A 57,671-nucleotide genomic window follows, 5' to 3' on the forward strand; every position below is an offset into this window, starting at 1 on the left:
CGCGTGTCGAGGCCGAGCACCTCAATGAGACCCAGGCGGCCACGTGGCCCCTCGATACGCAGCACGTGTCGGGTGGGTCCGTCCGGCGAGGGATGCACCGCCAGGGCGAGCGGGGCGGCCGGGTCGGTGTATCCGGCGATGTAGGTGAGCAGCTGGTGTCGGTCTTCGGGAGAGACGTTCCTCTCCACGTATCCCTTGTACTTCGCGTCCACGACGAGGAAACGGGTCGCCGTAGGGATCCCGTTCCGCGAGGGGAAGGCCAGCAGAACATCGGGCCTGAACGACGGGGTCCGGCCTTTGGGCTGTCCATGCGTTCGGATGGTGCCTTCCCCGGGGTGTGCCGCTCGGCCGCCGAGCCCGGCCGCCGCGTCGACGGCCATCCGCCGGACGACGCTCTCCCACAGGACATCCAGGTTGAGCAGCAGGCTCTTCGCCGCGAAGCCGTACGGCAGCAACAGGTCGGTCACTCCGCCGCCGCCGAGCACCATGCGCGCCCAGGCGTGCGCGGCCCGGTAGTGGTTGTTGAGCCGGTTGTACTGTCCCCGAGCGAGCAGGGGCAGCGCGTCGAGCGGCTGTCGCGGGCTTGGGAACCGCGCCGCGGCGTCGAGCAGCCGCCGGATTTGTCGCGGGTCGCTGGACCGACGTGCGGCGACGGTCAGCGCGGCCCCGCACACCATGTTCTCCCACCCGCCCTCCTCGTACTCGAAGGTCTGGAGGTGAAGACGGTCGACCGCGCCATAGCATCGGGTGGCCTGCGCTTCCACGTCGAGCCGCCCCCGCAGGGCCGTGTCGGTGCGCTTCCGGCGTACGTAATCCCTGCGCAGGCCGCGGCGGAGCAGGAGACGGCATTCGTGTAGCAGAGCGGCGGGTACCAGTCCCGCGTATCCATCACTGCCGATGGGCCAGTTCCGCAGGGTCTCGTTCGGTTCGCGCTGGTTGTTGGAGTAACAGAGCCAGTCGATCAGGCGTTTCCCTTCTATAGGAAACTTGGGCTGAAGCACTAGCCGTATCCGGTCGAGCTGGAGCACTCCGACGGTGGAATTCGCCCTGAGCGCGTATCCCTTGCGGCCATCAGTGATGGTGACCACCTTGGCCGACCGGAGCTTGTCGAGGTCGGCTTCGGAGAGTCTGTCGTGTGCGACGGTGACAGACTCGTATTCCCTGAGGGTCACCTCGTGGCGGGCGGCGTTCCAGGGCATTTACCTACTCCCCGCCCGAGATGCCAGAGCCGTATTCACCAGCGGACGCCTCGCCCCCGGATTTGGCGGCAACGAATTCGTCGACCAGCATCGCGGGCAGATCCTGCGGGTTGGTCTGGACGATCCGACCGGTGCTGTCGTTCACCAGCGCACCCAGCACGTTCCTCAGAAGCTCCGGCTGCCCCAGGCAGTAGTCGACCACGAGCGGCACGATCTCGTGGTGGAACGCGTGTGAGAGCTGTTCCACGGTGACGATCGGCCGGTCGTCGGCGAGCAAGTACGCCTGGCCGAGCAAGTGGTCAGGTCCGAAGGCGGTGTCGAGTTTGGCGTTCAGGCCCTCCAGGAAGTCGGCCAAACCGAGTCCTCCGACTTCGCCGTCCAGAACGTCAAGGTCCGGCGACACGTCGAAGAAAGCGAACCTGCGTCGGATCGCGGCATCGATGTGCCCCACGCTGCGGTCGGCGGTGTTCATGGTGCCGATGATGAAGACGTTGGAAGGCACGGTCTGCTGTCGGCCGCTGGTGGGCAGGGTGACGGAGACAGAGTTCCGTTTGTCGAGTTCGAGCAGGGTGATCAACTCGCCGAGGATGCGCGGTAGATCGCCGCGGTTGATCTCGTCCACGATGATCAGGAAAGTGTCGTCGGGCGCCGCCTCGGCCGCCATGCAGACCCGGCGGAACAGCCCGTCCGTCATGACGAGATTGAGGCCGGCCCCGTCTGCCGACGTGGCCGGCTTGAATCCCTCGACGAAGTCTTCGTATCCGTAGGACGGGTGAAAGGTAACCATGGTGAGACGAGCCGCGTGTGAGTCCTGGGGAACTGCGGACAACTCGCGGAGCGCCGCCGCGCGTTCCTCTGGTGGGGACTCGATCCGATCTCCGTGCCCGGCCATGGCGAGCGCGACGCTGAGCGCCAGTCGCGTCTTGCCGGTGCCGGGCGGGCCCTGCAGCACGACCTGTCCCTTGTGCTCCAGCAGATCCCTTACCCCGCGCACGGAGGCGGGAAGTTCGGCGTCCGTCTCCGGCGCCGACTCGACGGCTGCGGTGAATCCGGCTTTGCGGCCGCCTCGGATCTCGCGCAGCAGCGTGGCGGGAACCCTGGCGAGGGTTTGCTGCCAGGCGTGCCGTGGCGAGTCGAAGAGCTGGGCGTAGGAGGTGTCCCAGTCCACTCCCACGACGTGCCGGTGTGTCTCGACATCAGGGTTGTAGGAGTACCCCTCGGCGACGGTGCCCAGCGCGAGTACCTCCGACTTGCCCCGGTTGGCGACGATCAGCTCGCCGCGTTCCAGGTCGCGGAAGGCGAGCAACTGCCGGGCGAGCCGCAGATTCCGGCCGGTGCTGTGCGGCCAGTACCGGTCAAGAGCGTTCTTGAGTTCCTGATCACTCTCGTACTGGCCGAGGCTGCCGATCTCGTCCCAGCCGATCCTGATGCGGCGGTTCGCGAGGCAGTCGTCCCAAAGGCTCGCGCGTTCCCCCGGTGCGATCTTCCAGACCGTCCGATCCCTCGGCCTCGGTGCGTGGAAGGCGTACAGGAAATCCACCACCTCGTGCGGGCGCCATCCCTCGAACTCCGGCGTCTCTCGCACGAGATGGAGCAGCTCACGATTGGCCTGCCAGGTACGGATCCTGGTGGCGTGCGGCTGATGTGGCCGGCCGCTCAGCAGCGCGGTGAAGTGGCGGACGTGGGAGGCGGAGAAGACCGGCAGATACGTGTCGGGAACGTAGGTCGCCAATGCCTTCGTGGTCAACGCCTGCCCGTAGGAGAGCGTTTCCAGCTCATCGATGCGCCCGTACGCTCCGCTGGCCGCCGCCGCGAAGGCGGTCACGAACTCGGCGCGTACCTTCGCCCAGGCCTCCTGTACGCCGAGTCCGCGCAGGGTGCTGGGCACGACTCGCCACTCACCTGTGCGGTGCCGGTACACGATGTGCTTCCCCGCACTGCCTCCACGGATGCTGCCGAGAGCGTTGGTGCCGTACTCCATCAGGCCGCAGAAGGTGTACCGCGGACCCCCCTGAGGCGTTGGTCCCAACGCATACCATTCGAGGGGAAGTTCACCCCAGGCATCGAGCGGGAACTCCTCCAGCACCCGAAGCCGTTCCTCCTCCGCACTGTCGGCGGCCCTCGCCGCTGCCTCCCGATCGAACTCGGCGATGCGCCGCGAGAGGCCGTCTCGGAATTCCCCACCCTCAGCCATGCGGGCATTCTGCCCCACCGCGCCCCCGCTGCTGCCGCAGCTCAAAGCGTCCGCGTCCGGGCTTGCTGTTCGGGAGGGAGAGGGACACGTCATCTCGATGGTGCGCGCGCCTTCGGGCTGAGGCGGTGAAGGCTCAGTAAGGGGGTGCCTCGGAGGCTCCCGGTTCTGAGTTCCGGGTTCTGAGAGCTTGGGAGCACGGGGCCCGTCACTCATGGAGCGGGCGACTCTGAAGGACGCCATGGTCAGTGCCGGGCGATTCCCTGGGGAGGCCGCGTTGATATGACAGCACACCGACCGTGAGGGGCAGCACGGGGGAGTCCGGAGAATCGATGCCCAGGTGACGGCCGCGCACAGTGAGAACAGCCGATCCGGTCCACGTCGGGTGCGTGGCGGCTGCCCGGCCCGGCCAGCGTCAAGGCCCAGGTCGCTGACCTGGGCCTTGACCGTGAGAGCGGGCGACGGGAGTCGCACCCGCGCTCCCGGCTTGGGAAGCACTGACCCCGTGCCGGCCCGCCGGCCCGCCGGCCCGTCGCCGACGGCGACAGTCCGGCGGGCCGCGGGGAACCGCCGTTGAGCGTGAACGGCCGCCCTGACAGGCCGGCGTCGGGCGCGGCTCACCGGGCCGCAGGGGCCCTCTCAGCCCGCCGAACCTCGCGCGGGTGTGTCCGCGGGTGTGTCACTCGAACTGTGCGAAGAACCTCCAGATCTCTCCCTTGGTCCAGGTGGCGACGCCGCTTTCGCCGGGGGAGCCGTCGACCGGGCCGGGGATGTGGTCCCCGTCGAACGCGGCCCACTGGACCGGGTACCCGGCACGGCAGTCCGAGTACGTGGTGGTGATGTGCGTTTGGCTGCCCGGCGCGGGTTCGCGCGGGCTCTGGGAAGTGCAGCCGTTGTTGCTGACGAACCTGTCGCGCAGGGACCGTCCTTGCGCGATGTTGAGGACGGAGTCGCTGATGCCGTGGATTCCGAAGTAGGCGACGGGCTGGTTGCCGCCGTCGCACCCGCTGATCTGGGCGCCGGAGATGACCGCGACGGCCCGGAAGTCGTTCGGCCGGGCGCAGGCGAGTGCGTAGCTCATGCCGCCGCCCCAGCTGAATCCCGTGGCGAAACGCTGCGCCGGGTCGACGCAGAGGCCGGACTCGATGCGCCGGATCATGTCGTCGACGAAGGCGACGTCCTCACCGCCCGCGTTGGCCCAGCCGTTGTCGAGGCCCTGGGGGGCGACCAGGATGGCGGTGTTGTCCGACTGTTCCTGCTGGCCGTAGTAGGACCAGGCGTTCCCGCTCGTTCCGCCGGAGGCGACGTCCTGGGCGGTTCCGCCTCGCCAGTGGAAGGCGAAGATCAGCCGGTAGGGGTGGTCGTTGTCGTAGTTGTCAGGGACTCTGAGGATGAAGCCGCGGCTCTTGCCGCCGCTCTGGATCGTGTGTGTGCCGCTCGTCAGCCCCGGGGCGCTGCCGCATCCTTCCTCGCTGCCGGACGACAGCTTGATCATTCGCCATTGCTGGTTGGTGCCGCCCCGGTCGGCGTACTGGATGACGCTGGCGCCGTCGGCGGTGGAGGCGTCCCGCACCTCTACCGCCTTGCCGCTGCCGCGGTTGATCAGCCGGACGTGGTCCGTGTCGGAGTCGGCCAGGCGGAACTGCTGGTTGGCCCCGTTGTGGTCGGCCCACTGCTGGACCGCGGCGCCGTCGGCGGTCGAGGCGTTGGCGATGTCGAGGACCTTGCCCGAATGCCGGGCCTTGAGCCGGTAGTAGCCGTCGCCGGCGTCCACGAACTGCCACTGCTGGTTGGTTCCGTCGTGGCGCGTCCACTGCTGGAGCGCGGCGCCGTCGGCGGTGGAGGTGCCCGCGACGTCCAGTGCCTTGTCGCTGTTGCGATTGACCAGGACGTACCAGGCGTCTGTGTCCACCGCCGCGGCCTCGGCGGACGTCGACAGCGCCTGGGCGGGCGTGGTGATCACCGAGGTGAGCAGGCCGGTCGCGAGGACCGCCGCCAGCACGGCGGCGAACCGGGACCACCATCGGGATCCGTGTGGGCGGGCGGAGCGAACCGCGGCGTAGATTCTCATCGCCTCACTCCCTGGTCAGCGACAGGCCCCATCAGGTGACGGTCCAGCGCTGGTTGCCGCCGTTCCAGCAGGAGTAGAGCTGGAGCGGGGCGCCGTTGCCGGAGCCCGCGGCGTCGAGGCAGAGGCCGGACTGGACGCCGACGATGGAGCCGTCGGAGTTCACGCGCCACTTCTGGTTGTCGCCGCCCCAGCAGCTGTAGATCTGGACTCTGGTGCCGTCGCTGGTGCCGCCGGCGTCCAGGCACTTGTTGCCGTAGACCCGGAACTCGCCGTCGGCGGTGTGTGTCCACTGCTGGTTGGTGCCGCCGTGGCAGTCCCACAGATGGACCTGGGTGCCGTCGGCGGTGCTGGAGTCGGGCACGTCCAGGCACCGCTCCGAATCGCCGCCCCTGATCTGCCCGCCCGGAATCGGCGTGGACGAGCCGCCGTTGAGCGCGTTGAGGACGGCGTCGTAGGCGGGCTTCTTGCTGCCGTCGTTGTTGAACAGCAGCGGCGTGTGCTGCGCTCGCCAGGAGTCGCTGTCGCGCACACCCCAGACGGTGACGCCGACGCAGCTCGCGACCGCCAGGCAGTCGTTGGTCACGTTGGCGAAGGTCGTGGGCGAGGCGCCCTGGATGTCGAGCTCGGTGACGGACACCTCGACGCCGAGCGCGGCGAAACTCTCCAGGGTGGTACGGAAGTTGCTGTTGTAGGGGTTGCCCTCGTTGAAGTGGGACTGGAAGCCGACGCAGTCGATCGGCACGCCGCGCTGCTTGAAGTCCCGGACCATGGCGTACATGGCCTGGGTCTTGGCCGCGTTCCAGTTCTCGACGTTGTAGTCGTTGTAGCAGAGCTTGGCGGCCGGGTCGGCGGCGCGCGCGGTGCGGAAGGCGACCTCGATCCAGTCGTTGCCGCTGCGCTGGAGGTTGGAGTCGCGCCGGGCGCCCGAACCGCCGTCGGCGAACGCCTCGTTCACGACGTCCCACTCGACGATCTTGCCGCGGTAGTGGGACATCACGCCGTTGATGTGGTCGATCATCGCCTGGCGCAGCTCGCCGCCGTTGAGGCTCTGCATCCAGCCGGGTTGCTGGGAGTGCCAGGCCAGGGTGTGGCCGCGCACCTGCTTGCCGTTCTGCACCGCCCAGTTGTAGACGCGGTCACCTGCGGTGAAGTTGAACTGCCCCCGCTGGGGTTGGGTGGCGTCGATCTTCATCTCGTTCTCGGCCGTCACCGAGTTGAACTCGCGGTTCGCGATATTCGTGTACACCGAGTCGCCCAACCTGCCCGAGGCGATGGCGACACCGAAGTAACGGTCGCTCTGCGCCGCCGCGGCGCCGAGCGTGCTCTCGGCGGCGTGTGCGCTCGGCGGGGTGACCAGTGCGCCGACCACCCCGAGGACGCCGACGACCAGCGCTACCAGCAGAACGCGGAACTTCCGGTGGGCGGTGGGTGGAGATATGGCATACGAGCCCATGACTGTGCCTCCAGAGTAGACGTCACGGAACGGTTGAGGTGCGGCGGAGGCGTCGTCCGCCTCCACGCGGCGGGCCGACGAGGCGGGCCGGAACCCGGGCATCACGGGATCACCGGACACCGTGGGCGCGTCGGACACCGTGGGCGCGCCGGAGGGCGGCGGACTCGGCGGGGCGATGAGCGATGCCGATGCCGGGGCGATGTGCGACGCCGACGCCGGGGCGTGGTGGACGACCACGGCCGCGCGCACCTGGCGCGGGACCGTGGCGTGGTTTCGACAGAGGCATGGGTTTCTCCATGGCGGCTCAACCGGCGGACCACCACGCGGCGTCGCCTGCCTCTCCGACGGTGCGAAGAGCCAGGACGCGCTGACGGGAACCTCACCGGATGGGAAAGAGGGGGCGCGGTGCTGTGGTGCGCGGCTCTGCCGTGCCCCACGAACCGCTCGGGGCAGGCTGTTCGAAGGGCGAACGGCAACTGTCTTCTCAGACAGCGAGATTGAGGCTTCGACGGTGGGTCGTCAATCCTCCTCGCGGAAAATATTCCGCGTCTCGACCGAAAACTTCCGGAAGGCTGGCGAGTTGGAAGGAGATCGCGGGACCGCCATCGCCTTCGCCGGTGGGGGGTGTTGGCGCGGGCCCCGACGAAAGGGGTGAAACAGCAGGTCGTCGAGGTTGAGTGGTTCCTGAGGCGGCAGGGGCGTGTGCCGGCCGGTCGCGCGAGGTCGAGCACCGGCCAGGGTCGGGCGTGCTCCCCCAAGCCCGCGGGGGAGGAGCTGTTTATGGACAGATAGGTGACAGGTCTTGACCGAGAGCCTCCACGTTCCTAGCTTGTGGCGCCAAGGAGTCCGTGAAGTTTCGTAAGTTTTCGACGCTTGATGCTTCCCGCCCCGGAGGTCTCCATGGCCAACACCCACCGGACGCCCAGTGGATCCGCTGGCGTGACGGCCCCCTGGCGGTAGCCGTCACCGCCGGTCGTCAGCTGGGACGGCTGAAGGCGGGAGTACCTCTCGTCTCCGTCCACGGCGAAGCGCTCCGGCCGAGTGCCCAGCGCAGCAACTCTTCGGCATACACGGCCGCTTTCGCACCTCCATCCCTGACTCCCGGGGCGGCCGTTCCGGTTCATCGGGGGAACCTCACCCCCGGCCCCAGAAAGGGATGCCTCTCATGTGGCTTCGCCGTCCATCCCCGCTTCGTCTGAGACGCCTGCTCGTCCTCCTCGCACCGTTACTGTTCGTGGCCACGTTCCTCGGTGCCCAGCCCGCCAGCGCGGCGACCATCGACCCCGACGCCTCGTATGTGCTGGTCAACCGCAACAGCGGCAAGGCCCTGGACGTCTACAACCAGGCGACCGGCGACGGCGCCCGCATCACCCAGTGGGCCAGGAACGACCAGGCCCAGCAGCAGTGGCAGTTCGTCGACTCCGGCAACGGCTACTACCGCATCAAGTCCCGCCACTCAGGCAAGGTCCTGGACGTCCACAACTGGTCCACCGAGAACGGCGGCTCGATCGTCCAGTGGGCCGACCTGAACGGCGCCAACCAGCAGTGGCGGCTGGCCGACAGCTCTGACGGCCACGTGAGGTTCATTTCGCGCCACAGCGGCAAGGCCCTCGAAGTGCAGGGCGCCTCCACCGCCGACAGCGCGAACATCGTCCAGTACGACGACTGGGACGGCGCCAACCAGCAGTGGCAGCTCGTCAAGGTCGGCGAGGGCAACAACCCCGGCCCGTGCGCTCTGCCATCGACCTACCGCTGGACGTCAACGGGCGTGCTGGCGGAGCCCAGGCCGGGGTGGGTCTCGCTCAAGGACTTCACCGTCGTCCCCTACAACGGCCAGCACCTCGTCTACGGGACGACGCACGACACGGGGACCAGCTGGGGTTCGATGAACTTCAACCTCTTCGGCGACTGGTCGCAGATGGCCTCGGCCGGCCAGAACGCGATGTCGGCTTCCACCGTCGCGCCCACGCTCTTCTACTTCGCGCCGAAGGACGTCTGGGTGCTCGCCTACCAGTGGGGCAGGGCCTCCTTCTCCTACCGGACCTCAAGCGACCCCACCAACCCGAACGGCTGGTCGGCCGAGCGGGAGCTCTTCACCGGAAGCATCTCCGACTCCCAGACCGGCCCCATCGACCAGACGCTCATCGCCGACGACACGCACATGTACCTGTTCTTCGCCGGCGACAACGGCAGGATCTACCGGGCCAGCATGCCGATCGGGAACTTCCCGGGCAGCTTCGGCTCGACCTCGACCGTGATCATGAGCGATACGACGAACAACCTGTTCGAAGCCCCGCAGGTCTACAAGCTTCAGGGCGAGAACCGCTACCTGATGATCGTCGAGGCGATCGGCGCGCAGGGCCGCTACTTCCGCTCGTTCACGGCCACCAGCCTGAACGGCTCGTGGACACCCCAGGCCGTGACCGAGAACAACCCCTTCGCCGGCAGGGCCAACAGCGGCGCCACCTGGACCAACGACATCAGCCACGGCGAGCTGCTGCGCACGAGCCCCGATCAGACCATGACCGTTGACCCCTGCAATCTGCAGCTCCTCTACCAGGGGCGCAGCCCCAACTCCGGCGGCGACTACCCTCTCCTCCCCTACCGCCCGGGCCTGCTGACACTGCGGCGCTGACGGCGTGACACGACCCCGGCTCCGGCTCCGGCACGGAGCCGACGTGGCGGGCTCGGCCTTCCGCCGAGCCCGCCGGGTCGTGCGGCAACGCGCGCGACCACGGGCGTGACCATGGGCGTGGCAACGTCAGGGCTCCCACGGCACCGGAGCGCGGGCCGCGCCACGCGCACCAGCCGGGGGGTTCCGCTCCAGCGTCTCGGCCTCGACCACCGCGGTGATGGGGAGGAGACCGCGGTGGGACGGGCGGATCGAGAAGAGCCCGGACTCCTGAGCCGCGTGCTGCTGATTCACCGAGACCCCGCCTCATGCGGTGATGCGTTTTCCCGAGCGGCCAGCCCCAGGTCGGTCTTCAGACCAGAGACAGCGACGCCTTGGGAATGCGGGACCTCATCGGAGCTGTCGAGAAGGGGATCCCCGCACTCTCATGCACGAAGGCCCAGGCTCGGGACACCGCCCCTGACCTGGTCCCTTCATTCACTGGGCGGGCGACGAGAATCGAACTCGCGCTCTGGGCTTGGGAATCATCGCGCCTCTGGCGGTTGCCGGGCCACTGATCTGCTGAAACGTCACACTCGGCGCCCTGTTCACCCCCCGCTGGGGAACCCCGTCGACTGCGGGTAACCGTTCTGACGGGCACGCGTCGGGCACGGCACCTGACGGGAGCTGGCAGTCCGCCGGCCCCGAGCGCAATACTCGGTGTCCTCGCCCCGCCTGGTGTTCGGAGCGGAGACAGGAAGCCTGTCGCGCTGCGGCCAGCTCCTCGCCGAGGCTGTGGGCGCGGCTTTCGGGTGGCGGCGGCTCGGCGTTGGCGTTCACCGGTTCCCCGGGACGCGAGTACGGCGCCGCTCCCGGTGAGCGGTGCGGTAGATCTTCAGCCGGCGGCACGGCGGCATGGCGGCACGGCGGTACGGCGACCCACGCCCACGCCGGCGCGTGGTGTGTCGGCGGCAGGGCGCGTCGTCGCGCGGCCACGCGGCACGGTGCCCCGGCGTGCCTCACCAGCTACCCGCGACCGGTCGCCTCTGCCGAACGGGAGAGGCGACCTCACCCCCGGGGCCCAGCGACCCCGCTCTGGCAGACCCGACAATTGAGCCATGGCTCCAACCCCCCACAGCTTCCTCACTGCCCCGGGTGAGCAGCGGCACGGGCGGTGGCGCGCGCTCTGGGAAACGACCGGATCCGGGCTGCTGATGCTGCTCACCTACTCGACGATGGAGGGCTTCACCCCGTCTCTGCCCGTCCTGCCCCTTCTCCTCCTCAGCGGCGCCATCCTCGTCCTCCTCGCTGTCCGCCGCCGCTATCCGGTCACCAGCCTCCTGGGCGCGTCCGCCTTCCTGGGCGCGCTGCCCGCGGCTGGACTGCCGGTCGCGGTGATCGCTCACACCACGGCCAGGCAACTGGCCTCCGCACGGCGCAGAACGTCCGTGCTCTTCGGCGCGACCGGTCTCCTCGTGGTCGTGGCCGCCGTTGTCGCACCGCTCTACGCGGCCGGCAGCCGCTCCTTCGGCTTCGGGCTCGGGCTCGTGCTCGCCGCCACGACGTTGCTGGTCCCCGGTCTCGTCGGCACCGCACGCGGGCAGCAGGACCGCCTGCTGCGGGCGCTGGGGGAGCGCGCAGCCGCCGCGGAGGAGGCCCGGCGGCTCGCGGAGAGCGAGTCCCGCACCCACGAGCGGTCCCGGATCGCCGCCGAGATGCACGACCTCGTCGGCCACCGGCTCAGCCTGATCTCCCTGCACTCCGGCGGCCTGGAAATGGCGTTGGGCAAGGAGTCACCCGAACTGCGCGACGAGGCCGCGTTGGTACGCAAGGCCACCGGGGACGCCATGCGCGAACTGCGCGAGGTACTGGGGGTCCTGGGCCCGCTGGGGCGGGACGACACCGGCACCGGCGCCCTCACCGACGCCACCGGCACCCGGGCCGACATCGAGGCGCTCGCCGAGGAGTCGCGACGGGTCGGCATCGCGGTCGCACTCACCTGGGACGGACCCGATCTCGACGTCCGCCCGGCCATGGTGCGTCGCGCGGTGCACCGCGTGGTGCGCGAATCCCTGACCAACGTGCACCGTTACGCCCCGGGATCCCACGTCACCGTGGCCGTCACCCACACCGACGACCGGGTGGGCCTCCTCGTGCGCAACGGGGCCCCGCCCTCGCCCCCGCCCGCGACGACCGGCCTCGGCACGGGGCGCGGCCTCACCGGTCTGCGGGAGCGGGTGTCCCTGCTCGGCGGCACGCTGGACGCGGGACCGACCGCGGCCGGAGGTTTCGTGGTGACGGCCGATATCCGGCCGGAACCCGACCCTGAGGCGGACCCCGCCGACACGGGCGAACCCGCGCCGGAACCGCTCCCCCAGCCGCCCCCGGCCCGGTCGTTCGACGGGTTCCAGCGCCGCGCGGCGAACGCGCTCACCGGCCTCCTCGGACTCGCGGGACTGGCCGTGCTGATGTTGCTCTCCCTGGCCCTGTTCCACTCGGCTCGCCCCGGAAGTCCCTATGTCCCGCCGGAGGATCCCCGGATCGGGATGTCCCGCGAGGAGGTCGAGGACGCCGTCGGGAGCGACAGCTCGGTGGTCCGCGCGGCGGCGACGGGGCGGGAACCGGCTCGCCCGGACGACGTGACGAGGTGCGTCTACCCCTCGTTGCCGGGCGAGCACATCGTTCCCCAGCATGTACGGGACGATCCCGAGATCGACGCCTGGACCTACGACGGCGCGGCGCACTACCTCATCACCCGGTACTGTTTCCGCGGTGACGAACTGGCCGCCATCGACCGCTTCACCGTGCCGATGGTGTCGCAGAAGCCCCCGTGGGAGGCCCTATGACGGAGCCGCCGGCTCACGACCAGCGCCCGATCCGCGTGCTCCTCGCGGACGACGAGGAGATGATCCGCCACGGCGTGCGGCTGATCCTGCGGCACGCCGAGTGCATCGAGGTGGTCGGTGAGGCCGCCAACGGCGAGGAAGCGGTGCGCCTCGCCGCCGAGACCCGTCCGGATGTCGCGCTGGTCGACATCCGGATGCCCGTACTCGACGGGCTCGCCGCGATCGAGCGGCTGGTCGCCCTCGACCCCCGCCCGCAGGTCGTCATGCTCACCACCTTCGGCGACGAGGAGAACGTGACACGCGCGCTGCGGTCCGGCGCCGCCGGCTTTCTCCTCAAGGACGAAGGTCCGCAGGAACTCGTCAGCGCTGTCCGGGCCGCCGCCGCGGGGGACTCGGTCCTCTCGCCCGGCGTCACCGGAGCGGTCATCACCCGCATGCTCAGGGGCGGAACCGGCACGCCGCGGACCGCGCGCGGGGTGCCGGACCCCGCGTCGAGCCCCGATGCCTCGCCGACGGCCGCGCGACTGCTGGGGAACCTCACCCAACGGGAGCGGGACGTCCTCGTCCTGTTGGGGCAGGGCCTGGCCAACCGGGAGATCGGGAGCCGCCTGGACATCGGCGCGGGCACGGTGAAGACCCATGTCAGTGCCATCCTGGAGAAGACGGGCTCGGAGAGCCGCGTCCAGGCCGCGGTGCTGGCGTACCAGACGGGGTTGGTCTCCTGAGCCGGGACGGTCGGGGCGCGCGATAGCCCCGGGGACGCTTCCCCGGCGTGTGCGGTGGGTGTGCTGAGCCGGGGTGGTCCGCGCCGACGCCGCCCTCCGACTCTCCCGACACCGACCATCCCGACCACGGGTCGGTCGACGGGTGTCGTGGCCTCGTCGGGAGGTGTCGCCCGCCGCTGACCGCCCCCCGCTGACCGGCCGCCGCAGACCGGCCACCCTGGCCCGGACCGGCCATTCTCCAGCCCGAGTTGAGAGGCGCTGGGCGAGCAGCCGCCGTTGACCGGGCCGCGCACGCCCGCGTCCCGGGCCACGGGCCACGGGCCACGGGCCGCCCACGGGTGGCCCGGCGCGGACGACGGCGGTGGCCTCCTCTGCCGGATGGCAGATCCACCGTCCGCAGCGAGGAGGAGGGACCGCCCGGTGCCTGCCTTTTCGGGGACCCGGTATCCACGCCCTGAGGCCCACGTTTCCGGGGCGCGGCGTCGTGAGGATGGAAGCAGCCCAACCGCTTCCGCACTCCTCAGGAGCCGACATGTACAGGCACCCAGCAGCCACCGGCCCCGTCCACACCGTCGCCGCGGCCGAGGCCACCCAGTTGAGCAAGGTCTACGGCGAGGGCGAAACCCGGGTCGTCGCCCTCGACGGCGTCTCGGTCGGTTTCGCGCGCGGCCGGTTCACCGCGATCATGGGCCCCTCCGGCTCGGGCAAGTCGACCCTGATGCACTGCATGGCCGGGCTCGACGCGATCACCACCGGTTCGGCGCGCATCGGTGACACGGAACTCTCCACTCTCGGCGACCGCCAGCTCACCAAACTCCGGCGTGAGAGCGTCGGTTTCGTCTTCCAGGCCTTCAACCTGCTGCCCACGCTGACCGCTCTGGAGAACATCACGCTGCCGATGACCATCGCGCGGCGCAGGCCGGACCGGCAGTGGCTCGACACGATCGTGGACACCGTGGGCCTCTCCGGGCGGCTCTCCCACCGTCCCGCGCAGCTCTCCGGCGGCCAGCAGCAGCGTGTGGCCGTCGCCCGGGCCCTCGCCTCCCGGCCCGAGATCATCTTCGCCGACGAACCGACCGGCAACCTGGACTCCCGCTCCGGAGCCGAGATCCTCGGCTTCCTGAGCGACTCCGTCCGGGAGTTGGGCCAGACCGTCGTGATGGTGACCCACGACCCGGTGGCCGCGGCCTACGCCGACCGAGTCGTCTTCCTCTCCGACGGCCGCCTCACCGACGAACTGCTGGGACCCACCGCGGAGAGCGTCCTGGACCGGATGGGCCTCTTCAAGGCCAAGGACCGCACCACCTGACGCCGGCCAGCCCCACGGACTCCCGCCGCGCGAGCGCGGCCCCGCCACACGATCCAGGACTGAGACACCATGCTGCGTACCGCTCTGCGCAACGTCTTCGCGCACAAAGCCCGACTGGCCATGACCACCCTCGCAGTCATGCTCGGCGTGGCCTTCGTCTCCGGCACCCTCGTCTTCGGCGACACGGTCGCCCAGGCCTTCCGCGATGCCTCCAGCCGGAACCTCCAGGGCGTCGCCGTGTCCGTGACGGCCGAGTACGTGCCGGGCGACGACCGTGACGAGGACGAGGAGGGCCGCAGAACCGCCCTCACCAGCGACCTCGCGGACGAGATCCGCGCCCTGCCCGGCGTCGCCTCCGTCCACCCCACGGTCAACGGCTCGGCCACCCTCGCCGACAAGGACGGCAACCCGCTGAACGTGGAGTACTCCTGGCAGAACCTGGCCACCAACTACGCCGCCGACGAGGCGGACGGCCAGGACAGCCGCTTCCCGATCACCGCCGGTCGCGGGCCCGCCGCCGAGGACGAGATCGCCCTGGCCGACCGCACCGCCGACGAGTCCGGTTACCGGATCGGCGACACGGTCCGCTTCGCCACCGACGGTCCCGCCCTGGAGAAGACCCTGGTCGGCACCGTCTCCACCGACGACCCGCGCGTGAACGCCGGCGGCTCCCTCGTCCTCTTCGACACCCCGACCGCCCAGCAGCTCTTCCTCCACGACGGGCAGTTCGACGAACTGCTGGTGAGCTCCACGCCCGGCACCGACGAGGAGACCCTGACCGCCGAGATCCGCGACCTGCTGCCCGCCGAGGGGGCAGAGGCCACCAGCGGCGCCCAGCTCGCGGAGGACCAGGCCCGGCAGATCACCGAGGCCACCCGGGCGATGACCCAGATGCTGCTGATCTTCGCCGGGATCGCGCTCTTCGTCGGCGTCTTCATCATCGCCAACACCTTCTCCATGCTGATCGCCCAGCGCAGCCGCGAGGTCGCCCTGATGCGCGCCGTCGGCGCCACCCGCCGGCAGGTCGTGCGCTCGGTCCTCGTCGAAGCCACCCTCCTCGGACTCGTCGCCTCCGTCGCCGGGTTCGCCATCGGCCTCGGCATCGCCACCGGTATGCGCCCGCTCCTCAACGCCGGCGGCGCCGGTCTGCCCGACGGCTCTCTGGTGGTCTCCACCGGCGCGCTCCTGTGGTCGCTCGTGGTCGGCGTCGGCGTCACCGTCTTCGCCGCCTGGCTGCCGGCGCGCAAGGCCGCGAAGATCCCTCCGGTCGAGGCGCTGAGCACCGTCGACCAGGCACCGCCGGCCCGCTCCATGACGATCCGCAACGGGCTCGGTGGCGCCGTGACCGGCGTGGGCGTGCTGGTGATGCTGAACGTCCACAGGTTGGACAGCGGCGACGAGGGCGACTTCATGATCGCGATGTTCGGTTCCGTGATCCTCCTGATCGGCGTGATCATGCTCGCGCCGCTGCTGTCGCGGCCCCTGGTCTCGCTCGCCGGCTGGTTCACCACCCGGCTCTTCGGCGCCAACGGCAAGCTCGCCACCGAGAACGCGCTGCGCAACCCCCGCCGTACCGCCGCCACCGCCTCCGCCCTGATGATCGGCCTCACTCTCATCACCGGCCTGAGCGTGGCCGGCACCTCCACCGAGAAGGCCATCGAGAAGGGGGCTGTCGAGGGGCTGACCGCCGACTACAAGGTCTCCATCCGCGAGGGCCTGGACACCGAACTCGGCGACCGCGTCGAGAACGTGCCGGGCGTCGCCGACACGGCCGCCCTCGTCACCGCGCCGCTGGACCTGAACGGCGAGTTCGCCACGATCACCGGCGCCGACCCCGCGCAGCTCCGGAACGTCGCCGACGTGACCTACACCAGCGGCTCCCCCGACGCCGTCGGCCCCGGCCGGGTCGCGATCTCCGAGGACCTGGCCGAGCGGGCCGGCCTGTCCCACGGCGACACGGTGGACGCCGAGCTGGGCGGCGACAGCGATGCCCAGGAGCAGCGGCTGACGATCGTCGGTGTCTACCAGGAGAACCGCGCCATCGACGGCGCGCTGGGCACCCTGGACCAGGTCATGCCCCACAGCTCGTCCGACACGTACGACAGCGTCTACGTCAAGGCCGAGTCCGGTCAGGCCGCCGGCCTCGACCTGGACATCCGGCAGGCCCTGGACAACAGCCCGCTGCTCCAGGTGCAGACCCGGGAGGAGATCACCCAGGAAGAGGCCGGCGGCATCGCCGACCTTCTCAACATGATCTACGGACTGCTCGGCATGTCCGTCCTGATCGCGGTGCTCGGTGTCGTCAACACCCTCGCCATGTCCGTCTTCGAGCGGACCCGCGAGATCGGCTTGCTCCGCGCCATCGGCCTCGACCGCACCGACATCCGGCAGATGGTCCGCCTGGAGTCCGTCGTGATCTGCCTCTTCGGCGCCGTCCTCGGCATCGGCCTCGGCACCTTCATCGCCTGGGCCAGCGGCAACCTCACCAAGTCCTCCCTGGCGACATACGAAACCGTCCTGCCCTGGGTCAGCCTCAGACTCTTCCTGCTGACGGCCCTGGCCATCGGGGTTCTGGCCGCCATCTGGCCGGCCCGTCGGGCCGCCCGACTCAACATGCTCCAGTCGATCAACGCCCAGTAGGAACCCGCCGGCCGGAACCGGACGCCGCCGGTGACCCCAGGGGTCCTGACGGGGCGCGTCATGCGGGACCTGCCCGCCGAACTCGCCGCCCGCGCAACGGCAGGCACCTGGCCGGCGCTGCCCAGGACAACCGCGTCATCCCGCACGCGAGGACGCCGTCCGACGGACTCTCCCACGGCCAACCGGAGCCGCTGCTCCACTTGGTGAAGACACCCACGCAGCGGCTCCGGGACGGTCCCGCCGCCCCGTTCGTGGAAGGCCTGGGGTTGATCGAAGCGGCGAAGTCCAAGGCCGGGTCGTCTCGTTCGGATCTTCGCGGGGGCATGACCTCCCCAGGCTTCGTCCCGGAACGCCCCCAACGTACGAGCTGCGATCCGGCGCCTCGCGATGTACCGCGTCGTAGGGCCCCTCCTCCCAGCCGCAGGGCTGGGGGAGCCGCCCCCTGATCAGCGAAGATCCAAACGTGGCCAATACACCTGCCCCGCGACCCACATGGGCGACCAGAAGAGCACCTTGCCCATACGTCGATCGAGCAGGACCAGGGTCGTCGCGCCCGAACCACCCGTGGCGGTCACCAGCTTCACCGGAGCGCCGTCGAGTTCGTCGAGCCTGTGCGGCAGAGCCTCGACCTCCTGCCTCAGTCGCGAGCCGGCGGGAAGCCGGTTCCGCCTTCGGCGGTAGGTGTGGCACAGCGAGTCGACAGGGATGTCCGTGTCAGCACCCCGCACGTGGGTCACTGTTCCCAGCAGGGAGGCCAGGGCCGGCGACCGCTCGTACGATGCCACAGCCTCGGTGACCCTCTGGTTCAACCGGCTCAGCCCGGACACCGGAACCACGACCTTCCCCCGGTCCGCGGTGACTTCCGCGCCGGTGACCTCGTCCCGGACAAGGTACTCGTTCTCAGAGCGCGTTTGAGATCTGAAGTGCCTCGTCTGGGGCCCGTCGGACCTGACGGGTCAACAGTGGGTGTTGGTGGAGCCGTTGCTGCCGCCGCCTCGGACCGGGCCGAAGGGCGGGCGGCGGGAGAGACACCCGCGTCGTCGCATCGTGGAAGCGATCTTGTACCTGGCCCGGACCGGGTGCCAGTGGCGCTACCTGCCCAGGGACTTCCCGCCCTGGCCCACGGTGTACTGGTACTTCACCCGGTGGCACGACGACGGCACTGTGGAGAAGATCCACGATGCGTTGCGCGACAAGATCCGCCGGGCCGACGGCCGCGATCCCGCACCCACCGCCGGGGTGATCGACTCGCAGTCGGTGCGCGCGGCCGATTCCGTACCGCAGGTCACCAGCGGATACGACGCGGGAAAGCGCCAGCGTGGCCGCAAACGGTTCATCGTCACCGACACCCTCGGCCTGCTACTGGCCATCCACGTTGTCTCCGCCAGCGTCCAGGACCGCGACGGGGCCAGGCGTCCACTGCTGTGGGCGCGTCTGAACCACCCATCGGTGCGCCTGATCTGGGCAGACACCGGCTTCGCCGGACGCCTGGTGGAGTGGACCAACCAGATCCTGTGCCGCACGCTTGAGATTGTCCGTAAGCCGCCTGACCAGCGTGGTTTCGCCGTCCAGCCCCGGCGCTGGGTGGTCGAGCGGACATTCAGCTGGATCACCATGCGCCGCCGGCTGGCCAGCGACTACGAAACCAACCCAGCACACTCCGCCACCATGGTCCGCTGGGCGATGACCGACGTGATACTCCGCCGACTCACCCGTGGCCAACCCGCGACCCGACCCGGACGGCGCCCCTACGACGCACCTCATAACCAGATGTCAAACGCGCTCTTAGCATTCCGGGTTCGCTCCGCCACTGTCGTTCGCGATTCCGCGAATCGCGGCTGCCTCGTTCTTCGCCGGACAGCCTCAGGCGCGATGCTCACGAAGCCCACGAGCGATTTCCATGTCCGCCGCGAGTGCACTGACACGAACGGGGTCTCGGGCGTCGTCCAGGACCACGACATGCACGGTACTGCCAATCTCGGGGAGTGGTTCGTCGTCGAGCCATGCCGGGAGTTTCAGATTGTCAATGAGTCCGGCGATATCGTCGTCGAGCTGAACGAGAACGCCCCAGGGAGCGATCTCGGTGACGACCGCCTCGAACTCCTCATGGACAGAAATCATCTCTTTCGTTGCGCTCCTCACATGGGAATGAACGTCCGTCGCCCGCCGGTGAGCTCGTTGAACCGGGACAATCGATCGGCCGGAATGGCCCACTCTCGAACCTCGCCCCATGACGAAGGCCCAGGAACGGGGCACTGTCCCTGACCTGGGTCTTCACTGCTGGAGCGGGCGACGAGAATCGAACTCGCGCTCTGAGCTTGGGAATCACCGTACGGAACGGGCCGGCGTACCACCTGACCTGTATAGACGCGACCTCGATCGGGTGCTCTGCGGGCTTGGCAGTGCCCCGTGATTGACCGTGGTTCCCTGAGCCTTCTGGTACGCGTCTGGCACGGAGGCTCCGGGCAGCTACAGGTCGTCGGGCAGCAGCCGGAAGGCGTGGTTGCCGGTGAGTGGGGTGATGGCCCTGAAGTCGCGGCGGTCGAGGGTCAGGATGGTCTCGGTGTCGTAAGCCTCGGCCAGGACGACGTTCATCGCGTCGCTGAGGTCGAGTCGCAGGGCCGCGTAGCGGTCCTGGACCTTGCGGGCCTTGCGCAGGGCGTCGGCGGACAGCCCGGGAACGGCAACACGGCCGGTCCGCTCCTGTGCCAACAACCAGTCGTTGACGGTATGCGCTGCCTTGCGGTCGACGTTGCGCGTGGTGATGTGCTCGATCTCCAGGATCACCAGTGGTGACACGACGGTGAGCGCGGCCTGGCGCATGGCGGTGCGGGCCGGCTTGTGCTCGGGATCAGAGGTGTTGAGGGCGGCCACCAGGCCGGACGTGTCGCCGACGACGATCATTCGGCGTCCGCCACGCCGTCCGAGACCGCTCGGTCGATGTCCTCGTCGGTGACCGGTCCGCCGAAGTCCAGGCGAGGAATGTCCCAGTCGTCGTCCCAACGCCGGGTACGCAGGGCCGCGACGTGGAACGCCTCCCGGAAGTACTCCGACTCGGGCCGGCCCTCCCGCGCGGCGGCTTCCTTGATCAGCGCGAGATCTTCCTCGTCGACCATGACGGTCGTCTTCTTCAAAGCCATATGGTTATGGTACCCGGACCATATCTCCGCACTTCGAGGTGGAGAGACGCGCTCTTGTCGTTGGCGACGCCAACCGCCAAAGTCATACATGAAGTGGTATGTCCCTGACAGTGTCGTATGCCCGGGAGGGAAGGCCGTTGTGGACCAAGGCCCTGCTGTGACGTGGGCGCGCAAGATCTTCAACGATTTGACGGAACCGCTGGCGCGCGAAATACCGCGATGTCTGGTCCGAGCCCACCAGCGGGCCAAGCACGGACATCAGGGAGTGGGGACGCAGACTCTGGAGGCGTACGGGCACGGCCTGTACGCTGCGCAGTACGAGGAGTTGACCGCTGGCTTGGAGAATCTGCCGGAGGCAGCCCCTGCCCGTCTCCAGGGGCGAACGGTCATGATCGTCGCAGGCTATCTCCTTTACCCCCTCCGATATGCAAAGAAGGACGTGCCCGTAACGGAGGCGCATCTCCGCCGCGCGACCGGGTTCCGGGCCGACCTGATTCGCCGGCATGGCCCGGAGCCTGTGCAGGCAGAGTTGGATCTGGGGCTGGACGAGCTTCGGGAGGCCGAGGTTCACCGGGATCTTCTCCGGATCAATCCGGACACCAGGCTGGTTCTCCTGGCCTACGCCTGTTCGATGGAACGGGGTGTGGTGCGCGTTGAGTGGGGCGACGCGGAGCTGCGGCATGACGACAAACACCTGTTGTGGCATCACCATGAACCGCTTCCGATGCCTGCGGATGGGGAGCCAAACTGACCCACCGCCGGGCCGTTTGGCACACGGCTCGTGAATCGGACTAGACAACACAACGGCCCAGGCTGGGGATCATGTCCCTGACCTGGGCCTTAACAACTGGAGCGGGCGACGAGAATCGAACTCGCGCTCTGAGCTTGGGAATCAGAGGTACTGTGCGGCGAAACCCCATGTAGACCTGCTGCGATTGGCTGGATCACCCTTCCCCGACATGCCGCCGGTGACCGATTGGGACCGACAGCACGGGCACGCATCGGGCACGGAGTCTGGACCATTGTGGCCGCTCTCATCCGCTGGCGCTTCTTGTGTTGGCCCCGTCCACGTCGCCGCCCGTGGCTAGGCTCTCCGGTTTCCCCGTGTTAATCGCAGCCCGCGCCCCACCCAGTGAACACAACATTTCGACAGACTCTAGCCCGCTACCCACATGGGCGACCAGAAGAGCACCCGGGACATATGTCGGTCGAGCAGCACCAGGGTCGTCGCGCCCGTACTGCCCGTGACTGTCACCAGCTTCACTGGAGCGCCGTCGAGTTCGTCGAGCCTGTGCAGCAGAGCCTCGACCTCCTGCCGCAACGGCGAGCCGGCGGGAAGCCGGTTCCCCCTTCGGCGGTAGGTGCGGCGCAGGGAATCGACAGAAATGTCCCTGTCAGTACCCCGCACGTGGGTCACTGTCACCAGCAGGGAGGCCAGGGCCGGCGACTGCTCGTACGATGCCACGGCCTCGGTGACCCGCTGGTTCAACTGGCTCAGCCCGGACACTGGAACCACGACCTTCCCCGGTCCGTGGTGACTTCCGCGCCGGTGACCTCGTCCCGGATGAGATACTCGCTCTCGCCGTAGATATCTTGCGACTCGACGAATCGCTCGGCGGGAACGTGGTCCTCGGGAATTCTCAGCACGATGCCTCCTGGGCCCATCTCGTCGGCCGCGTCCAGGGCCACATCTTCGAAGTCAGTGGTCCAGGAGGTGAGATTACTGTTGGTATTCCCGCCGTTGTGTAGGGCGGCGTCCGCGTCGCCCCCCAGAGGCACCGCTCGTCCCTCCATGCCCTCGGAGAACTTGTAGTGGTCGCGGCAGAGACCGCGGTACAGGTAGCCGTCGCCCTCAAGTCCGAGCGGGTCCCTCCAGTGCAGCGGATTGGGGACGTACCCGTAGTGATTGATCTGTGGTCGTGGGCCGAGTGGGTCGGGAGTGCAGTACCGGGCGACGGAAGGGTCGTAGTACCGGTAGTGGTTGTAGTGCAGGCCACTCTCGGCGTCGAAGACCTGTCCCGGAAAGCGAAGAGGGCAGTCGGCGGAATCGCCTTGGAACTCCCCCCCACGGTCAGGGACCGGAACGCCCCACAGGGAGGCGCCGTTACGCCACACGACGTCACCGCGCGTGTCGACGAGGTGAGTTGGCGTCCCCACGAGGTCGCTGACGATGCTGTAGAACGCACGGTCATAGTCCTGCTGCTCGTCCAGCCTCAGCGCACCGGTCGTGACTGTCTGCGCGATGGGGACGCCAGCCATGTAGTCCCACGAGGTAGTGCGCGGTGCCGCCGAACCAGAGAACTCCGTCTGCTCCACCAGGGTGGTGCCAGCCCAGACGTACTCCGTGCGGTCGACGGCTCGGCCCCCAGCGTCCCGCCGCCACTTGGCGAGCCGACGGCCAAGTGGGTCGTAGCGGTACTCCCAAACATCGCCCTCCGGCGTTCGCACTTCCGTGAGCTGGTCCTCCGCGTTCCAGCTGTACTGCCACACCGAGGGCGGACGGGAACCGTGGCGCCGCGTGCGCCGCACGGTGCGGCCGGCAGGGTCGTAGTCGAAGGTGGTGTCGCCCGCGCACAGCAACAGGCTTCCCTCGTGGATTCGTTCGCCCGCCACGCCGGCATCCTCGTCACCCACCCAGGCAGCCCTCGTCTGGTAGCCCCTGGAGTCGTAGGTGTAGCTCTCCCACCAGTCCTCGCCTGTCACGGCCGTGACCCGGCCCAGCGGGTCGCTGTCGAGCGTCAGCCGCCCGCGTGTGTCGTCGTGCAACTCCCTCAGCAGGCCATTCGGACCATAGACGAAGCCACGCTCGCTGGACCGACCGTCCGGGGCGGTCATGGTCTGCCTGGTCAACCACCCCTCGCCTGACCACTCCTGCCGCAACGTGGGGCCCTGGCGCACGTGGCGCCCGACCTCGCGCCCCATCGCGTCGTAGTCGAACTCCGTGCTGACCTCGTTCGAGACGAGGCACGTGCGCCGACCTGCCGCGTCATGTACGAACCTCGTGTGGTGCCCGCTCGGCGTGGTGCGTGAGACCAACCGTCCCGCCCTGTCGAAGCGTTGGTGCAGTGTCCGGCCGTTGTGGTGCTCGGCGATGACGCGCCCCACCGAGTCCCGGTCGAGGCGCAACTCGGACCCTGGCCCAGCCGCCGACTGAAGTCGTCCCAGTCGGTCGTAGCGGAACTCGGTGCGGTCCCCTCCGGACTCCTTGACCGCGATTCGCCCCAGTGGATCCCGCTGGTACCGCACCTCCTGTCCCGAGGCGTTCGTCCGGGACACCAGCTGGTCCGCGGCGTCGTGGGAGTAGGTGGTCGCGCGGCCGTCGAAGTCGAACTCCGCGACGAGCCGACCGGCCTCGTCGTAGCTCCTTCGCCATTCCTTGCCGTCGGGAGCCACGACACGGACCAGTCGCAGTTCGCTGTCCCGCTCGTACCTGGTCTCGGTACCGTCAGGCGCCGTGCTGCTGACGCGCTGGCCGAAGGCGTTGTACACGGCCCGGTGTACGGCACCGCCGGGGTCCGTGTAGGCGACGCGGTTGCCCTGCCCGTCATACTCCCATGTGCGGGTGTGGCCGGCGGCATCCGTGGCCGCGACCAGGTGTCCCTCGGCGTCCCACCGGAGCCGGAACAGCGTGCCGTCCGGTTGTTCGACCAGCACCGGCCGCCCGAAGGCGTCACGCTGTTCCGCGGACGTCTGCCCAAGCGGACCCACCGAACTGATCGGCAGGCCCGCCGCGTCGCACTCGATGTGAGTGATGGCTCCCGAGGGATCGGTGATCGACTTCAGCATCCCCCGGGGGCCGTAGCCGTAACGCACGGTGGCCCCCGACGGATCTGTGTACGAGGTGCGGTTGCCCGCCCCGTCGAACGTCTGCTCGCGTACCGAGCCGTCGGCTTCCACCACCCGCGCCTCCAGGCCCGGAGCCGCGTACGTGATGGTGACTTCGCCCCCGTCCGGACGACGGCACCAGACCAACTGCCCCCACTCGTCGTAGGCGTACTCCGCTGTCCGGCCCAACGGGTCCGTGCGCCGAAGCAGGTTGTCATAACGGTCATAGCGATACCGGGTGACGTGGCCCAGAGGGCCGGTCTCGCTCTCCAACCGATAGGCGTCGTCGAACCGAAACAACGTCACATTGCCAAGAGAATCGGTGTACTCGGTCGTTCCGGTGCCGTCCGGGTAAGCGATGGTGCTGCGCAGCGTGCTGTCCGGCATACCCGTTCGAATACAGCGGCCCCGTTCGTCGTAGCTGTACGTGAACGAGTTGCCGTTGCGATCCTGCCAGCCGGTGAGTCGCCGGTGGGCGTCGTGACGCAGCGTGAACAGGTGCCCGGAGGCGTTCCGCACGCCGCTCAACTCACCGTCGCTGGTGTACTCGTAGCGCCGGAGCACGGGTTGTTCCGGGGCGCTCAGCATGACCAGCTCGCGAAGCCGTCCACTCCGGATGGTCAGTCCTACTCGGTAGCCCCCCGTGTGTTCCAGCAGTACGGGGAGGCCGGCCGGGTCATACCGCACGTCCAGCCTGTTGCCGTTGCGGTCGGCGACAGCGACCAGGGAGAGCTGGCTCGCATCGCTGGCCACCGGTTCGAAGTGCAGCGTCCGGTTGCTCTCGTACTGCCGAACCGTCAGCTGGCCGTGGGACTCGCCGTCCCACAGCAGGCCCCAACGCGGTCCCTCCACCGGCATCACTGGGGTCTCCCCATCGGGAAGCGGAACCGGGTAGTGCAGCACCATGCCGTCCTCTGCGAAGAACCGCACGCCGTTGTCGTCCAGGACCAACCGTTGGTCAAGGGTGGAGAACCAGGCAGGTCCAAGCCAGACACCGTTGGCCACACCGGATCGGTGCACCCGGCGGAACAGCAGGTCCAACTTGCCGGACAGCTCCACGTCGGTGACGGACATCACCACTTCGCCGGTGGCCATGTCGATGGGGTCGTTCTTGCAGAGGAGCCGCCGGAACTCGCGCCCCAGGTGGCGCAACCCCTGCCCCATTCCCTGGACACCGGAGGATATGCCTCTCAGTCCGGTTCGTGCCGCTGACCGGAGCCCCCGGGCGAGGCCGCCGAGGGTGGTGAGTCCTTTCATGCCGGGGATGCAGTCGAGTGCGGCGAAGGCGACGTCGAGGAGTCCGGCCTCTCCTCTGGCGTACTTGATCAGGGTGTCGGCGAGGACGACCAGCGCTGCCGCCAGCACCACCCAGGCGAGAGGGCCGCCGATGATCATGACGACGATGCCGAGGACGGCGACGATGACCTTGCATATCTCGACGAGGGTGTCCCAGTTGTCGGTCACCCACTTGATGGCCTTCTCCCACCAGCGGCGGTTTTGGATGCCGGCGTCGCTCGCCTCGTCGATGTCGCGGGCGCACTGGCGCGCTGCTTCCTCGCGCATCTCCTGCGCGTCGAGGGCGAGTTGGCGGGCCGCGGTGAGGCGTTCCTGGGCGTCGTCGACTCTGCTTTGGGCGGCGCCGGCGGCGGCTTCGGCGGCCTGTTGGTCGCGGGTGGCGGCGCGGACGTCGGCCTCGTCGGGTGGTTCGACGTTGTCGCGTTCGCCTTCGCGTTGGAGGCGTTCGGCTTCGTCGCCGGCGCGGCCGACCCAGTCGGTGGCGTCGCCGAGCGCGGTCTGGGCGGAGGCGAGGTCGGCCTGGGCGGTGACGGCGCGGTCCAGGGCGCGGTCGGCCATGCCCTGGGCGGTCTGGAGTTTGGGCCAGTAGGTGTGCAGCGCCTGGGCGCACAGGGAGTAGGAGTCCTCGAGTTTGGTGAGGTTGTCCGGAACGCCGTCGAACTCACGCCGGAACGCGTCCGCCGACAGCCCCGCCCACTCCAACATGGCCCGCTCGCCCGCCATGCCCCTGATCTTGCCGAGCGCCTCACCGACGTCGTCGGCGAACTCCTCCAACTCATCCGCCAGCTCCCGGACCTCGTCCGGATCACCCGGCGTCGGGTCCCGATCCATGTCCACCGGTGACCAATCAGACGGTCGCGCCATGATCCCCCCAGGCCGCTCTCCCCAAAGCGGACGAAACACTACTCAGAGAAGGCGACGCGAGCAACGGGTGACCGACGGCACCGGGGAAGCCGGGCGCACGGAGGCGCAAAAAGTAAGGCCCGGGTCGCTGACCTGGGCCTTAACCGTGAGAGCGGGCGACGAGAATCGAACTCGCGCTCTGAGCTTGGGAAGGTACGTCCGAAGTGGGTCGATGTGGTCGCTGACCTGCCCGAAGACGTTGCCGCAGGGTGTTCGGTGGTGCTTCGTCGTGCCCGGTGTTGGCCGTGATTCCCCTGTCGTTCTGGCACGTATCTGGCACGACCAACGGCTCGGCGGTAAGAGCCTTCGGCGGCAAGGCCAGTCAGCTGCCGGGCAACAGCCAGCATTGGGCGGCCAAACCATCTCAACGGGACTGACCCGACCGCTACAATCAGCTGCGGGGGAGATGCTGGGCGTAACGAGTGGGCAAGCTCAGGTCGCCGTTGCTCAATTCTGTTACGCCCATTTCCCGAAGCTAACGGTCTCAAAATTCGAGAAAAAGATGACTGACGATAACGAAACACTCGAAGATTGGCTTGAGACGGTCCATTACCCAAGTGTGCTTGGGCGGCCTCTCGGTATGAGTGACCTGCTGTTTCCGTCTGATGAAATCAGGGATGAGTTTCTATGTGATGTGCACCTCCGAAGCGAGGATGACGTTATTGCGGTTTTGGATCGCTTTCTCTTCACATCCATGAGATTGCCCATGGTGGATAAGCGAGATTGGGAAATTTGGCGCCACCAGAGAGAGCGCCTCCTCTCCGGGGAAGTGGTAGATGAGAGTGAGCGTCAATCAATCATGGAGGGGCTGAGAAGTCCGCGGGTGATCTTGCTGGCATCTTATTTTGAAGATGGAGAAGAGGATCTTTATACCTGGGAAGGGGTATCGTGGATTCGAGGCTTGCTTCCCGATCACCCGCGTATCGCAATCGATGCGCTAGAGGCGTATGCAATCGCCCACGCCTGGGCAATGACCGACTATTTGATTTGGAGTATTTCTGACGCTCAGGCGCTGATCCACGCAAGATATATTGGAATTCCGGAAAACTCTTCAGGGCGCCGTTCTCTTTTGGCTAATCTGGAACCTCGCCAGTTCGAGGTGATCGTCTATAATCTGTATGGCGCAATGGGCTATGAAGTGACCCTCACGCCGAAATCGAAGGATGGAGGGCGGGATGTGATAGCCGTACGAGAGGCCGACGGAATGCGCGAGACGGTGCTTGTCGAGTGTAAGCGCCGCAAGAAGCCGCGAGGTCCAGAGGAAGTTCGTGCCCTGTACGGCTCCGTCAAGCGGGAAAAGGCTAACCGGGGGGTATTTGTGTCAGTGTCCGGATTTACAAAGGCGGCCCTTGCTGAGGTGAGCGAAGATGGCATCATCGAACCCATAAACGGGTTGCAACTCGTCGTACTTCTCAATGAGTACTTGGGGCATAGTTGGCCAGCGAGGATTGACTACTACGGTCGGGAACCCTCCTTTCTGCCCTGACTCTGCCTATCAAGCGCAGGAGCACCTTCCCATGGCCCTATCCGAGGTGGGGCCGTTCGCGATGCTCTAGATAGTGGCTCAGCCTGAGGCGCTGAGTTTGGTGCATGGGGAGGTCGTCCAATTCGTCCGGCCGGATGAAGTGGAGTTCGGTGGACTCGTCCGAGATCGCCAGTACTCCGCCGGTGATGCGGGCAGTGAAGCACACGTTGAACTGTCGGCGGACCTCCCCATCCGTGTACGCGATGATGTGGCGGGGGTCGGTGTACGTGCCGACGAGACCGGTGATCTCGACATCGAGGCCGGTCTCCTCCTTGACTTCCCGGATGGCCGCTTCGGGGAGCGACTCGTTCATCTCCATGGCTCCGCCTGGGAGCGCCCACAGGTCGTTGTCGCGCCGGCGTTGGAGCAGGATGCGGCCTTGGTCGTCGGTAACGACGGCCGATGCGGCGACGACCATGCTGTTCGGCTCGGGGGCGTTGGGGTCGTCGTAGTACTCGGTGCGTGCCATGGTCAGACTTCCTCGATCGAATCCGCGGTGGCCCAGACCGCGTTGAAGCTCTCGGCGTATGTGTCGAACATTCCGCCGTCGCCGTTGCGGCGCAGGTGCCAGACGGGGGCACCGTACGCGTTCACTCCCCAGACGTGCGCGTTGACGAGCATCTGGTCATCCGCCCGGTAGATGGAGTTGTACAGCGTGGTGCCGTGCTTCCGCACCTCGATGCCCGGAACGCCGATGAGCGGGCGGTAGTGCATGAGGGCCAACCTGCAACGGGACTCGATGCCGTGGCCGAAGCGCTCCTCCTGGCCGCGTTGCTGGACGTTCGGGCTGTCGGCGTCGCCGATGGCGATACGGATGGTGCAGCCGTCGGCGGCACGCTCCTTGAGCGCGTCGTTCAGGCGCGGGTACGCCTCGTGGAGGAACACGGCCGCGTACACCAGCACGTCGATCCGCTCGCGCGCCTGGATCAGCATGTCCGCGAACGCGGAGGTGGGGAAGTCGGCGCGCTGGTCGTGGAGGGCGACGAGTTCGGGGCTGATCGCGCGGGCCGGCCGGGCTTGGCGCAGTGAGGGCCAGAGTGCGTGCACGTCTTCTCCTAGGGTCTCCGCTGCCAGCACGGCCGTGCTGCGACGTGGCGTACGCCCGAGGTTCACCCAGCGCTCGACGGACTTGGGGTCCACCTCGACCTTGTTCGCCAGGTCGGCATACGTCCAGCCTTCGGCTGCCATGACAGCTCGTAGCCGCTCGTTCGGCGCCACAGTTTCTCCCCATTCGTCAGGACGGCACTAGGGACGTTCTACCCGACGCGGGACGTCCCGAAGTGGGGTTTGTCGGAGGTTCCTTCGTCCCATACCGCGCCGCGATGATCACGCAGCAAAGAACCCCGCAGCCGTGGTTGGACGGCCCGGGGAGTGGCCAACGCTGCGAAGGAGCGCCGACAGTGCTGAACCTTATCGCCCGTGTCTTCGAACCGCTGTTGCGATGGCTGGTTCCGGCCTCGGGCCGACATCGGCTGACGGGCGTGCTCCCTGAGTCCGCCAATCCGCGTGGGGACATGCCCACCGTGACGCTCGGACGGGTCTCGTCGTCTGTCCGTCCGGCGGCGCGCTGTGCGGGTGTGGCCCCGTGAGCGCGGGAGAAGTGCCCGAAGTCGGCGCGCTGGCGCGGGACGTCGCGCGCGACGCGGTCGGATGCGTCGCGGATCGCCACGGGGATCGAGTCTGGTTGCGTCCGGTCGGCGGTGGTCGCGAGTGGGATGTCCCGGTGGGCCAGGTGGAGCCGCTGGCAAGCCGTGACGACCGGGAGGGCCGATGACTCCCCGGTCGATCATCAAGGCCGCTGAATGGACGCTGACGGAGGAGACGGCGGAGGGAGTTCCCCGCGCGATCTTCCGCGTCGGGTGCGTCACTTGCGGTGCCGAGTCGGAGTCCATCGACAACGAGCCGGACCCGGTGGAGATCTGGGCGCTGAAGCACACCGGTCTGAACCCCACACACCGTCAGTTCAAGCTCACGACGGAGTGGTTCTGGCGCGTTCGTCCGGCTCCCGGAAACCCGTACTTCGAACTGGAGAAGGACAACCAGGCGCAGGCGTAAGGCCCCTTGCTCAACAACCGCATAGAAGACCGGACCACCCGCTGAACCCTGGCAGGCGAGGGGTGGTCCGGTCTGGGATTCCGCAGAACCCCGGTGCCGATGGTAACCGGGGCTGCGGTCGTTCCGTGTGCGCGGTCACCGTCCGGCGATGCAGGTCAGAACGCAGAGGACGACGGGGAGTTGTGGAGATGGACGGCGCGCGACGCAACGTGCGAGGGCGGTCGGAGAGTGTTGGGGCGGTGTCCTGCCCGGACTGGGGTCGGGCATGTCCAGGGGGCCGTACGCTTGCTCAGCTGATCGGGCGGGGCGGAGCCCTGCCCGGTAAATCCGGCCGATTGGCCCCCTGGGCTTGCTCGACGCGGGGCCCGGTTCGGGGAGGTGCCTCAAGACTCGTAGACCGCCCGGCCCAGCCACCCGGCGGCGCGAGCGGCCGGCCGGCGCGCAGTGGGGCGGGAGACAGGAACGAAGCGGCGGCAGTGCCGCCGCGCCGCGCGGCCCGCCGTGCGGGCCGCCTTGATCCAGTAGAGAAAGTTTGAACGCACCCCGCCGTTCACCTCCGTGGCGCGGTGCGACTGCGCCGGGCGCCACGAAAAAGTTCGGCCTCGCTGTCACAAACAGGCCGCTCCAGCTCCTTGGGTCTAGTGAACCCAAGGAGGGGAGAGGGGGCACGCATCGTGACGTGCATCACATGGGTGGCGGTCACAAAGCCATGGGCGCGGTGCCTTTGTGCTCGCGAATGGGGAAGTGCCAGGACCGGCCATGCCGCCGACCTCGCAACGCGACGAGATGGCGGCCTACGTGGCTTGGGCCTGGCTCGACACAGGAGGAAAAGAGGATGGCTGACAGCACGAGCGGGCTGGAAGGCGCCGAGCCTGCTTCCCGCGTCGGTGGCAGGGAGTCAGGGCCGAGTGCTGAGGATGTGCAGAGCATCGCGAGCAAGGTGGCTGATATGGAGGTCACGCTTGCGCGCCTGGAACGGCTCGTCGCTGAACTGGAACGGACTCGGGTTACTGCTTCGGCTGGTGAGGTCGGTCCTCGGAGAGGTCTGCGACACGAGCCATGAGTTCGTTGATGCGTTGATGCAGGTCGGCGACGTCTTGGACTAGGCGGCGAAACTCTTCGACGCTGACCGTCTCGGTGGCCGGCGGCGCCCCCTCTGCCCTGTCGGAGGAGGGGCGCCGCGACTCCGGGTCGGACACGTAGCTTCCGCGTCCCTGCACGGAGTAGATCAGCCCTTCGTCGCGAAGCACCCGCAGCGCGCTGTGCACAGTCGCGTTCGCGATGCCGAGGGATTCCCTCAGGTCGCGGGACGACGGAAGTCGATCACCCGGCTTGAGGCGCCCTGACGTGATCTCTTCGCGCAGCTTGTCGGCGGCCAGCTGGTAGGGCGGGCGCGGGTCGTTGGGTGGCAAGGCCATGCCGCCCAGGTTAGTCCGCTCTAGAGCGTCCCGACAGTGGGCTCATGCGCGCGACAGATCCAGAGCGATCTGGATCGCCATTGACTGATCTAGAGCGCACCATGTAGAACTGTCCTTGCCGCACCGCGCGGTTGCTTGAGGCAAGGAGCTCACTCATGGCCATGCACCCGATCCAGAAGGACATCAGCAGGTCGTCGTTCCTGCTGGTCACCCCGGCTGCCCCCAAGGTGAAGGACCCGCAGACCGGGGAGATCGCGACGCACCGGGAGACCGGGGAGACGCTCTACACGGTGGGCGTCGTCGAGATGTTGGAGGGGCGCGCCGACGTCCTGAAGATCACGGTTCCCGAGTCGGGTCTGACGAAGGAGCTGGCGCAGGGCGCCCCGGTCCGTCCGGTCCGGTTGATCGCGTTGCCCTGGGCGCGGATCTTCAACGGGCAGCTCAGCGACGGTGTCGCGTACCGCGCCGACGCGCTGGAGGGCGTCAAGTGAGGGCCGGCGCCGAGCGTTTGTATCCGGTCGCGCCGCTGGACGGCGACAACGATCGACGGTTCACGGTGGGTCTGCTCTTCGACATGGCGCGAGTCGTCGAGGCGCACGGCTACCCGCCGCTCACTCGTGGCGGGGATCTGGTGGAGCTGCAGTTGGCGCTGTTCCGGTTCCTGTACGGACCGGGGCTCGGGAGGGCGGACGCATGACTCTGTTCGAGATTGCGGGACTCGTCCCGGTGCTCGCCGGGGCAGTCCTCGCCGCGCTGCTCGTGACGGTGCTCGTGTGGCTCCTCCGCTATGTGCGGGCCGACCGCATGACGCGCGTCAGCATGTGGCAGGCGATACGCGTGCGGCACGGTTGGGCACGCCTGGCCCGGATGCAGGGCTTGACGGCAACCGACCGGACGCCAAGCTTCTGGGCGCAGATCGGTGCGGGCGTCAACGGTGGCCAGATCAAGCAGCACGAGCCGCGTGTGTTGGTGCCGAAGATCCGTGTCAGGTACGACAGGTACGGCGTGGAGGTGCGGGCCAAGGCCCTGCCCCGGGTCGGCCTGGCCGACTACCAGAAGGCCGCGCCCTACCTGGCGGACGCCTGGCGGTGCACCCGGGTTTCCGTGCTGCCGGACGGGCCGGGAGCGGTGCGCATTCGCGCGGTGCGGCATGACCCGCTCGCCGTGCCAACCGAGCACATACCCACCGGCCTTGTGCCCGAGGTCGTGAGCCGATGGAACCTGGGGCTCGACGAGTACGCCTCCAAGGTCGTGGTGAGCCTGGCCGAAGTGCCCGGCGTGGCCATGGCCGGCCTGCCGGGCTACGGCAAGACGTCCCTGATCAACAAACTCGTCTGCGACCTGGCGCCTTCACCGGCGGTGCAGTTCGCCGTGGCGGACGGCAAGGCGTCGACCGTGACCGAGGGCGACTACGCGGACCTGACCGGTCGACTGTTCGCGTACGTCGGGGACGACCTGGCCGCCGGCAACGAACTCTTCGGTCGGATGGTCGAGTTGCGGCGGGCCCGATCGGCGTCGATCCGCAGGACGTTGGGCGTGCGGAACATGTGGCACTGCGGCCCGCGTGCCTCCTGGCCGCTCGTCGTGCTGGTCATCGACGAAGCACACACGTACTTCCGGGACCACAGGGGCAACGACCCGGCGACCAAGAGACTCGCCGCACTGGCCGCCGAGAACGCCCGGCTCGTCGAGGACCTGGTGAAGAAGGGACGTTCGGTCGGCATCCTCGTCATCCTGGCCACCCAGAAGGCCACCGGCGACGCGATACCGACGTTCATCCGGGACGTGTGCCCGGTCGGGCTCAGCTTCGCTCAGAAGACCATCGATGCCGCCGTGGCCGCCCTCGGCGAGGACATCCGCAACTGGCCTGAGGCAAGCCCCGTCGCGTTGCAGGACCCGACGTACGTGGGTGTGGCCGTGATGGCGGTGCAGGGGCGGCAGGGCTTCACGCGCGTCCGCACGCCCTACGTGGACGACTCGCACGTCGCCCACGTCGCCAGCGAAACCGCGCACCTCACGCGGGACCCGGCCGGCCTGCTGACCGGGGGAGCGATCCGCGGGACGGAAGCGGCCTGAGCCGTGCCCCGTCGACGACAGGAAAGGAGGTGAAATCCTCATGGCGGAAGACCGGATGACAGCACGTGTCGTGACCGTGGTCATGGCCCTGATCGCGGGCCTGGCGTTCGTCTTCTCCTTCGGCAACGTCTGGTCGCTGGCGCTGCGTCTCGGCGTCCCCCGCCCCATAGCGCCGCTCATCGCCCCCATGGTGGACCTGTCGGTTCTCGGCCTCCTCGTCGGCCTGCGCGCGCTGTCCCTTCGCGGAGTTCCCGCCGCCGAACTCAAGGGCGCGACTCGGCTCATGCACCTGTCCGGCCTGCTGACTCTGGGGCTCAACGTCGCCGAGCCGATCCTGACCGGCCACTACGGACGGGCCGCACTGGATGCCGTGGCTCCGATCCTGCTGCTGGGCTGGGGCCAGGTGGGCCCGCAACTCCTGCGCCACTTCCACACGATCCCCGGACCGATCCCCGCACCAGTGCCGGAGCCGGCACCCGTGCCACACGTTCCCGCTGACGACGTGACGTCGGTCCCCGCGCCGGCCATGGAGCGGCCGGCGGTTCCCGAACCGCTGATGGCGGCGGCTCGCCGCATCGCGCACGACCACCGCGCCGAGCACGGCGAACCGATCAGCGCCGTCCAACTTCGCGCCCGGCTGGGCGTCGCCCTGCCCCTCGCCGTCGCCGCACACGCTCAGCTTCCGGCCTGAGCCGCTTCCGGCTCGTCCGTTCGGACCGGCCGTCCTCATCACCGAAACGTCAAAGCCCCGGCCAGGGCCGTCTTCTGCCTGCAAGCTCGCCGTCCCTGGCCGGGTGCCCTACCGATCTCTCGGAGGACACCTCAGCATGACATCCCCGACCGTCCCGCCCCCGCGACTCAGCTCCGCGATACGCGACCTGTTGGAGCTGGCCCGCCTCGACGACTTCGACCGCGTTCGCGGCCAGGTCGCCAGCGTCGCGGGGTGTACTCGCCCGGTTCAGCTCGTCGGCCACAGCTCCACCGTGGACGGTACGACCGGAGAGATCCTGCACACCTTCGACACCGTCGAGGAGCCGACCGGTCGCCTCCTCGTCCCGTGCGGCAACCGCCGCTCGACCCGCTGCCCCTCGTGCTCCCGCGTCTACGCGGCCGACACGTTCCACCTCATCCGGGCCGGACTGGCCGGCGGCAAGAGCGTCCCGGACCGCGTGCGGAACCACCCCCGGGTGTTCGCCACGCTCACCGCGCCCTCGTTCGGCCGCGTCCACACCCGGCCCAGCACCCCGACCGGCCGGCGACTGCCCTGCCGTTGCGGCGACTGGCACGCGCCGGACGCCTCCCTCCTGGGCACGCCCGTTGACCCGACGACGTACGACTACACGGGCGCCGTTCTCTGGAACGCGCACGCCTCGGCACTCTGGGCCCGGTTCACGACCTACCTGAGGCGGGAGGTCGCCGCCGCGCTGGGACTGACGCAGAAGGCCCTGCGTTCGGTGCTGCGGGTGTCCTTCGCCAAGGTCGCCGAGTACCAGAAGCGTGGGTTGGTGCACTTCCACGCTGTCATCCGCTTCGACGGTCCGGACGGGTGCGACGGGTCGCCACCCGACAACGCCACGGCCGACGTGCTGATGCGGGCCGTGCGAGGGGCCGCGCGCCGCGTTGAGCTGGCCGTCGCGTCGGATGCTGTCGGTGAACGGACCTTCCGATGGGGCAGACAGCTGGATGTCCGGGAGATCGCCGGCTTCGGTGGCCGGTCGGAACTTACGGACAAGGCCGTGGCCGCCTACGTGGCCAAGTACGCGACGAAGGGCGCCGAGTCCTCCGGCACCATCGACTACCCGCTGTACTGCCGGTCCTGCGACGGTCGGGGGCGCCACGCGCTGAACCGGTGCGAGGTGTGCGACGGCACAGGACGGACTCGACCGGTCGCCTCGCTTCCCGTGGAAAGCCACGTGCGCCAGATGATCCGTACCTGCTGGGAACTCGGGCGACTGCCGGACTTCGCCGATCTCAAGCTGTGGAAGTGGGCTCACACGCTGGGCTTCCGGGGGCACTTCTCCACCAAGTCCCGCCGCTACTCGACGACGCTCGGGGCACTCCGCGACGTGCGCCGCGCCTGGCGACGCGAGCAGGCACGCCAACGGCTCGGCCTGACAGCCTGCGGCGACGGCAGCACGCTCGTCGTCGAGTCCTCCATGAAGTACGTCGGCTCCGGCTACCGGCCTGGTGAGGAACTGCTGGCCGCCACCGTGCGACATGAACGTGGCGTCGTGCGGCAGTTCGCGGAAGGCGGCGCGAACCATGAGTGACCGGTACCTGAGCGTGGACCAGGTGGCCGAACGACTCGGCACCACCGTCCGCTTCCCTCGGCGGCTGATCGCTGAGCGGCGCATCACCTTCGTCAAGGTCGGCCGGCACGTCCGCATCCCCGAGAGCGCGCTGACCGCCTACCTGGAAGCGAACACCGTCCGGCCGATCCAGCGGCGTCGGACGCGGTTCGGTAGGGCGGCCTGAGATGGCGAACAAGAAGGGCAGGCGCCGTCGCTTCGGGGCGGTCCGCAAGCTGCCGTCCGGCCGTTGGCAGGCTCGCTATCCGGGGCCCGACGGCATCATGCGTCCCGCCGATCGGACCTTCGAGACCAGCGGCGACGCGGATGACTGGCTGGCGGAGAAGCAGACCGAGGTACGGCGTGGGGAGTGGCACGACCCGGACGCCGGATCGGTCAACTTCGGGAAGTACGCGCTCCAGTGGATCGAGGAACGGGACCTGGCCGCCACCACGGACGAGCTGTACCGCCGGCTACTGCGGCTGCACCTCGTTCCCACCTTCGGGGGACTCGACGTTGACGAGATCACCGCGCCACGGGTGCGGACCTGGCGGGCGGAGTTGCTGAAGGTGACCGGGGCAACGACCATCGCGAAGTCTTATCGGCTGCTCAAGGCCATTATGGAAACGGCCACGGATGACGAACTGATCCGCCGGAATCCGTGCCGCATCCGAGGAGCGGGCAAGGAATCCGCAGCTGAGCGTCCCGTCGCCACGGTGGACCAGGTGGACGCGCTCGCCGACGCTCTCGGCCCGCGCTGGCGGCTGATGGTCTACCTCGGCGCGTACGGTCCCCTGCGCCCGGAGGAACAAGCCGAGCTGCGACGGTCGGATGTGGACCTGGACGCGGTGGGCGTGTGGGTGCGTCGGGCAGCTCCCGAGCTGACGACGGGTCGTCGGGTGGTCGGCGACACCAAGTCGGAGGCCGGCAAGCGGTTTGTCGTGCTGCCGGCCTTCATGGCCAAGGACTTGCGGCGACACCTGGAGTGGTACGCGGAGAAGGCACCGGACGGATTGTTGTTCGTGGGGGAGAAGGGCAAGCCCTTCCGCCGGTCCACCTTCGGGCGGAAGTGGCGCAAGGCCCGGACCGCTGTTGGCCTGCCCGAGGACTTCCGGTTCTACGACCTGCGGCACACCGGGCACACGCTGTCGACGCAGAGCGGCGCCACGCTCAAGGACACGATGGTCCGCGCCGGTCAGTCCTCGGAGAAGGCCGCCATGATCTACCAGCACTCGAACCGCGAGCGACAGAAGGAAGTCGCGGAGGGTATCGACGCTCGGGTTCGCGCCCAACGTGAGGCGGCTGCCGAGAAGCCCGACGGCCGTGCATCTGGCACGGATCTGGCACGCGAGCCGTAGAACGGTCTAGACAACACAAAGGCCCAGGTTGGGGACCATGTCCCTGACCTGGGCCTTAATCATGAGAGCGGGCGACGAGAATCGAACTCGCGCTCTGAGCTTGGGAAGCTCATGTTCTACCATTAAACTACGCCCGCCTGAACCGCCCGCGAGGGCCGTTCCGCTGTCACAGGGTACCCCATCCCGGCGAGGTGCGGGGACGTCGGAGTGCCGCCGTGGGGGTGGTGGGGTGGTCGCCTAGGGTGGCGTGCGTTGTCAAGACGCAGGGGAGATTGCCACGTTGTCTGGTGCCGCCGTCGTTACCGTCGTTCGTTGTGTTGAGGGGCATGTGTTCCGTGCCGAGCGCTTTCCCATGCGGCAGTTGGGGAGCGAACGGATCGGGCCCGGGCGGTTGTTGCGGTGTCCGCGGTGTGCGCGGCTGCGCAGTGTCGTGCCGGTGACCGGGTCAGACGTCGGTGCGGTGGAAGTTCAGGTATGACCTCGACGGTGTCGGCCCCCGCTGCCCCTGGTAGCGGGAGCCGGCGCCGGCGGAGCCGTAGGGGTTCTCCGCGGGGGAGCTCAGCTGGAAGACGCAGAGCTGTCCGATCTTCATCCCGGGCCAGAGCTTGATCGGCAGGGTCGCCATGTTGGAGAGCTCCAGCGTGACGTGGCCCGAGAAGCCCGGGTCGATGAAGCCGGCCGTGGAGTGGGTGAGGAGCCCGAGTCGGCCGAGGGAGCTTTTGCCCTCCAGCCGGGAGGCCAGGTTCTTCGGGAGCGTGATGACCTCCAGTGTGGAGGCGAGCACGAACTCTCCCGGGTGGAGGATGAACGGCTCGTCGCCCTTGGATTCGATCATCCGCGTCAGGTCCGGCTGTTCGACCGAGGGGTCGATGTGCGGGTAGCGGTGGTTCTCGAACACCCGGAAGAACCGGTCGAGTCGGACGTCGATGCTGGAGGGCTGGACCATCGCCGGGTCGAACGGGTCGAGCCGCATCCGGCCCGCGTCGATTTCGGCCCGGATGTCCTTGTCTGACAGAAGCACCCCCCGAGGTTACCGAAGAGGCCCCGGCCGGCGTGGGCCGGGCGAGGCCAGGTGGGTGGGGACGTTCCCGCCGGGGCTTCCGCCGGGGCTTTCGCGGGAGCTTCCGTCGGGGGCGGTCAGAGGGTGCCGAGCTTGATCAGCATCAGCAGCCCGATCAGTTGGATGCCGGAGGCGGCCAACGCCCTGGGCCAGGCGATCTCGTGGGAACGGCTGACCATCATGGTGAAGAGCAGCCCCGCGTAGAGCCAGGTCGCCCACCCCAGCAGCTGCACCGCGGGGTTGCCGCCGCCCAGGAAGAGGGCCAGCGCCAGCCGGGGCACGTCCGTCAGCGTCATGATCAGCATGGCGAGCCCCGCGGTCGGCGCCCACAGGCCGTTGCCGCCGAACTGCCGCGCCAGATGGTGGGTCACGGTGCTCAGCACCAGGGCGCCCAGCACCATCGCGACGCCGGTGAAGAGGAGATACGGGATCAGGCTGGAGACCGTGGTCTCCAGGATGGTGTCGCGGGAGTCGTCGAGGCCGAAGACGGCGACCAGCCCGTAGAGGAAGCTGACGATCAGCGCCGGCCACCACATCTGGTAGTCGCGCATGGTCCAGAACGTGCCGCTGGGCTTGAAGACGATGCCCGTGAGCAACGGACGCCAGGTCAGCGGGTCCGGCGGCGGGCCCTCGGGCGGCTGGGGGCCGCCCTGCGGTGCCGGGGCGCCGTATCCGTCGTCGGCGTAGCCGCCCTGCGGCACCGCCGCGAAGTAGCCGGTGTGCGCGCCGTCCGCGTAGTCGTCGTCCGGCGGCGGGCCACCGTACGGATAGGGCTGGTCGCCCGCGGGGGGCGGGGGCCCCGGCGGGTACCCCTGTCCCGGTGGAGAGGGGTAACCACCCTGCGGGTACTGCTCGTCGCGCTTCCTTCGGAATCCGGCCACGCCCTAGAACGTACCTTCTCCTCGGGGGCGCGAACTCCGGGTTCCCCCGGAGCGACCCCCCAGACCGTCAGCTTCCGGTCGGTTCGGGCGTCGGTTCCGGGGCCGGCTCGTCGCTCGGCGCCTCGTCGGGGCCCGGGGTGCGGACCGAGTCCAGCAGCAGCTGGGCCACGTCCACCACCCGCAGCTCCTCCTTCGCCTTGCCGTCGTTCTTCTTGCCGTTGACCGAGTCGCTCAGCATGACCAGGCAGAACGGGCAGGCGGTGGAGACGATGTCCGGGTCCAGGGCGAGCGCCTCGTCGACGCGCTCGTCGTTGACCCGCTTGCCGATGCGCTCCTCCATCCACATCCGCGCGCCGCCGGCGCCGCAGCAGAAGCCGCGCTCCTTGTGGCGGTGCATCTCCTCGTTCCGCAGGCCGGGAACGCGGCCGATGATCTCGCGGGGCGGGGTGTAGACCTTGTTGTGCCGGCCCAGGTAGCAGGGGTCGTGGTAGGTGATCAGGCCCTCGACGGGGGTGACGGGGGTGAGCCTGCCCTCGTCGACCAGGTGCTGGAGCAGCTGGGTGTGGTGGATCACCTCGAACTCGCCGCCGAGCTGCGGGTACTCGTTGGCGATGGTGTTGAAGCAGTGCGGGCAGGTCGCGACGATCTTCTTGGCGCCGGCCTCCTTCAGTGCCGACACGTTCTGCTCGCCGAGCTGCTGGAAGAGGAACTCGTTGCCCAGGCGGCGGGCCGAGTCACCCGTGCACGCCTCGTCGCCGCCCATGATGGCGAACCGGACGCCGGCCATGTGCAGCAGCTCGGCGAACGCCTTGGTCGTCTTCTTGGCGCGGTCCTCCAGGGCGCCGGCGCAGCCGACCCAGTAGAGGTAGTCGACGTCGGCGAGGCTCTCCACGTCCTTGCCGACGACGGGGACCTCGAAGTCGACCTCCTTGGTCCACTCCAGGCGCTTCTTCTTCGCCAGGCCCCACGGGTTCCCCTTGCGCTCCAGGTTCTTCAGCATGGTGCCGGCCTCGCTGGGGAACGCGGACTCGATCATCACCTGGTAGCGACGCATGTCGACGATGTGGTCGACGTGCTCGATGTCCACGGGGCACTGCTCGACGCAGGCACCGCAGGTGGTGCAGGACCACAGCACGTCGGGGTCGATCACGCCGTGCTGCTCGGCGGTGCCGACCAGCGGGCGCTGGTGCTCGGGGACCGCGCCGTCGGCGGTCTCGGCGAGGGCGGCCTCGTCGGCGCCGGGCAGCAGGTAGGGGGCCTTGGCATGCGCGTGGTCGCGCAGCGACATGACCAGCAGCTTGGGGGAGAGCGGCTTGCCCGTGTTCCACGCGGGGCACTGGGACTGGCAGCGCCCGCACTCGGTGCAGGTGGAGAAGTCCAGCAGGCCCTTCCAGGAGAAGTGCTCGACCTGCGAGACGCCGAACTGCGGCTCCTCCTCCGCGTCCTCGTCGTCGAAGACGGTCTCGAAGTCGATCGGCTTGCCGCCCGAGGTCATCGGCAGCAGCGCGCCGAGGGCCGGGGCGCCGTCCGCGTTCCGCTTGAACCAGATGTTGGGGAAGGCGAGGAAGCGGTGCCAGGCGACGCCCATGTCCGTGTTGAGCGCGACGGTGATCGCCCAGGTCATGGTGGTGCCGAGCTTGATCAGGGCGGCGAGGTAGACCAGGTTCTGGAGGGTGCCGGCGGAGAGGCCGTCGAACGCGGCGACCAGCGGGTAGGTGACGAAGTACGCCGGGTCGTAGCCGTCCACGTGGTGGAGGGCGCCCTCCAGCCCGCGCAGCACGAGGATCGCCAGGCCGATGATCAGGATGACGTACTCGACGAAGTACGCCTGCCAGGCGGTGGAGCCGGTGAAGCGGGACTTGCGGCCCGGTCGGCTCGGCAGGCTGAGCAGCCGGATCACGATCAGGGTGGCGATGCCGAGCACCGTCATGGCCGCGATGAACTCGATGTACATCTCGTACGGCAGGAAGCCGCCGATCACCGGCAGCACCCAGTCGGCCTGGAAGAGCTGCCCGTACGCCTGGACGATGGTCAGTCCGAGGGTGAGGAAGCCGACCGCGACGAACCAGTGCGCGACGCCGACCACGCCCCAGCGGTTCATCCGGGTGTGGCCGACGAACTCCTTGGCCAGCGTCGCCGAGCGGGCCTTCGGGTCGTCGGTCCGCGTGCCCTCGGGCACCGGTTGGCCCAGGCGGAGGAAGCGGACGATCTGCACGGCGGCTCGGCTGAACAGCGCGACGGCGACCGCGGTGAGCGTCAGCGAGATGACGATCGCGGCGAGTTGCATGGTGGCTCCTCGGACCTGCGGACGGGCGGGCGGATGCACGATAGCTCAGACGTATCCTACTGATCGGTAACCGGATTGGCGAACATTCGGGCGAGGGCCCCATGTCGGCCGAACGAAGGGGGAGTTGAGGTCGCGGCTTGACTTCAAGTTGGGTTGAGATCCCAGGCTTGTCGGCATGCAGGGGAGCGCAGGGCTCCCCACGCCGTGGGCGCTCTTCGCGCCCAGACCGGAGGTCAGCCATGTCCACTCCCACTCCCACCGCCGCCACCGCCACCCCCGACGCGGGGGAACGCCGGCCGCTGCGGCTGGCCGTGATCCTCGGCAGCGTGCGGGACGGCCGGTTCGGGCCCACCGTGGCCGACTGGTTCACCGCGCTCGCCCAGGAACGGGCCGGCGGGCGGGGCGACATCGTCGTCGACCGGCTCGACCTGGCCGACGTGCCGCTGCCGCTGGACATGGCGACGCGGCCGGGCGAGGCCGCCCCCGAGGTGGCCGAGCAGCTGGCCGCGGTCGCCGGCCGGCTGGCCGGGGCCGACGCGTTCGTGGTGATCACCCCGGAGTACAACCACAGCTTCCCGGCGGCGCTGAAGAACCTCATCGACTGGCACTTCGTCGAGTGGCAGGCCAAGCCGATCGGCTTCGTCTCCTACGGAGGGGTCGGCGGCGGGCTGCGCGCCGTCGAGCAGCTGCGCACGGTCTTCGCCGAGCTGCACGCGGTCACGGTGCGGCGGGCGGTCAGCTTCCACCACCCGTGGAACTGGTTCGACGACTCCGGCCTGCCCGCCGCCCCGAAGGCGTGCGCCGAGGCGGCCGAGGGGCTGCTGGACCAGCTCGCCTGGTGGGGCGACGCGCTGCGCGCCGCCCGCGAGGCCAGCCCCTACGCGGCCTGAGCCGGACCGGTCCACCCTCGCACGATCACGCGGCCGGCCGCCTTCCTCTCCCGTCGGGCGCCGGCTCGGCCGAATGCCGTCGCGGGGGCCGCCCGATCGGAGGAAGCGGCGGACGGGGCGTCCCAAATCCGATAAGTGGCCCGGTGGGGCGCGCACGATGGGACGAGCGGCCGGCGCCGGAGCCGGCCGCTCGTTCTTTCTTCGGCGTTCTTCGGCGTTCTTCCTACGGAGAGGGTGGACCGAGGTGGCAGTCGTGCGGACCCCGCGACAGCGTTTCTGGTGGTGGCTGTTGCTCGCCGTCGGTGTGCTGCTCGTGGTGGGCTCGACGGTGCTCTGGGCCTCCCCGCCGTTCGAGCGCTCGGGCGACGGCTACGGAGTGGAGGGAGGCAGACGGTGATTCGGGTGCGACGGGTCTACGACGAGCCGGACGGGGACGACGGGGTCCGGGTGCTGGTGGACCGGATGTGGCCGCGGGGGATCAGGAAGGCGGAGCTTCCGCTGGACGAGTGGCCGAAGGAGGTGACTCCCTCGACCGAGCTGCGGCACTGGTTCCACGGGCCGGACGGGGACTTCGACGGCTTCCGCGCGCGCTACCGGTCCGAGCTGGACGACGGGCCGGCGGCCGAGACGCTGCGCAGGCTGTCGGGGCTTGACACGTCGGGGCGCACGTTGACGCTGCTGACCTCGGCGAAGGACCCCGAGCACGGGCACCCGGCGGTGCTGGTCGAGGTGCTGGAGGAGATGCGCTGAGCCCCTCGGGGAGGGGCGCATCGAGATGCGGGGGCGGGGGGCCCGTGCTGGCATGAGGGGGTGACAGTGACCATCGTGGGGGCGGGCCGGATGGCCCGTTCCATAGCGACCAGGGCGCTCGCCGGCGAGTACGCCGTGCGCGTCGTCGACCGTTCACCCCGGAAGGCCGCCGACCTCGCCGACCAGCTGCGTTCGGCGGCCCCCGCCGACGCCGTGCCCGACGTGCGGGGCTCGGACGCCCTCGCGGTCGAGGGCGCCGACCTGGTGGTGCTGGCCGTGCCCTATCCGGCGGGGCTCGCGATCGCCGCCGAGTACGGGTCGGCGTTGGCCGGTTCCGTGCTGGTGGACATCAGCAACCCCGTGGACTTCGCCACCCTCGACGGCATGGCGGTCCCCGCCGGCACCTCGGCGGCCGAGCGGATCGCCGCCGAGGCGGCGCCGGGGGTGCCGGTGGTGAAGGCGTTCAACACCTGCTTCGCCGGGCCGCTGCTCGGCGGCCGGGTCGCCGGGCTGCCGCTGGACGTGCTGATCGCCGGGGACGACGCGGGGGCCAGGCAACGGGTCGCCGCGTTCGCCGCCGCCGGGGGCCTCAACCCGCTGGACGTGGGGCCGCTGCGCCGGGCGCGGGAGTTGGAGGCGCTCGGCTTCCTCCACATGGCCTCCCAGGAACGCCTCGGGCTGAACTGGTCGAGCGCCGTCAAGTTCCTGACCTGAGGCGGCGAGGATGACCGTGCACCGGCTCGCCGTTTTCGCGGCGGTACTGCCCATCGCCCTCGTGGTCACCTGGGACGCCCCCTCGCTCTCCCCGCCCGGCGCCGGCGCCGAGCCGGAACGCCCGCTGCCCGCCGTGGAGCGCCCGACGGCGGCGCCGCACGTGGTCACGCGCGAGGAGTGGGGCGCCGACGAGGAGTCGCGCACCGAACCCGTCACCTACACGGGCCCGGCGCGCGCGGTCTTCATCCACCACACCAACCACCCGGACGACTACGACTGCGCCGACGCGCCCGAGATGCTGCGTTCGATGCAGAGCCACCACGTCAGCTCCGAGGGGTGGGACGACCTGGGCTACAACTTCGTGGTCGACAAGTGCGGCACCGTCTACGAGGGCAGGGGCGGCGGCGTCGACCGCTATGTGCTGGGGGCGCACACCACCGGGTTCAACTACGACACCGTCGGGATCGCCGCGCTGGGCGCCTTCACCGACCCGACGGCGGTGCCGCCCGAGCTGGTGGACGCGATCGCCGAGGTCGCCGCGTGGAAGCTGCGCCCCGGCACCGACCCGAACGGGCGGGTGCGGCTGGTGTCGACGAACGACGCCAGCATGGTGCCGGAGGGGGACCCGGCGGAGCTGGACGTGGTCTCCGGCCATCGCGACATCGTGCAGACCGACTGCCCGGGCGACGCGCTCTACGCGATGCTGCCCGAGGTGCGGGAGACGGCGGCGGGGTTGCGGGTGGCGGGCGCGAAGTGACCGTTCCGGCGCCGTACGGCGGGGTGCGGGCCGAGGTGCCCAGGCAGCTGTGGCTGGTGCCGTGGGTGCTGCTGGGGGTGACGGCGCTGGTGCAGTCGCTGGTGCCGGGGTGGGTGGAGCTGGGGTTCGTGTTCGCGGCGCTGCCGCCGTTGACGGGGTTGATCTACGGGCCGTGGCGCACGGCGGCGCTGGGGGCGGCGACCGTGGGGCTGCTGATGCTGCCGGTGACCAGGCCGGGGCACATCGGGGACGCGGATCTGGGGGCGGTGGCGGCGATCGCGCTGTTCAGCGTGCTGGTGGCCTGGGTGCGTGGCCGTTACGGCAGGGAGCTGACGCGGGTGGGCACGGTGGCCGAGGCGGCGCAGCACGCGGTGCTGCCGCCGGTGGCCGACCGGGTCGGCCCCCTGGCGTGCGCGGGCCTCTACCGGGCGGCGCAGGTCGCGGCGCTGGTCGGCGGCGACCTGTACGACGTGCGGGAGGGGCCCTACGGGGTGCGGGCGCTGGTGGCGGACGTGCAGGGGCACGGGCTCGCCGCGGTCGGCACGGTCGCGTCGCTGCTGGGCACGTTCCGGGAGGCGCTGCTGGACGAGCCGGAGCTGTCGGGGGTGGCGCTGCGGCTGGATCGGCGGCTGCGGATCGAGACGGCGAACGCGGGGGACGGGCCCTCCGAACTCTTCGCGACGGCGGTGCTGTTGGAGTTCCCGCCGGACATGGGGTCGGTGCGGCTCGCGTCCTGCGGGCATCCGCCGGTGCTGTTGCTGCGGGGCGGCGCGGTGCGGGAGCTGGCGGCGGAGCCGGCGCCGCCGCTGGGGCTCGGTCTGGGGCCTGTGGAGCCGGAGCCGTTGACGGTGCGGCTGGCGGAGGGGGACGTGCTGCTGGGGTACACGGACGGGGTGACGGAGGCGCGGGACGCCTCGGGCGCGTTCTACCCGTTGGAGAGCCGGCTGGCGCGGCGCTGTGCGGGGCGGGGGTGGCAGGCGGGGCCGGGGGCGCTGGTGGAGTTCGTCTGGGAGGACATGACGCGCTTCGCGCGGGGCGTCGAGGACGATGTGGCGTTGCTCGCGCTGCGTCCGGAACGCGGCGGGGGCGTCGTGCGTTCCTTCCGTTGAGCCAGGTCAGAGCCGCCTTGATGGACTCGGGGCGAACAAGGTTGAGTCGACTTTGCTCAGGGCGTTTGACCCGGGGGTGGTCGGTGGGGCAGTCTTGAGTCAGCCCCACTCAAGCAAGTAGCTGGAGGAATCCGAAATGGCACGTGCGGTCGGCATCGACCTGGGCACGACGAACTCCGTCGTCAGTGTTCTCGAAGGCGGTGAGTCCACCGTCATCACCAACGCCGAGGGCGCCAGGACCACGCCGTCCGTCGTGGCCTTCGCGAAGAACGGCGAGGTGCTGGTGGGTGAGGTCGCCAAGCGGCAGGCCGTCACCAACGTGGACCGGACGATCCGTTCGGTCAAGCGCCACATGGGCACCGACTGGAAGATCGGCCTGGACGGCAAGGACTTCAACCCGCAGCAGATCAGCGCCTTCATCCTGCAGAAGCTGAAGCGCGACGCGGAGTCCTACCTGGGCGAGAAGGTCGCCGACGCGGTGATCACCGTTCCCGCGTACTTCAACGACCACGAGCGGCAGGCCACCAAGGAGGCGGGCGAGATCGCCGGCCTCAACGTGCTGCGCATCGTCAACGAGCCGACGGCCGCCGCGCTCGCCTACGGCCTGGAGAAGGACGACCAGACCATCCTGGTCTTCGACCTCGGCGGCGGCACCTTCGACGTCTCGCTGCTGGAGATCGGCGACGGCGTCGTGGAGGTCAAGGCGACCAACGGCGACAACAACCTGGGCGGTGACGACTGGGACCAGCGCGTCGTCGACCACCTGGTCAAGCAGTTCGCCAACGCCCACGGCGTGGACCTCTCCAAGGACAAGATGGCCCTCCAGCGGCTCCGCGAGGCCGCCGAGAAGGCGAAGATCGAGCTGTCGTCGTCCACCGAGACCACGATCAACCTGCCCTACATCACGGCCTCGGCCGAGGGCCCGCTGCACATGGACGAGAAGCTCACCAGGGCGCAGTTCCAGCAGCTGACCTCCGACCTGCTGGAGCGCTGCAAGGTCCCGTTCCACAACGTGATCAAGGACGCCGGCATCCAGCTGTCCGAGATCGACCACGTGGTCCTCGTCGGCGGCTCCACCCGGATGCCCGCCGTCGCCCAGCTCGTCCGCGAGCTGACCGGCGGCAAGGAGGCCAACAAGGGCGTCAACCCGGACGAGGTCGTCGCCATCGGCGCCAGCCTCCAGGCCGGTGTGCTCAAGGGCGAGGTCAAGGACGTCCTGCTGCTCGACGTCACCCCGCTGTCCCTCGGCATCGAGACCAAGGGCGGCATCATGACCAAGCTGATCGAGCGCAACACCACGATCCCGACCAAGCGTTCGGAGATCTTCACCACGGCCGAGGACAACCAGCCGTCGGTGCAGATCCAGGTCTACCAGGGCGAGCGCGAGATCGCGGCGTACAACAAGAAGCTGGGCATGTTCGAGCTGACCGGCCTGCCGCCGGCGCCGCGCGGCGTGCCGCAGGTCGAGGTCACCTTCGACATCGACGCCAACGGCATCATGCACGTCTCCGCCAAGGACCTCGGCACCGGCAAGGAGCAGCGGATGACCGTCACCGGCGGCTCCGCGCTGCCGAAGGACGACATCGAGCGCATGATGCGTGACGCCGAGCAGTACGCCGACGAGGACGCGCAGCGCCGCGAGGCCGCCGAGACGCGCAACCAGGCGGAGCAGCTCGTCTACACCACGGAGAACTTCCTCAAGGAGAACGCGGAGAAGGTCCCCGGCGACGTCAAGACCGAGGTCGAGGCGGCCGTCGCCGACCTGAAGGAGAAGCTCAAGGGCGAGGACACCGCCGCGATCCGCGAGTCCTCCGAGAAGGTCGCGGCCACCAGCCAGAAGCTGGGCCAGGCGCTGTACGCCGACGCGCAGGCCGCCGGCGGCGCCCAGGGCGCCGAGGCGGGCGAGCAGGCCGGCGCCGCGGGCGCGCCCCAGGGTGACGACGACGTCGTCGACGCCGAGATCATCGACGACGACAAGCCGAAGGGTGGTGCGGCGTGACTCAGGACCCGCAGGGCTTCGACAAGGAGCCCGAGGTCCCGGACGCCGAAGCGGCGACCCCCGAAGCCGAGAGCGAGTCGAGGGTGCCCGAGGCGGGTGGCGAGACCCCCGCCCCGGGCGCGGCCGAGGGCCAGGAGGACGGTGAGCTGGCTGCCTCCCAGGCGGCCGAGGTGGCGCTCACCGCCCAGCTGGACCAGGCGCGCACCGCGCTGCACGAGCGCACCCAGGACCTCCAGCGACTTCAGGCCGAGTTCCAGAACTACCGCCGCAGGGTGGAGCGGGACCGGATCGCGGTCAAGGAGGTGGCCATCGCCAACCTCCTGACCGAGCTCCTGCCCGTGCTGGACGACATCGGGCGCGCACGGGACCACGGCGAGCTGGTCGGCGGCTTCAAGCAGGTCGCCGAGTCGCTGGAGACGGTCGCGGCGAAGATGGGCCTGGCGCAGTTCGGCAAGGAGGGCGAGCCCTTCGACCCGACCGTGCACGAGGCGTTGATGCACAGCTACTCGCCCGACGTCACCGAGACGACGTGCGTGCAGATCCTCCAGCCCGGGTATCGCATCGGCGAACGCACCATCCGCCCCGCGAGGGTCGGGGTCGCCGAGCCCCAGCCGGGCAAGGCGGCCGAGTCGGAGGACGGAGCGCCGGAGCAGGACGACGACGGCGGCTCGGACGAGGGCTGAGGCGGTGGCTGACACCAGGCACCGCGTGGCCGCGCGGGTCGCGGACCCGCGGGCAGCGGACCGGAAGGAGGGACGCCGGGGATGAGCACCAAGGACTTCATCGAGAAGGACTACTACAAGGTCCTCGGCGTCCCCCGGGACGCCACCGAGGCGGAGATCAAGAAGGCGTACCGCAAGCTGGCCCGGGAGAACCACCCCGACGCCAACGAGGGGGACGCCAAGGCCGAGGACCGGTTCAAGGACGTCTCCGAGGCGTATGACGTCCTCGGCGACGCCAAGCGCCGCAAGGAGTACGACGAGGCCCGCGCCCTCTTCGGGAACGGCGGCTTCCGCCAGGGCCCGGGAGCCGGGGGCCAGTTCAACTTCGACCTGGGCGACCTCTTCGGCGGCGGCCCCGGCCAGCAGCCGGGCGGCGGCGGAGCCGGTGCGCCCGGCGGCGCGGCCGGCGGGTTCGGCGGCGGGCTGGGCGACGTCTTCGGCGGCCTGTTCAACCGGGGCGGCGCGGGTGCCACCCGCACCCAGCCGCGCCGGGGCCAGGACGTCGAGTCCGAGGTGACGCTCAGCTTCACCGAGGCGGTCTCGGGTGCCACGGTTCCGCTGCGGATGTCGTCGAGCGCCGCCTGCAAGTCCTGCTCGGGCACGGGGGACAAGAACGGCACCCCCCGCGTCTGCCCGACCTGCGTCGGCACGGGGCAGATCAGCAGGGGCGGGGGCGGCGGGTTCTCGCTCACCGACCCCTGCGTGGACTGCCGGGGCCGGGGCCTGATCGCCCAGGACCCCTGCGACGCCTGCCGCGGCAGCGGCCGGGCGACCAGCTCGCGCACCATGCAGGTCAGGATCCCGCCCGGCGTGGACGACGGGCAGCGGATCAGGCTGCGCGGCAAGGGCGCGCCCGGCGAGCGCGGCGGCCCGCACGGCGACCTCTACGTGGTGGTGCACGTCGACGACCACCCGCTCTTCGGCCGGCGTGGCGACAATCTCACCCTCACGGTGCCGGTGACCTTCCCCGAGGCGGCGCTCGGTGGTGAGATCAAGGTGCCGACGCTCGGTGGCCCCCCGGTCACGCTGAAGCTGCCGCCCGGCACCCCGGGCGGTCGCACGATGCGCGCCAGGGGGAAGGGCGCGGTCCGCAAGGACGGCACCCGGGGCGATCTGCTGGTCACGATCGAGATCGCCGTGCCACGCGAGATGGGCGACGCGGCACGGAAGGCCCTGACCGAATATCGCGCCGCGGCCGAGGGAGAGGACCCGAGAGCGGGGCTGTTCGAGGCCGCGAAGGGAGACTGACGAGATGGACGGCCGGCACGGACCCAGCAGCAATCCCTACGAACTCACCGAAGAGACGCCGGTCTACGTCATCTCCGTGGCCGCGCAGCTCTCCGGGCTCCACCCGCAGACGCTGCGGCAGTACGACCGGCTCGGCCTGGTCTCCCCCGACCGGGCCGCCGGGCGCGGCCGGCGGTACTCGGCGCGCGACATCCAGCTGCTCCGCCAGGTGCAGCGGCTCTCCCAGGACGAGGGGATCAACCTCGCCGGCATCAAGCGGATCATCGAGCTGGAGAACCAGGTCGCCGCGCTCCAGTCGCGGGTGGCCGAGCTCCAGCAGACCGTGGAGGGCGCCGCCGTCGCCATGCGGCAGCGGGAGGCCCAGGTCCACGCCTCCTACCGCAGGGACCTGGTGCCCTACCAGGACGTGACCCAGTCCTCGGCGCTGGTGGTCTGGCGGCCCGACCGCCGCCGCTGAGCCCTGGCCGGGCCGGCTCGTTCCGGCGCCTCGGTCCTCGCGACGCCCGTTCCCCCTCGGGGAGCGGGCGTTCGCCGTTCCCGGCGCGGTCCCGTTCCGGGCGCGCGGTTCCGTTCCCGGGGTGGGGCCGGGGTGGGGCCGGGGTCAGGGCGCCCGCGGGTAACGGTCCAGGGCGCGGCCGAGCAGCGGGAGGAACGCGCAGCTCAGCGCCGTGGCCAGCAGCCAGCCCGCGACGACGTCCGAGACCCAGTGGACCCCCAGATAGACCCGGCTGAAGCCGATCGCCACCGCCCACAGCGCCGGAACGCCCACCGCCAGCGCCCTCGTCCACGGCCGCCGGCAGCGCGTCAGGAGCGCGACCGCCAGCCCGATCGCGACCAGCGCCGAGGTGGTGGCGTGCCCGGAGGGCAGGGACGGGTTGTGCACATGGATCACCCAGTCGGCCTCCGGCGGCCTTGGCCGGTCGATCACCGTCACCAGCGTGAACCGGAACAGCAACGCCAGCAGCAGCGCGGCCCCGCCGGCCACCGCCCCGAACCACCAGGCGTGCCGGGCGGCGAGCGCCCCCGCCGCCATCGCCAGCAGCACCGCCGGCACCCGGGTGCCGGAGGCGGAGACGACCGTGAACACGTCGTCCCAGCCGGGCGTGCGGTGCCGCAGCGCCCACTCGTGCGCCGCGCGGTCCAGCGCCAGCGGATCGTTCCCGCCCGCCATCACGACCACGACGAGCAGCGCGCACAGCGCCGCGCACAGCGCCGCGGCCGGAACGGCGAGCGGCGGCCGACCAACGGCGGGCGGGCGTCGGGGCACCATGGGCTGATCCTAGGTCAGTGCCTGGGCGCGCACCTGGCTAAACGTCAGCCGGGCGTGCGCCCGCGCGGGTGTCAACATGCCGCGCCACGGGCCGATCCGACATCACCCACTCGTTCGGCGGAGAGTGGCTGGACTTCACCCCGGGGCGATCCGAGGGTGTTCGTTATGAACCTTGTGCGCCTTCCCATAGCCGTCGCCGCCGTCGTGGCGGCGCTGTTCGTCACGGCGCCCCCGGCGGTGGCCGCCGATCCCTGGGGCCAGGGGACGGTGAACACGGTGGGAAAGATCATCTGGGAGGCCGGCGACGGCCGCCTCGGGCTCTGCTCGGGCGCGGTCGTCGACGCGCCCAACGGCAGCGTCGTCGCGACGGCGGCGCACTGCGTCAGCGCGCGGGAGAGCCCGAGCGCGCCGGGGGACGTCTACTTCGTGCCGGCGTACGACCACGGCAGGGACAGCTACCGCGAGGACGGCTGGCGGGTCTCCGCGTTCCATCTCCCCGAGGAGTGGGACCCGAACGGCGAGACGGGCGCGATCCTCCCGCACGACTACGCGTTCCTGACGCTGGAGGAGCGGGACGGCGAGAGCGTCCAGGAGGCCGTCGGCGCCAACGCGTTGCGGTTCGAGCCGGTGCGGGAGAGCGGCGAGGTCGCGGTCCTCGGCTACCCGGCGGCCGACCCGTACGACGGCGAGTCGCTGCGGTACTGCGCGGGCGAGACCAACGTGCTCGACGAGAACGAGGCCGAGCCGGTCAACCTGGGCGGGCTGCTGCTCGACGGCTGCGACCTGACGGCCGGATCGAGCGGCGGGCCCTGGATCCAGGACTACGACGCCGAGACCGAGTCCGGCACGGTGGTCGCGGTCATGTCCGTCGGCAGCGGCGAAGGCCAGGTCGTCGGCCGCCCCTACCCCGAGGCGGCCCGCCCCCTCCTCGCCGCGGCGGGCGCGCGCGAAGCCGAGGACACCGAGACGACGCCGGCGCCCGGCTCCGAGGTGCCTCTCTCGGAGCGGTGAAGCGGAGGGGCGGCGTTGTCAGTGGGCACGACTAACCTGTGGCGGCATGGAACTGACAGGGCGGGACATCCTCCTCGTCGGCCCCTTCGAGGGCTTCGAGGTCGGCGAGTTGCGGCGGCGGCTGGAGGCAGCCGGGGCGCACGTGACCGAGGAGCTGACCGGCGCCACCTTCGCCGTCTTCGCCGGTACGGGAGCGTCGGCCGACACCTATGGCGAGGCCTACGCGCTGGGCGTTCCCCAGCACGACGAGGCCGCGCTGGCCGCGTTGCTCGACGGGCTGGAAGCGAAGCGGACGGGTGCGGTCGGGCCGGGGGGCTTCGCCGAACCCGCGATGCTCGCCGCGGCGGGCCCGGAGAAGCTGGCGGAGCTGCTACGGGGGGCGCGCGTGAGGGCCTTCACGCCGGCGCGTGATCTGCCGCCGCTGCGCCGCAGGTTGGCGGAGCTGGAGGCCGAGCACGGGGTCACCGAGGCGCACCGGCTGGCCACCCGGCTGGTCTGCGGCTCGAAGGCGACGTTGAGCGCCCCCTATCGACACCGGTCGGAGATCACCTCGGTGGCGCTGAGTCCCTCGGGGGCCCACGTGGCCACAGCCGAGTGGGGCGAGGGCGACAGCGGTGTCGCCCTGATCTGGGAGGTGTCGACCGGCAAGTGCGTCAACGCCCTGGAGGGGATCAGCGGCGGCATCGGCTGGTGGGGAAGGTCCGACTGCGTCCAGTGGTCGGCCGACGGGACGCGGCTGGGCATGGCGTTCGACACCAACGCGGTCGGCGTGTGGGACCCGTTCGGCGAGGGGGAGCCGCTGGCCGAGGCGAGGGTGACTGAAGGACACAGCCGCCCACCGGGCTGGGCGCTGTCCCCCGACGGGCTGAGCGCGATGGTCGCGGTGGGCAACTCGGGCCTGTCCGACCGGGTGACAGGCTGCGTCGTCCCTCTGGAGCGGGGTGTGTTGTCCTGGTCGGCCGACGCGGTGGAGGGGACACACCCCTACCTGCTGTCCGACGGGAACCCCGTCGTCCGCGAGGGGGCGATGGCGCGCTGGGACGAGCTGGACACCGACGGAACGCTGTCCTGGTCGGTGGACGGGCGACGGCTGTACGCCGCGGCCCGCTCCGAGGCGTTCGTCGTCGACGTGGCCGGGGGCAGACCGCTGTGGGGGACGCGGGTCGACCGGGTCGCCGCGTGGAGCCCGGACGGCCGCCTCCTCGCCCATCTCGGTGGCGGGAGGTTGCACATACGCGACGGCGCGACGGGCGACCCGGTCGTGGAGCCGGTGCCGCACGCCGGCTCCCGCTTCGACACGTCGCTGCGCTGGGGCGCGCGCGGTGCGACCGCCCGGCTGGCCGTCGTGTGCGACGGGGAGTCGCGGCGTCCCGGCGTCGAGATACACGACGACGGGCGGTCGGTCCACCGGCTGGAGACCACCCCGGCCAGGACCCACGACGTGGGGGACTTCGCGAACTGGGCGTGGGCGCCCTCGGGCGACCGGGCGGCCGTGCTCACGGCGGCCGGCGAGATCGAGGTTTGGGCGCTCGACGACGGGACGCCGCGCCGCCTGCGCGCGTTGGCCGCCCCCGCGGGAACGCGCGGTGTGCTGTGGGGCGCGGAGGAGACCGTTGTCGCGGTGGGGCCCGAGACGCTGCGGTTCCTGCGGGCCGGGAACGGCGCGGTGTTGGGGGACTTCGCGTACATGCTGGAGGCGGGGGGCGAGCCGCCTGTACCCAGGGAGTTCCTGTGGGACGAGCGGCTGGAAGGACGGCTGTTCGCGCTCGACGAGCACACCTGGTGCCTGCCGGTCGGCCCGCACGGGGCGATCGCCCCGCCCGAGCGCCGTGCCGACGTCGAGACGAGGTTGGCCTGGATCGCCGCCGGCCGCTTCGCCTGGCCGCTGCGCTGGGGGGACTTCGCACTCTGGCCGGACGCGGAGACGGCGATGAGCCGCACGCGGGTGTGGACGGACGAGCTGGCCGCCCTGCGGGACGGCCTTCGGGAGGCGGGCGGCTGAGCACGCTCGTGGCGCTCCCCGGTCAGAGCAGGCGGCCGGTGTGGAGGTCGAAGGCGAACGGGTCGGGGAGCGGGAGGGGCTTGCCGTAGGGGACCGAGTAGGTCGCCCGGTAGTCCCGGCCGGCGGGCTCGCTGTGCAGGGTGACGGCCTCCCGCTCCCTGTCGATCAGCAGATAGAGGGGGACGCCCCCGAGGGCGTAGAGGTGGCGCTTGGCCTCCCGGTCCAACTCGGCGCGGGAGCTGGTGATCTCGGCCACGAGGGCGACACCCTCCGGCTCCATCCACGAGGGCGCGTCGTCGAAGAGGGCGAGGTCGCAGGGCGCGAAGGTGGCGTCGGGAACGGTCATGTTGCGCAGCTTCCGACCGTCGCCGGGGAGCGCGAGCCCCTTGTTCCCCGCGACGTCCATGTCGGTGGCCGAGAGCCTCAGCACCTGGCGGACCAGATGGCTGAAGTTCGCCTCGTGGGCGCCGACCGGTGGCGGGGTCACGACGATCTCACCTTCGACTAGCTCAGCGTGGAAGCCCTCCGGCGTGTCCAACGCCAGAAAGCCGGCCAGGAGGGAGTCGTCATCGATCGGCATGGACTGCTCATGCGCCATAGCCGTCATAGTGCACCTCCGTTTCCTCGCTGACCAGCATCCCTGGCAGGGGCGCGGCCGAGGGGGCGTTCCGCTCCGTTCACCTGAAGGAGTTGAACGGGGCGATCCGTTGACCGCCGGCCGTCAGGGCGGACGAGCCGCGTCGACAGGTCGCCCGGAGTTCCGGCGCGGTCGACTGCCCCCGGTCAGAGCAGGCGGCCGGTGGCGAGGTCGAAGGCGAACGGGGCGGGGAGCGGGAGGGGCTTGCCGAGGGTGACCTGGTGGTGCTGTGCGTACCCCTGTGGTGAGGGCTCGCTGAACAGCGTCGCCGCGCGCCGGTCGCGGTCGATCAGCAGGTAGAGCGGGATGGCGCCCCGCGCGTAGGCCAGAAGCTTGTCGACGCGGTCCCGCTCGGGCCGTGAGCCGGTGATCTCGGCGACCATGAGTGTCGTAGTGCCTCCTTCTCCTGCCCGGGAACCCTTTCGTAGGCGCCGTGCCGGGGCCAGCGGCGAGGGCGACCAGCACACGAAAGTGGGTAAGCCCGGCTCTTCGTTGACGGGCTCCCGGGGTGCGGTGATCCTCAACGCACGGCTTGCGCGACGGCCCCCCGTCAGGGGCTTGAGTGAGGTACGCTCAACTTATCGCACGTAAGCTCTGGCAGGGCCGGAGCAGGGTGGCCGTGGGAGCGGAGGAGTACCGCGAAGTGAACGCCGAGTTGACCAACAGGAGTCGGGACGCCATCAGCGGCGCCAGCCAGCGCGCGCTCACCGGGGGGCATCCGGACATCACCCCGGAGCATCTGCTGCTGGCGCTGCTCACCGGTCGGGACAACGAGAACGTGCAGGACCTGCTCGCCGCCGTCGAGGCCGACCAGGCCGCGCTGCGGTCGGAGGCCGAGCGGCTGCTCGGGCAGCTGCCGCAGGTGCGGGGCGCGTCCGTCGCGCGCCCGCAGCCGAACCGGGAGCTGCTGGCCGTGCTCGCCGACGCCCAGGAGCGGGCCGGGCGGCTGGGGGACACGTTCGTCTCGACCGAGCACCTGCTGATGGGGCTGGCGGCCAGGGGCGGCCAGGCCGGCGGGCTGCTGACCGAGCAGGGCGCGAAGGCCGAGCGGCTTGAGGAGGCGTTCCAGGCCGCGCGCGGGGAGCGCCGGGTGACCTCGGCCGACCCGGAGGGGACGTACAAGGCGCTGGAGAAGTTCGGCACCGACCTGACGGCGGCGGCCCGCGAGGGCCGGCTGGACCCGGTGATCGGCCGGGACCACGAGATCCGCCGCGTCGTGCAGGTGCTCTCCCGCCGCACCAAGAACAACCCGGTGCTGATCGGTGAGCCCGGCGTCGGCAAGACCGCCGTCGTCGAGGGCCTGGCGCAGCGGATCATCAAGGGCGACGTGCCCGAGTCGCTGCGCGACAAGCGGCTGGTCTCGCTCGACCTGGGCGCCATGCTGGCCGGCGCCAAGTACCGGGGCGAGTTCGAGGAGCGGCTGAAGACGGTGCTCGGCGAGATCAGGTCGAGCGACGGCCAGATCGTGACGTTCATCGACGAGCTGCACACCGTCGTCGGCGCGGGTGCCGGCGGCGACTCGGCGATGGACGCGGGGAACATGCTCAAGCCGATGCTTGCCAGGGGCGAGCTGCGGATGGTCGGCGCGACGACGCTCGACGAGTACCGCGAGCGGATCGAGAAGGACGCCGCGCTGGAGCGCCGCTTCCAGCAGGTGCTGGTAGCCGAGCCCGACGTGGAGGACTCGATCGCGATCCTGCGCGGGCTGAAGGGCCGCTACGAGGCGCACCACAAGGTGCAGATCGCCGACGGCGCGCTGGTGGCCGCCGCCACCCTCTCCGACCGCTACATCACCTCGCGCTTCCTGCCGGACAAGGCGATCGACCTGGTCGACGAGGCCGCCTCCCGGCTGCGGATGGAGATCGACTCCTCGCCGGTGGAGATCGACGAGCTGCGGCGGGCCGTCGACCGGCTGCGGATGGAGGAGCTGGCGCTGGCCAACGAGTCGGACGTCGGCTCGCGGCAGCGGCTCGGCCGGCTCCGCGCCGAGCTGGCCGACCGCGAGGAGGAGCTGCGCGGACTGACCGCCCGCTGGGAGAAGGAGAAGCAGGGGCTCAACCGGGTCGGCGAGCTGAAGGAGCGCCTCGACGAGGCCCGCGGCGTGGCGGAGCGCGCGCAGCGCGAGGGCGACCTGGAGGCCGCCTCCAAGCTGCTGCACGGCGAGATCCCCTCGTTGGAACGGGAGTTGGCCGCCGCCTCGGAGGCCGAGGAGGAGGCCAAGAAGGACACCATGGTCAAGGAGGAGGTCGGCCCCGACGAGATCGCCGACGTCGTCTCCTCCTGGACGGGCATCCCCGCAGGCCGGCTGCTGGAGGGCGAGACCGAGAAGCTGCTGCGCATGGAGGAGGAGCTGGGCCGCCGGCTGATCGGCCAGCGGGAGGCCGTCACCGCCGTCTCCGACGCGGTGCGCCGCGCGCGGGCCGGGGTGGCGGACCCGGACCGGCCGACCGGTTCCTTCCTCTTCCTCGGCCCGACGGGCGTCGGCAAGACGGAGCTGGCCAAGGCGCTGGCCGACTTCCTCTTCGACGACGAGCGGGCCATGGTCCGCGTCGACATGAGCGAGTACTCCGAGAAGCACTCGGTGGCGCGGCTGGTCGGCGCCCCGCCCGGCTATGTCGGGTACGAGGAGGGCGGCCAGCTCACGGAGGCGGTGCGCCGCCGCCCCTACACGGTGGTGCTGCTGGACGAGGTGGAGAAGGCGCACCCCGAGGTCTTCGACACGCTGCTCCAGGTGCTGGACGACGGCCGGCTCACCGACGGGCAGGGCCGCACGGTCGACTTCCGCAACACCCTGCTGATCCTCACCTCCAACCTGGGCAGCCAGCACCTGACCGACCCGCTGGCCAAGCCGGAGGAGCAACGCGAGGAGGTGCTGGCGGCGGTGCGGGCCGCGTTCCGGCCCGAGTTCCTGAACCGCCTGGACGACCTGGTGGTCTTCCGGACCCTGGACAGCGAGGAGCTGCGGCGGATCGCGGGCCTCCAGGTGGCGGCGATGCAGCGGCGGCTGGCCGACCGGCGGCTGACGCTGGAGGTCACGGACCTGGCGCTGGAGTGGCTGGCGATCCAGGGCCACGACCCGGCGTACGGTGCGCGGCCACTGCGGCGGCTGGTGCAGACGGCGGTCGGCGACAGGCTGGCGCGGCGCATCCTGGCCGGTGAGGTGCGGGACGGGGCGACGGTCCTGGTGGACGCGGCGCTGGACGGCGACCTGACGGTGGAGCCGACGGAGGCTTCGGCGTAGGCGGCTGGGCTCGGGGTGCGGGGGCGCGGTGGGGTGTCGGCCGCCGGCCGTGGACGGCTGCTCGCGCGCTCCCCGCGCCCCCTCGCCCGCCTCCGGGTGCGGCTTGGGGGTACATGCGGCGTTCCTGCTGCTTGCCCGGCGGGGGCGGTGGTGGGAGAGGATGG

General features: G+C 69.9%; 48 protein-coding genes and 1 tRNA gene (1 of these 49 cut by a window edge). 30 read left to right on the forward strand and 19 right to left on the reverse strand.

The window, feature by feature from the left end; genetic code table 11:
- From FH715_RS07670 to FH715_RS07685, 4 genes are all read right to left on the reverse strand, one after another.
- Window positions 1-1,199 carry the 5' portion of a 5-methylcytosine restriction system specificity protein McrC gene (locus FH715_RS07670; RefSeq protein ID WP_139642111.1) on the reverse strand. The gene continues 73 nt to the left of window position 1, outside the view, so the window shows 1,199 of its 1,272 coding nt (coding positions 1-1,199); it begins with the start codon at window positions 1,197-1,199; its stop codon lies off the left edge, out of view.
- A gap of 4 nt (window positions 1,200-1,203) precedes the next feature.
- A complete protein-coding gene (locus tag FH715_RS07675; protein ID WP_246108617.1) occupies window positions 1,204-3,393 on the reverse strand; it encodes an McrB family protein in 2,190 nt (729 codons plus the stop codon).
- A gap of 676 nt (window positions 3,394-4,069) precedes the next feature.
- Window positions 4,070-5,392, reverse strand: coding sequence for an RICIN domain-containing protein (locus FH715_RS07680; protein ID WP_139642323.1), 1,323 nt, complete (start codon window positions 5,390-5,392; stop codon window positions 4,070-4,072).
- A 100-nt stretch (window positions 5,393-5,492) separates the two neighbouring features.
- Window positions 5,493-6,914, reverse strand: coding sequence for an endo-1,4-beta-xylanase (locus tag FH715_RS07685; protein WP_139642115.1), 1,422 nt, complete (start codon window positions 6,912-6,914; stop codon window positions 5,493-5,495).
- A 1,165-nt stretch (window positions 6,915-8,079) separates the two neighbouring features.
- On the opposite strand from FH715_RS07685, the gene FH715_RS07690 reads away from it, so the two are divergent.
- The 5 genes from FH715_RS07690 to FH715_RS07710 all read left to right on the forward strand — a co-directional run bounded on the left by FH715_RS07690 (window position 8,080) and on the right by FH715_RS07710 (window position 17,045).
- Window positions 8,080-9,549: a non-reducing end alpha-L-arabinofuranosidase family hydrolase gene (locus FH715_RS07690; protein WP_139642117.1), complete on the forward strand. Its 1,470-nt coding sequence runs from the start codon at window positions 8,080-8,082 to the stop codon at window positions 9,547-9,549.
- A 1,094-nt stretch (window positions 9,550-10,643) separates the two neighbouring features.
- Window positions 10,644-12,371 (forward strand): sensor histidine kinase, encoded by a 1,728-nt coding sequence (locus FH715_RS07695; protein ID WP_139642119.1) that lies wholly within the window; start codon window positions 10,644-10,646, stop codon window positions 12,369-12,371.
- The gene (locus tag FH715_RS07700; RefSeq protein WP_139642121.1) at window positions 12,368-13,096 is read left to right on the forward strand and encodes a response regulator; all 729 of its coding nucleotides are present in this window, start codon (window positions 12,368-12,370) and stop codon (window positions 13,094-13,096) included. The genes FH715_RS07695 and FH715_RS07700 overlap by 4 nt, the downstream gene beginning before the upstream one ends.
- A 532-nt stretch (window positions 13,097-13,628) precedes the next feature.
- Window positions 13,629-14,405 (forward strand): ABC transporter ATP-binding protein, encoded by a 777-nt coding sequence (locus FH715_RS07705; RefSeq protein WP_139642123.1) that lies wholly within the window; start codon window positions 13,629-13,631, stop codon window positions 14,403-14,405.
- Window positions 14,406-14,474: 69 nt separating this feature from the next.
- A complete protein-coding gene (locus FH715_RS07710) occupies window positions 14,475-17,045 on the forward strand; it encodes an ABC transporter permease (protein ID WP_139642125.1) in 2,571 nt (856 codons plus the stop codon).
- A 446-nt stretch (window positions 17,046-17,491) separates the two neighbouring features.
- Here the strand turns inward: FH715_RS07710 and FH715_RS07715 are convergent, their stop codons facing one another.
- The gene (locus FH715_RS07715) at window positions 17,492-17,830 is read right to left on the reverse strand and encodes a hypothetical protein (protein ID WP_139642127.1); all 339 of its coding nucleotides are present in this window, start codon (window positions 17,828-17,830) and stop codon (window positions 17,492-17,494) included.
- A 163-nt stretch (window positions 17,831-17,993) separates the two neighbouring features.
- Between FH715_RS07715 and FH715_RS29505 the strand changes: the two genes are divergently transcribed.
- Window positions 17,994-19,310 (forward strand): IS5 family transposase, encoded by a 1,317-nt coding sequence (locus tag FH715_RS29505; RefSeq protein WP_281290720.1) that lies wholly within the window; start codon window positions 17,994-17,996, stop codon window positions 19,308-19,310.
- Between the two features lie 204 nt (window positions 19,311-19,514).
- Here the strand turns inward: FH715_RS29505 and FH715_RS07725 are convergent, their stop codons facing one another.
- Window positions 19,515-19,949, reverse strand: coding sequence for a PIN domain-containing protein (locus tag FH715_RS07725; protein WP_139642129.1), 435 nt, complete (start codon window positions 19,947-19,949; stop codon window positions 19,515-19,517).
- Window positions 19,946-20,185 carry a ribbon-helix-helix protein, CopG family gene (locus FH715_RS07730; RefSeq protein WP_097230997.1) on the reverse strand — a complete coding sequence of 80 codons (240 nt, stop codon included), beginning with the start codon at window positions 20,183-20,185 and terminating at the stop codon, window positions 19,946-19,948. The genes FH715_RS07725 and FH715_RS07730 overlap by 4 nt, the downstream gene beginning before the upstream one ends.
- A gap of 88 nt (window positions 20,186-20,273) precedes the next feature.
- Here FH715_RS07730 and FH715_RS07735 point away from each other — a divergent pair, with 88 nt between their 5' ends.
- Complete coding sequence (locus FH715_RS07735; protein WP_246108619.1) at window positions 20,274-20,936, forward strand: hypothetical protein; 663 nt, start codon at window positions 20,274-20,276, stop codon at window positions 20,934-20,936.
- 405 nt (window positions 20,937-21,341) lie between these two features.
- On the opposite strand, the gene FH715_RS07740 is transcribed toward FH715_RS07735, so the two are convergent.
- Together FH715_RS07740 and FH715_RS07745 are read right to left on the reverse strand one after the other, a co-directional pair.
- On the reverse strand, window positions 21,342-21,701 hold the full coding sequence (locus FH715_RS07740) for a hypothetical protein (RefSeq protein ID WP_139642132.1): 360 nt from the start codon (window positions 21,699-21,701) through the stop codon (window positions 21,342-21,344).
- Window positions 21,680-26,137, reverse strand: a complete 4,458-nt coding sequence (locus tag FH715_RS07745; protein WP_246108628.1) for an RHS repeat-associated core domain-containing protein — start codon at window positions 26,135-26,137, stop codon at window positions 21,680-21,682. The genes FH715_RS07740 and FH715_RS07745 overlap by 22 nt, the downstream gene beginning before the upstream one ends.
- Before the next feature lie 244 nt (window positions 26,138-26,381).
- Here FH715_RS07745 and FH715_RS07750 point away from each other — a divergent pair, with 244 nt between their 5' ends.
- Window positions 26,382-27,695 carry a restriction endonuclease gene (locus FH715_RS07750; protein WP_170184672.1) on the forward strand — a complete coding sequence of 438 codons (1,314 nt, stop codon included), beginning with the start codon at window positions 26,382-26,384 and terminating at the stop codon, window positions 27,693-27,695.
- A 37-nt stretch (window positions 27,696-27,732) separates the two neighbouring features.
- On the opposite strand, the gene FH715_RS07755 is transcribed toward FH715_RS07750, so the two are convergent.
- Window positions 27,733-28,203 carry an NUDIX domain-containing protein gene (locus tag FH715_RS07755; RefSeq protein ID WP_139642138.1) on the reverse strand — a complete coding sequence of 157 codons (471 nt, stop codon included), beginning with the start codon at window positions 28,201-28,203 and terminating at the stop codon, window positions 27,733-27,735.
- A 2-nt stretch (window positions 28,204-28,205) separates the two neighbouring features.
- Window positions 28,206-28,922 carry a helix-turn-helix domain-containing protein gene (locus FH715_RS07760; RefSeq protein ID WP_139642139.1) on the reverse strand — a complete coding sequence of 239 codons (717 nt, stop codon included), beginning with the start codon at window positions 28,920-28,922 and terminating at the stop codon, window positions 28,206-28,208.
- A gap of 582 nt (window positions 28,923-29,504) precedes the next feature.
- Here FH715_RS07760 and FH715_RS07770 point away from each other — a divergent pair.
- On the forward strand, window positions 29,505-29,789 hold the full coding sequence (locus FH715_RS07770; RefSeq protein WP_139642143.1) for a DUF7848 domain-containing protein: 285 nt from the start codon (window positions 29,505-29,507) through the stop codon (window positions 29,787-29,789).
- Window positions 29,790-30,796: 1,007 nt separating this feature from the next.
- On the opposite strand, the gene FH715_RS07775 is transcribed toward FH715_RS07770, so the two are convergent.
- The gene (locus FH715_RS07775) at window positions 30,797-31,207 is read right to left on the reverse strand and encodes a GntR family transcriptional regulator (RefSeq protein WP_139642146.1); all 411 of its coding nucleotides are present in this window, start codon (window positions 31,205-31,207) and stop codon (window positions 30,797-30,799) included.
- A 155-nt stretch (window positions 31,208-31,362) separates the two neighbouring features.
- Between FH715_RS07775 and FH715_RS07780 the strand changes: the two genes are divergently transcribed.
- From FH715_RS07780 to FH715_RS07810, 7 genes are all read left to right on the forward strand, one after another.
- The gene (locus tag FH715_RS07780) at window positions 31,363-31,698 is read left to right on the forward strand and encodes an SCO3933 family regulatory protein (RefSeq protein WP_425472688.1); all 336 of its coding nucleotides are present in this window, start codon (window positions 31,363-31,365) and stop codon (window positions 31,696-31,698) included.
- Complete coding sequence (locus FH715_RS07785) at window positions 31,695-31,904, forward strand: hypothetical protein (protein ID WP_139642148.1); 210 nt, start codon at window positions 31,695-31,697, stop codon at window positions 31,902-31,904. Before FH715_RS07780 ends, FH715_RS07785 begins: the two co-directional genes overlap by 4 nt.
- A complete protein-coding gene (locus FH715_RS07790) occupies window positions 31,901-33,283 on the forward strand; it encodes an FtsK/SpoIIIE domain-containing protein (protein WP_139642150.1) in 1,383 nt (460 codons plus the stop codon). Before FH715_RS07785 ends, FH715_RS07790 begins: the two co-directional genes overlap by 4 nt.
- Before the next feature lie 40 nt (window positions 33,284-33,323).
- Window positions 33,324-33,974 (forward strand): DUF2637 domain-containing protein, encoded by a 651-nt coding sequence (locus tag FH715_RS07795; protein ID WP_139642152.1) that lies wholly within the window; start codon window positions 33,324-33,326, stop codon window positions 33,972-33,974.
- Between the two features lie 136 nt (window positions 33,975-34,110).
- Entirely contained in the window at window positions 34,111-35,553 is a 1,443-nt protein-coding gene (locus FH715_RS07800; protein ID WP_139642154.1) for a replication initiator, read from the forward strand.
- Window positions 35,546-35,758 (forward strand): helix-turn-helix domain-containing protein, encoded by a 213-nt coding sequence (locus tag FH715_RS07805; protein WP_139642156.1) that lies wholly within the window; start codon window positions 35,546-35,548, stop codon window positions 35,756-35,758. The genes FH715_RS07800 and FH715_RS07805 overlap by 8 nt, the downstream gene beginning before the upstream one ends.
- A 1-nt stretch (window position 35,759) precedes the next feature.
- Window positions 35,760-36,929 carry a tyrosine-type recombinase/integrase gene (locus FH715_RS07810; RefSeq protein WP_139642158.1) on the forward strand — a complete coding sequence of 390 codons (1,170 nt, stop codon included), beginning with the start codon at window positions 35,760-35,762 and terminating at the stop codon, window positions 36,927-36,929.
- A gap of 66 nt (window positions 36,930-36,995) precedes the next feature.
- Here FH715_RS07810 and FH715_RS07815 read toward each other — a convergent pair.
- Window positions 36,996-37,066, reverse strand: a tRNA-Gly gene (locus tag FH715_RS07815).
- A 143-nt stretch (window positions 37,067-37,209) separates the two neighbouring features.
- On the opposite strand from FH715_RS07815, the gene FH715_RS28805 reads away from it, so the two are divergent.
- The gene (locus FH715_RS28805) at window positions 37,210-37,407 is read left to right on the forward strand and encodes a hypothetical protein (RefSeq protein ID WP_139642160.1); all 198 of its coding nucleotides are present in this window, start codon (window positions 37,210-37,212) and stop codon (window positions 37,405-37,407) included.
- On the opposite strand, the gene dcd is transcribed toward FH715_RS28805, so the two are convergent.
- The 3 genes from dcd to FH715_RS07835 all read right to left on the reverse strand — a co-directional run bounded on the left by dcd (window position 37,375) and on the right by FH715_RS07835 (window position 41,157).
- Window positions 37,375-37,950 (reverse strand): dCTP deaminase, encoded by a 576-nt coding sequence (gene dcd, locus FH715_RS07825; RefSeq protein WP_139642161.1) that lies wholly within the window; start codon window positions 37,948-37,950, stop codon window positions 37,375-37,377. The two genes, FH715_RS28805 and dcd, sit on opposite strands and share 33 nt — an antisense overlap.
- 116 nt (window positions 37,951-38,066) lie before the next feature.
- On the reverse strand, window positions 38,067-38,870 hold the full coding sequence (locus tag FH715_RS07830) for a Yip1 family protein (protein ID WP_139642163.1): 804 nt from the start codon (window positions 38,868-38,870) through the stop codon (window positions 38,067-38,069).
- A 67-nt stretch (window positions 38,871-38,937) separates the two neighbouring features.
- Complete coding sequence (locus FH715_RS07835; protein ID WP_139642165.1) at window positions 38,938-41,157, reverse strand: (Fe-S)-binding protein; 2,220 nt, start codon at window positions 41,155-41,157, stop codon at window positions 38,938-38,940.
- A gap of 239 nt (window positions 41,158-41,396) precedes the next feature.
- Here FH715_RS07835 and FH715_RS07840 point away from each other — a divergent pair, with 239 nt between their 5' ends.
- From FH715_RS07840 to FH715_RS07880, 10 genes are all read left to right on the forward strand, one after another.
- Window positions 41,397-42,047, forward strand: coding sequence for an NADPH-dependent FMN reductase (locus tag FH715_RS07840; RefSeq protein ID WP_139642167.1), 651 nt, complete (start codon window positions 41,397-41,399; stop codon window positions 42,045-42,047).
- A 253-nt stretch (window positions 42,048-42,300) separates the two neighbouring features.
- Complete coding sequence (locus tag FH715_RS28140) at window positions 42,301-42,444, forward strand: hypothetical protein (RefSeq protein ID WP_170184673.1); 144 nt, start codon at window positions 42,301-42,303, stop codon at window positions 42,442-42,444.
- Window positions 42,441-42,797, forward strand: a complete 357-nt coding sequence (locus FH715_RS07845) for a DUF488 domain-containing protein (protein ID WP_139642169.1) — start codon at window positions 42,441-42,443, stop codon at window positions 42,795-42,797. Before FH715_RS28140 ends, FH715_RS07845 begins: the two co-directional genes overlap by 4 nt.
- 60 nt (window positions 42,798-42,857) lie before the next feature.
- The gene (locus FH715_RS07850) at window positions 42,858-43,511 is read left to right on the forward strand and encodes an NADPH-dependent F420 reductase (protein ID WP_139642171.1); all 654 of its coding nucleotides are present in this window, start codon (window positions 42,858-42,860) and stop codon (window positions 43,509-43,511) included.
- A gap of 10 nt (window positions 43,512-43,521) precedes the next feature.
- Window positions 43,522-44,268, forward strand: coding sequence for a peptidoglycan recognition protein family protein (locus FH715_RS07855; RefSeq protein WP_139642173.1), 747 nt, complete (start codon window positions 43,522-43,524; stop codon window positions 44,266-44,268).
- The gene (locus FH715_RS07860) at window positions 44,265-45,377 is read left to right on the forward strand and encodes a PP2C family protein-serine/threonine phosphatase (RefSeq protein WP_281290718.1); all 1,113 of its coding nucleotides are present in this window, start codon (window positions 44,265-44,267) and stop codon (window positions 45,375-45,377) included. The genes FH715_RS07855 and FH715_RS07860 overlap by 4 nt, the downstream gene beginning before the upstream one ends.
- Before the next feature lie 136 nt (window positions 45,378-45,513).
- Window positions 45,514-47,376, forward strand: coding sequence for a molecular chaperone DnaK (gene dnaK / locus FH715_RS07865; RefSeq protein WP_139642175.1), 1,863 nt, complete (start codon window positions 45,514-45,516; stop codon window positions 47,374-47,376).
- Window positions 47,373-48,059 (forward strand): nucleotide exchange factor GrpE, encoded by a 687-nt coding sequence (grpE, locus tag FH715_RS07870; RefSeq protein WP_139642177.1) that lies wholly within the window; start codon window positions 47,373-47,375, stop codon window positions 48,057-48,059. Before dnaK ends, grpE begins: the two co-directional genes overlap by 4 nt.
- An 81-nt stretch (window positions 48,060-48,140) precedes the next feature.
- Complete coding sequence (dnaJ, locus tag FH715_RS07875) at window positions 48,141-49,346, forward strand: molecular chaperone DnaJ (RefSeq protein ID WP_139642180.1); 1,206 nt, start codon at window positions 48,141-48,143, stop codon at window positions 49,344-49,346.
- Between the two features lie 4 nt (window positions 49,347-49,350).
- Window positions 49,351-49,803, forward strand: a complete 453-nt coding sequence (locus tag FH715_RS07880) for a heat shock protein transcriptional repressor HspR (protein WP_139642181.1) — start codon at window positions 49,351-49,353, stop codon at window positions 49,801-49,803.
- A gap of 144 nt (window positions 49,804-49,947) precedes the next feature.
- On the opposite strand, the gene FH715_RS07885 is transcribed toward FH715_RS07880, so the two are convergent.
- Window positions 49,948-50,616 carry a phosphatase PAP2 family protein gene (locus FH715_RS07885; RefSeq protein ID WP_139642183.1) on the reverse strand — a complete coding sequence of 223 codons (669 nt, stop codon included), beginning with the start codon at window positions 50,614-50,616 and terminating at the stop codon, window positions 49,948-49,950.
- A gap of 165 nt (window positions 50,617-50,781) precedes the next feature.
- On the opposite strand from FH715_RS07885, the gene FH715_RS07890 reads away from it, so the two are divergent.
- Entirely contained in the window at window positions 50,782-51,627 is an 846-nt protein-coding gene (locus FH715_RS07890; protein WP_139642185.1) for a trypsin-like serine peptidase, read from the forward strand.
- A 46-nt stretch (window positions 51,628-51,673) separates the two neighbouring features.
- Window positions 51,674-53,629: a WD40 repeat domain-containing protein gene (locus FH715_RS07895; protein ID WP_139642187.1), complete on the forward strand. Its 1,956-nt coding sequence runs from the start codon at window positions 51,674-51,676 to the stop codon at window positions 53,627-53,629.
- 22 nt (window positions 53,630-53,651) lie between these two features.
- Here the strand turns inward: FH715_RS07895 and FH715_RS07900 are convergent, their stop codons facing one another.
- Complete coding sequence (locus FH715_RS07900; protein WP_211367481.1) at window positions 53,652-54,236, reverse strand: Uma2 family endonuclease; 585 nt, start codon at window positions 54,234-54,236, stop codon at window positions 53,652-53,654.
- 176 nt (window positions 54,237-54,412) lie between these two features.
- Window positions 54,413-54,733 (reverse strand): Uma2 family endonuclease, encoded by a 321-nt coding sequence (locus FH715_RS07905; protein ID WP_281290719.1) that lies wholly within the window; start codon window positions 54,731-54,733, stop codon window positions 54,413-54,415.
- Between the two features lie 176 nt (window positions 54,734-54,909).
- On the opposite strand from FH715_RS07905, the gene clpB reads away from it, so the two are divergent.
- Complete coding sequence (clpB, locus tag FH715_RS07910) at window positions 54,910-57,507, forward strand: ATP-dependent chaperone ClpB (RefSeq protein ID WP_139642194.1); 2,598 nt, start codon at window positions 54,910-54,912, stop codon at window positions 57,505-57,507.
- The last annotated feature ends 164 nt before the right edge of the window (window positions 57,508-57,671 follow it).

Origin of the sequence: Streptomyces sedi (genome assembly GCF_006335015.1) — a bacterium.
GTDB lineage: Bacteria > Actinomycetota > Actinomycetes > Streptomycetales > Streptomycetaceae > Streptomyces > Streptomyces sedi.

Excerpts from the sequence above, each read along its gene's own strand:
- FH715_RS07675 (WP_246108617.1), bottom strand. The coding sequence starts at position 3,393 with ATGGCTGAGGGTGGGGAATTCCGAGACGGCCTCTCGCGGCGCATCGCC.
- FH715_RS07685 (WP_139642115.1), bottom strand. The coding sequence starts at position 6,914 with ATGGGCTCGTATGCCATATCTCCACCCACCGCCCACCGGAAGTTCCGC.
- FH715_RS07690 (WP_139642117.1), top strand. The coding sequence starts at position 8,080 with ATGTGGCTTCGCCGTCCATCCCCGCTTCGTCTGAGACGCCTGCTCGTC.
- FH715_RS07695 (WP_139642119.1), top strand. The coding sequence starts at position 10,644 with ATGGCTCCAACCCCCCACAGCTTCCTCACTGCCCCGGGTGAGCAGCGG.
- FH715_RS07700 (WP_139642121.1), top strand. The coding sequence starts at position 12,368 with ATGACGGAGCCGCCGGCTCACGACCAGCGCCCGATCCGCGTGCTCCTC.
- FH715_RS07705 (WP_139642123.1), top strand. The coding sequence starts at position 13,629 with ATGTACAGGCACCCAGCAGCCACCGGCCCCGTCCACACCGTCGCCGCG.
- FH715_RS07710 (WP_139642125.1), top strand. The coding sequence starts at position 14,475 with ATGCTGCGTACCGCTCTGCGCAACGTCTTCGCGCACAAAGCCCGACTG.
- FH715_RS07725 (WP_139642129.1), bottom strand. The coding sequence starts at position 19,949 with ATGATCGTCGTCGGCGACACGTCCGGCCTGGTGGCCGCCCTCAACACC.
- FH715_RS07730 (WP_097230997.1), bottom strand. The coding sequence starts at position 20,185 with ATGGCTTTGAAGAAGACGACCGTCATGGTCGACGAGGAAGATCTCGCG.
- FH715_RS07735 (WP_246108619.1), top strand. The coding sequence starts at position 20,274 with ATGAAGTGGTATGTCCCTGACAGTGTCGTATGCCCGGGAGGGAAGGCC.
- FH715_RS07745 (WP_246108628.1), bottom strand. The coding sequence starts at position 26,137 with ATGGATCGGGACCCGACGCCGGGTGATCCGGACGAGGTCCGGGAGCTG.
- FH715_RS07750 (WP_170184672.1), top strand. The coding sequence starts at position 26,382 with ATGTGGTCGCTGACCTGCCCGAAGACGTTGCCGCAGGGTGTTCGGTGG.
- FH715_RS07755 (WP_139642138.1), bottom strand. The coding sequence starts at position 28,203 with ATGGCACGCACCGAGTACTACGACGACCCCAACGCCCCCGAGCCGAAC.
- FH715_RS07760 (WP_139642139.1), bottom strand. The coding sequence starts at position 28,922 with ATGGCAGCCGAAGGCTGGACGTATGCCGACCTGGCGAACAAGGTCGAG.
- FH715_RS07770 (WP_139642143.1), top strand. The coding sequence starts at position 29,505 with ATGACTCCCCGGTCGATCATCAAGGCCGCTGAATGGACGCTGACGGAG.
- FH715_RS07775 (WP_139642146.1), bottom strand. The coding sequence starts at position 31,207 with ATGGCCTTGCCACCCAACGACCCGCGCCCGCCCTACCAGCTGGCCGCC.
- FH715_RS07780 (WP_425472688.1), top strand. The coding sequence starts at position 31,363 with ATGGCCATGCACCCGATCCAGAAGGACATCAGCAGGTCGTCGTTCCTG.
- FH715_RS07790 (WP_139642150.1), top strand. The coding sequence starts at position 31,901 with ATGACTCTGTTCGAGATTGCGGGACTCGTCCCGGTGCTCGCCGGGGCA.
- FH715_RS07795 (WP_139642152.1), top strand. The coding sequence starts at position 33,324 with ATGGCGGAAGACCGGATGACAGCACGTGTCGTGACCGTGGTCATGGCC.
- FH715_RS07800 (WP_139642154.1), top strand. The coding sequence starts at position 34,111 with ATGACATCCCCGACCGTCCCGCCCCCGCGACTCAGCTCCGCGATACGC.
- FH715_RS07805 (WP_139642156.1), top strand. The coding sequence starts at position 35,546 with ATGAGTGACCGGTACCTGAGCGTGGACCAGGTGGCCGAACGACTCGGC.
- FH715_RS07810 (WP_139642158.1), top strand. The coding sequence starts at position 35,760 with ATGGCGAACAAGAAGGGCAGGCGCCGTCGCTTCGGGGCGGTCCGCAAG.
- FH715_RS07835 (WP_139642165.1), bottom strand. The coding sequence starts at position 41,157 with ATGCAACTCGCCGCGATCGTCATCTCGCTGACGCTCACCGCGGTCGCC.
- FH715_RS07840 (WP_139642167.1), top strand. The coding sequence starts at position 41,397 with ATGTCCACTCCCACTCCCACCGCCGCCACCGCCACCCCCGACGCGGGG.
- FH715_RS07855 (WP_139642173.1), top strand. The coding sequence starts at position 43,522 with ATGACCGTGCACCGGCTCGCCGTTTTCGCGGCGGTACTGCCCATCGCC.
- dnaK (WP_139642175.1), top strand. The coding sequence starts at position 45,514 with ATGGCACGTGCGGTCGGCATCGACCTGGGCACGACGAACTCCGTCGTC.
- dnaJ (WP_139642180.1), top strand. The coding sequence starts at position 48,141 with ATGAGCACCAAGGACTTCATCGAGAAGGACTACTACAAGGTCCTCGGC.
- FH715_RS07880 (WP_139642181.1), top strand. The coding sequence starts at position 49,351 with ATGGACGGCCGGCACGGACCCAGCAGCAATCCCTACGAACTCACCGAA.
- FH715_RS07885 (WP_139642183.1), bottom strand. The coding sequence starts at position 50,616 with ATGGTGCCCCGACGCCCGCCCGCCGTTGGTCGGCCGCCGCTCGCCGTT.
- FH715_RS07890 (WP_139642185.1), top strand. The coding sequence starts at position 50,782 with ATGAACCTTGTGCGCCTTCCCATAGCCGTCGCCGCCGTCGTGGCGGCG.
- FH715_RS07895 (WP_139642187.1), top strand. The coding sequence starts at position 51,674 with ATGGAACTGACAGGGCGGGACATCCTCCTCGTCGGCCCCTTCGAGGGC.
- FH715_RS07900 (WP_211367481.1), bottom strand. The coding sequence starts at position 54,236 with ATGACGGCTATGGCGCATGAGCAGTCCATGCCGATCGATGACGACTCC.